This is a genomic window from Verrucomicrobiota bacterium, assembly GCA_019247695.1.
Classification (GTDB): domain Bacteria; phylum Verrucomicrobiota; class Verrucomicrobiia; order Chthoniobacterales; family JAFAMB01; genus JAFBAP01.
The window spans coordinates 57,672-111,215 of sequence record JAFBAP010000109.1 but is presented as its reverse complement, the minus strand read 5'-3'; the positions used below and the strand labels follow the sequence as shown (position 1 = coordinate 111,215).

Here is a 53,544-nt window from a genome sequence, read left to right as displayed (position 1 = left end):
CGACCACGGCGGGAAGAGGGGGGAAGGAGTTCGGAGTTCGGAGTTCGGAGTTCGGAGTTCGGAGTTCGGAGTTCGGAGTTCGGAGTTCGGAGTTCGGAGTTCGGAGCGGCATCCTGGAGGGTGGGTGCGAGTGTCAACCTTAAAATTGCCGCCCGCTCCTCCCGCTCCTCTTAATCGGTGTCAATCTGTGTAATCTGTGGATGTTTCTCTTTTCTGCGTTCTCTGCGTGTTCTGCGGATGATTCGGTCTTCCTGCCGTGTGAGCCTGACCCTCAGGGGAAATCGGACCCGGTCCCACGACGGCTCCGAACCCCGAACCCCGAACTCCGAACTTTCTTTTCTTCGCCTCAAAACCTGCAACACTAAGATCGTGCAATCCGCTGGAGAGAAGGTAATTCCGGCTACCTTGATTCCTGGTGACGGCATTGGCCCGGAGATTGTTGATGCCGTTGTTATGGTGCTCGATTCCCTGGGCGCCCCGTTTGCATGGGAAGAGCACAAGGCTGGGATGGCAGGAGTTGAAGCCCACGGTGATCCGCTGCCCCAACCCACCCTCGACAGTATTCGCCGTACCCGGCTGGCGCTGAAGGGTCCGCTCACCACACCGGTTGGAGGTGGCTACCGGTCATCAAACGTCAGGTTGCGTGAAGAATTCCACCTTTACGCCAACGTTCGGCCTGCCCGTTCGTTGACGCCGGGCGGCCGCTATGAAAACATCGACTTGGTGCTGGTGCGAGAAAACACCGAAGGCCTTTACGTCGGCTTCGAGCACTACATCCCGATCGGCGACGATCCTCACGCCGTTGCGATCGGCTCCGGAGTCAACACCCGGGTAGGTTGCCGGCGTATCGTTGAATTCGCTTTCGAGTACGCGATCCGGAACCGCCGTAAAAAAGTGACCGTGGTGCATAAGGCTAACATCCTGAAAGCGCTGACCGGCCTTTTTCTGGAAACCGCCCGCGACGTGGGAAAAGTTTACGAAAGCAAGATGCCGATGGAGGAACGCATCGTCGATGCCTGCGCCATGCAGCTGGTGCTGAACCCATGGCAATTCGACGTCATCGTCACGACCAACCTGTTCGGCGATATCCTGTCGGACGAAATTGCCGGACTGGTCGGGGGACTCGGCATGGCACCCGCCGCCAACATTGGCATTGACGCGGCCATTTTCGAGGCGGTCCACGGCTCTGCTCCGGACATTGCAGGCAAGGGAATTGCCAACCCGCTGGCGGTCATGCTCGCGGCCGCAATGATGCTGGATCACGTCGCTCGAAATGACCTCGCGGATCGAATGCGCAAGGCAATCGACCTGACGCTGAACGAAGATAAGATACGCACCGGCGATCTGGGTGGCACGGCATCTACCAAGGAGTTTGCTCAGGCCGTCATCAATCGATTGAACCGGGCTGAATCATAGTTGCCCGGCCATCACCCGCCAGAACCGTCAGCCACGATCCCGGCCTCAATCTCACCAGCGAAGACAAGGCCGGCGTCGCCGCCGGCCTTGTCCCCACAACTCCGCTCGGAGTAAAATGTTAATCAGAGTTTGGATTCAACGATCTTCTCGAGTTTACGAATGTCGGCAGAAAACTTCCGGATGCCTTCCGCCGTCTTTTCCACCGCCATCGGGTCTTCGTTGAACTCGAAACGGAACGTTTTTTCGTCGAACGTGACCCGGTCAAGATTGGCCGTCTTGGCTTTTTCCGGGTCTAATTTTCGCTCGATCGGGTCGCTGCTGTTAGCCAGTTGTTCAAGAAGGTTGGGGCTGATGGTGAGCAGATCGCATCCCGCCAACTCCACGATCTCACCGGTATTACGGAAGCTGGCCCCCATGACTTCGGTCGAGTGGCCGAATTTTTTGTAGTAATGGTAGATCTTGCTGACCGACTGCACGCCCGGGTCTTCGGCGCCCCGGTATTCTTTGCCGGTGCTTTGCTTGTACCAGTCGTAAATCCGGCCCACGAATGGCGAGATCAGGCGGACACCGGCCTCGGCGCATGCCACGGCCTGGGGAAAGGAGAACAGCAAAGTCAGGTTGCAGTTGATTCCCTCTTTCTGCAGTTGCTCGGCAGCTTTAATGCCCTCCCAGGTCGAGGCGATCTTGATCAGCACTCGCTCGCGCGGAATGCCCTTCTTCTCATATAAACCGATGAGCTGCCGCGCTTTGTTGATAGAACCTTCACGATCGAACGAGAGGCGCGCGTCGGTCTCGGTCGATACGCGGCCAGGTACGATCTGAAGAATCTCCACCCCGAAATTGACCAGCAGGTTATCCATGGCGGCGTCAACCTTGGCATGGCCGTTCAGGGGCGAATTTTTCAAATCGGCGATGGCCCGTTCCAGGAGTTCTGCGTAGTCGGGTTTTTGTGCCGCAGCAAAAATGAGGCTCGGGTTGGTGGTGGCATCCTGCGGCTTGTAAGCCCGCATGGTCTCAAAGTCGCCGGTGTCGGCAACGACTTTGGTAAAATTTTTAAGTTGATCAAGCTGAGAGACTTTCTCTACAGTCGCGGTGCTCATACTTAAAAATCGTCCACACATTGCACCTGGACTGCAACCCGTTTTTTTGCACCGGAAAAATCCAGACGCGCGGGTAGGGTTAACCCGCCGGTTCCCGGTCCCGGCTCCCTTATCCTTCGAGCAAAGAAACCCGGACGGCCCCGCCGTCACCGGCCGCGCGCGTTTCCACCGGCAAGCCGATGCCTGACTTTACGCTGCGCAGTCCGGCGGGCAGTTCACCCCGGGGCAATACCGCTTGCACGGCAGTTATTACCGGATCGAGCGAAATGGTGGATTGGTGTGCGCCGGCGCTGCCGGACCCGCGACCGGCTTCGGCTGCCTGCGCAATTTCGATCCGGTCGATCCCGAGTTGGTCGACCCCCACCGCGATGAGAACCGTTTGCGCAAGCAACGAGAGCTCTGCCTCAGACAAGGCATGGCCCCGGCCCCCTCCGGCTGTCCCGGTGCCGGGTGCGGCCGGAGCAGACGTTGCCAATTGCGCCAGTAAGCCCAGGCTTATCTCCTTGCTGCGGCCGGAAAGATCGCTGTTCTGAACCAGCCTGCGCAAGGCATCGAGATCATAATCAGGGCTGTCCGCGGGACTGTTCCTCTCTGCCACTCCGGCGGAATGCCGGTGGCCATCACCATGGCCGTGGGCGTGCTCGTGGTCATGGGCGTGGGACCCGTGGCCGTTGCCCGGTTGTCCATGCGCAGGAGAAGCACCCGCAGGCTCGTGTTCATGTTCATGTTCATGCTCATGCTCATGCTCATGTTCGTGTGGGTCGTGGTGGGTTGCGCCCGAGTGAATCGAGAATGCTACGCCGGCACCCCCGTCCGGGCGTTCGAAATGCATGTGGAAATCCCCAACTTCAAGCTTGGAAAATTCCCATTCGAAACTGGATGGATTAACGCCCAGGTCGGCAAGTGCACCCACCAGCTGATTTCCGTCGATTTCGGCCTCACTTTCGACGCGTAGGATCCGCATGCTGGTTGATAGCGCTTGCGGGCTCGCAGCACAACCTGCGGCTGGCAGGATCGATCGTGCGGGCCGCCTCAGGAGTTCACGCCTGCGTGGATTGCCCTGTACAAGCGCTCGGTCCGGCCTTTACTTGTCGCAAGTTTATGATCGTCACCACTGCTGATCTCTATAAGCTTGCGTACAGTAAGTACGCAGTCGGGGCTTACAACGTCAACAACCTTGAACAGATCCTGGGGTTGTTTCGGGGGTGCATGGAGTCGCAGGCGCCCTTTATTATCCAGTTGTCGAAGGGCGCGCGCCAGTATGCCGACAAACGCATGTTGGAAGCCTTGATTCGCACGGCCGAGCAGATGTACCCCGAAGCTGTCTTTGCCGTACACCTTGATCATGGCGATGAATCCACTTGTTACGATTGCATCGACTCGGGCTTTTACAGCTCGGTGATGATCGACGCCAGCCATGAACCTTTTGAAGAAAACGTGGCCATCACCAAACGCGTCGTCGAACGCGCGCATGCCAAAGGCATAAGCGTCGAATCTGAGTTGGGCCGGTTGGGCGGCGTGGAAGAAGACGTGCAGGTCGAGGAGGGCAGTGCTTTTCTGACCGACCCCAAAGAGGCGGTGGAGTTCGTGAACGAGAGCGGCTGCGATGCCTTGGCGGCCGCCATTGGTACCAGCCACGGCGCGTACAAGTTCAAGGGCAAACAGAGCCTGCACTTTGAGGTGCTGCGCGAACTGCAGCGCTTGCTGCACGGTGTGCCGCTGGTCATGCACGGCAGCTCCAGCGTACCCACCGAGGAGGTGCAGCGCATCAATGCGGCCGGCGGGAAGCTGGACCCGGAGGCGCGCGGGGTCGATGAAAATGAATACCTGCCGGCGGCCCAATTGGGCGTCACCAAAATCAACATTGACACCGATGGGCGGCTGGTCTGGACGCGGGTGCACCGGGAATTTTTCCGTGACCACCCCGAGATGTTCGATTTCCGGCCGCCGGGCAAGACGTTTGTGGCCGAATACGCCAAGTTCATTGCCCGTAAGAACGAGAAACTAGGGTCGGCCGGGAAGTTGTCTGAAGTCCGGGAGACTCTGACCAAGAAGCCCGCCTGATCCCGAGTTGCAAGATGCAGGAGGGCGCCGGGCGCGAATGCATTTTGCAGCGTGTCGGGCACACGGCGGCCACGGCGGGAGAAAGCGGGCACAACGACTGAGTTCACACGGCGAACACGGCGGGCCACGGCGAACACGGCGGAAAGAGGGGGAAAGAGTTCGGAGTTCGGAGTTCGGAGTTCGGAGTTCGGAGTTCGGAGTTCGGAGTTCGGAGTTCGGAGTTCGGAGCGGCAGCATGGGGGATGGGTGCGAGTGTCAACCTTAGAATTGCCGCCCGCTCTTAATCTGTGTCAATCTGTGGATGTTTCCCCTTTTCTGCGTTCTTCTGCGTGTTCTGCGGATGATTTAATCTTCCCGCCGTGGCCCGCCGTGTTCGCTGTGTAAACTCTTATGTCGTGCCCGCCAAACCCGCTGTGCCCGCTGTGTGCCCGAAACCCGCTACGCGTTGCTTACCCGTGATGTGCGTGTAACGGTGGCCGGTCGGGCACGTCTAGTGCTTATCGTTGCGTCGCGGCACTCGTGGGCACGAAAACCCGGGGCACCTCATGAACGTCCTCATTATCGACGACGAAAAGTCGATTCGCACCTCAACGGCGGTGGCGATCAAGGCTGCCGGCCACCAGGCAGATACCGCTGATAACGGCACCGTAGCTCTCCTGAAACTGCAGGAAGAGGCTTACGATCTGGTGTTTCTCGATCTCCGGCTTGGCAATGAGGATGGCCTGGAAATCCTCGAACAGATCAAACGGCAGTCGCCGCAGGTCGCGGTCGTCGTTTTCACGGCTTACGCGACCGTTGCTTCCGCGGTTGCCGCCATCCAGCGCGGTGCCTTCGATTATCTCGAAAAACCGTTCACGCCGGAGCACCTCCGCCAGTTGCTTGTAAAGGTGGAGAAACAACGCCGGCTCGAGACCCGGCTTAACGAGCTCCAGGATGAGGTGCAACGCGCCACGCCTGACCTGGAGATCATCTCTGAGGACCCGCAGGTGCAGGCCGTCCATGACGTGCTGGTCCGGGCTGCTCCGACGCAGGCGCCGATCCTTTTGCTGGGTGAGAGCGGCACGGGTAAGAGCGCCCTGGCCAGGTTCGTCCACGCCCACAGTTCCACCACGGAGGGGCCCTTCGTGACGGTCAGTTGTCCCAGCCTGACGCGCGAATTGCTGGAGAGCGAGTTGTTCGGACACGTCAAAGGCGCCTTCACCGGCGCCATCCGCGACAGTTGGGGCAAGGTTGCCGCGGCCGAATCCGGCACGCTCTTTCTGGATGAAATCGGCGAGCTGCCCCTGGAAATCCAGCCCAAGCTGCTTCGCCTCCTGCATGAACATCAGTATGAGCGCCTGGGCGAACACAAGACCCGGGTTTCTAACGCACGGATCATTGCCGCAACCAACAAGGATTTGAAAGAGGCAGTCCGTAAAGGCGGCTTCCGGGAAGACTTATACTACCGCCTGGACGTGATCTCCGTCCAGCTCCCGCCGTTGCGCGAACGTAAGGCTGACCTGCTGGCTCTGGCCGATTCGTTCCTGGCATTCTACAGTGCCCAGCTTAAGCGCGAACCTGTTCGCTTCAGCGAAGAAGCAAGGAAGCGACTGGTTGCTTACACGTGGCCCGGGAACATTCGCGAACTCAGAAATACCGTGGAGCGGGCGGTCATCCTCTCGCATGACCAGGTCATCGATCAGCATTTTATTCCGGTGGCCGCATCATCCGACGCCGACGGCGAGGACCCGATCGTGGGAGCCAGTGTGACGCTGGAAACGCTGGAAGAAGCGCACATCCGGAAGATCTTGCGCAAAACCGCCAGCCTTGATGCCGCAGCCAAGACATTAGGAATTGATCCGGCAACGCTTTACCGCAAACGCAAACGGCTGAACCTTTAGAGATTGTGTGGGGGCTCGCAGTCCCACAATCGTCTGTATTTGCCGGCGTGAGCCCTCCACACGATTTCTTTGCAGACATGTTACGATGGCGACTTACCCTTGGCCTGCTGGCGACGCTCCTGATCCTCCTCCTGGTGGGGATCTATGGAGTTTACCTTTTCCATTCGCTCAGCACCGCCTTTGACAAGATTCTCAAGGACAATTACGACAGCATCAAAGTGTGTCATTTCCTCCGGGTGACCACCGCCAGGCTGAACATCTACTACTCCCGGGGTGACCGGCCTAACCCTCCCTACGATCAGACGGGACCGCTTGACCAGGCCCAAAAGGAGGTAAACGAGCGCATGCCGGTGCTTTGGCGGAACGCGCATGATTCCGAACAAACCGTGCTGGTCCGTGACCTGCAGGCGGTCATCAACCGTTACTTCGACAATTACCGGCGCGTCTTTGCCGAGTTCGCCGCCAATAACCCGCATTACCGCGAGACGCGCGGCGAGACCGGCCAGTTGACCCTCCAGATCACCAATCTTGCTGAAAACATCCTGCAGCGGAATGAACAGCAGATGCTGGCGGCCAACAACCAGGCTGACGCGCAGGCCAAGGATTCCATCCGCCTGCTGGTCCTTGCAATGAGCAGCGCCGTGGTCGTCTTCGTGTTCACCTACGCCCGCCTCGGCCAATCGCTGATCATGCCGATCCGAAACCTGACCCGTTCTATCCGTGAACTCCGCTCGCGGCACTTTGAACAGAATCTGCCGGTGGTGTTCTCGGACGAGTTGGGCGAGCTGACGAACGAATTCAACGGCATGGCCATGGAACTGCGGAACTTCTACCGCGAGACGGACCGCAAGTTCATCGAGCTGAACCAGGTCATTCGCGCGATGATGACCACCCTGCCTTACCCTCTCTTCATCCTGGACGGGCACGACGCCCTGCAACGGTTGAACCCGGCGGCAGAACGTTTTCTCAAGGGCCTGGATTCGCCGGGACGCCTCCCTGGAGTCCTCGAAAGGCACCTCGCTAAAACGCTGGTGACCGGCCGCGATTACACGCTGATCGATCTCAAGCAGGCGTTTCTGTTCCGTCTGAACGAACAGGAATACTATTTTTTGCCCCGCGTTTTTCCGATTGTGCTGGAGGACGGGAGCCTGTTTGGCCGGGCCCTGATGCTGTTGGACGTCACGAGGTTCAGGTGGCTCGACGACCTGAAGTCGGACATGCTGGCCACCCTCAGCCATGAAATCAAGACGCCATTGACGAATATCCGCCTGGTGCTGCACTTGCTCCTGGAAAAAAGCACCGGGCCCCTGGAGCAGACGCAGGAGGATCTGGTCAGTTCAGCCTGTGAGGATTGCGAGCGCCTGCTGCGCACCCTGACGAGCCTGCTTGATCTTGCCAGGATAGAGAGCGGAAAAGCGCAGCTCGACCTGAAGTCGATCGATCCGCGTATCCTGATCACCGACGCCGCAAAGGCATTTGAAGAACCGATCCGCGCGGCGGGACGCACCCTGGCAGTCGAGATCGACGGTGAGTGGCCGCCGGTGCAAGCCGATCGGGATCGGGTCGGCCTCGTACTGTCCAACCTGCTGTCGAACGCAATCAAGTACAGCACGCCCGGTTCGACGATTACGCTCCGAGCGCAAGGGGCGGAGCCGAACGCGGTCCGGTTTATCGTCACGAACTTCGGCGCCGGCCTGCCTGAGTCCGAGCAGAGCCGCATCTTTGACAAGTTTTACCGGGTCGCCAACACCAACGGCGAAGGCGCGGGCCTGGGGCTGTCAATCGCGCGGGAAATCATTCATGCCCACGAGGGCAGAATCGGCGTCCATAGCCAACCGGGCAAGGTAACCGAGTTTTACTTCGACCTTCCCAAGGCGGGCGCCGTCGAGGTGTAAGCGCTGGGTGTCGGGTGTCGGGTGTCGGGTCACACGGCGGGCACGGCGATTTGGCGGGCACAACGTAAGAGTTCACACGGCGAACACGGCGGAAGGAAGAATGCCACCAATGAGGGCTGCGGGTTGGGCCCGCCGGGAATCTACGCCGTCTTTGCCCCGGAGCGGCGGTTGGCGGTAGCCGGGAACTTTAGTGCCAAGTACTCTCGCCGCCGCTCCGGGGCAAAGACGGCGCAATCCTTGCTAGGGCCCGAATTCGGGGACCGGATGATTCTGTCTTCCCGCCGTGTTCGCCGTGGCCCGCCGTGTGAACTCTTACGTTGTGCCCGCCGTGTGCCCTTGTGAACTCTGTCGTTGCGCCCGCCAAACCCGCTGTGCCCGCCGTGTGCCCTTAATCCGTGTCAATCTGTGTAATCTGTGGATGTATCGTCTTTTGCGTGCTCTGCGGACGATTGGCCGTCGTAAGGGAGCTGACCCGAAGTCTCAATTTGCGCGCGGTGCGGAGGAATCTTTCGGCAAAACGCCCTTGGATATGCGCGAAGGCCGCCGGTAATCCCTGTTCGAGGTAAATACGGCCGATTTCAGCCTCAACCGCCGTCGGCTCACCAAAACCGGAGAGAAATTGGTTGGAAGTGAAAAGTTCATGGAGCGCATTCCGGTCTGGCACCGTTTGACCGATGCACGGCGAGAGCCATTCGCGCACGTACAAAGACAACACCGCGTCACCTATCCAGGCCTGGTTACGAACCGTCTCATTCATGACCCTAATGGAAACTCCTGCACACTTTCGTATTCTGAACCTTTTGCACCAAGAACCGAACGCATCAAAGACAACCGTTGCGCTTCCCAGATCGGATAAAAACCTTCCGGCGACCCGAGGCCCCGGAGAAAATCCTGCAGATGCGGGAGCGAACGTTCGGTTCTGGAGCGGGCGAGCGTGACGTGCGGGTAGGCAAAGTCGCGGGCATCCAGGCCAAACTTCGGAGCAAGCCCGGCGGCGAGCCGGTGCTGGAGTTCACTCAGGGGGGAGGATGGTTGGATGCCAAGCCAAAAAACGCGTGGACGGCTCACCGCCGGAAAACAGCCGTAGCGATCCAGGCGCAACGAAAACGGGGCTTGCACCGGGGTGGTCGCTTCCTGGACGGCTCGGATGAGCACCGGGAGTTGGTCGTCGAGAACGTTGCCGAGGAACAGGAGGGTGAGATGAAACTGGGCGGGCCGCGTCCACCGGAATGCGACTTGCAGATCGAGCGCTTCCCCCAAGGCCATTCGCAGGTGAGTTTGCGCCAGGGTCAGTTGTTCGCGCACCTCCGGCGACGGGTTAAGGGCAAGGAAAAGGCGAAGCAGCATTGTCGGTGGCGGCAGACGGCGTCCCGGCCACAGGGGTCGGGCGCGTGTCGGTCCAAACTACGCCGCCATTTCGCAACTGCCAGTGCTCTCGCCGTTGCCGGGGAGCGCGTCCCACGAATAAACCAACCGCCCCATCGATCTTTTCACGCTTGATTCTATGCGGCGTGTCCGGCAGAACTTCAGTGCTAAACGCCCCTCCCTCCGGGTTGTAGCCACATACTGACGTACTCTCCGGCATGCAAAAGACCTTAGCGATCGTTCTCGTCACCCTCTGCTCTCTAAGCGGTGCGCCTTTGGCCCGCGCACTGGAACTTGACCCTGCGGCCGTCCGCGCGGCCGACGCCTACGCCGCATCGCGGAACGGCTTGTCCCTGCTGGTCGTTAAAGATGACCGTATCGTCTACGAGGCGTACCATAACGGCTTCAGCCCTGGTTACATCACCTCCATTTTCAGCGGCACGAAAGGGTTTTGGTGCGTCGCGGCGGCCATTGCCGAACAGGAGGGTATCCTGGACCTGGATGAGCCGGCAGCCCGGACCCTGCCCGAGTGGGAGGGCAGCCCGGTCAAATCGCAGATCCGCATCCGCGACCTGCTCTCTTTCACGGCCGGTCTGGAACCCGTGTTCGCTCTTCACGGCCGGTCGATTCCGGATCGGGACGCTTACAGCGTCCGGCTTCCGCCCGTCTGCCGTCCGGGAGAGGCCTTCATGTACGGGCCCAGCCAGTTGCAGGTCTTTTTGGAGGTGTTCAAACGCAAGCTGGCTCTGCGCCACACCACACCGGAAGAATACCTGACCCGTCACTTGTTGTGGCCGCTTGGGATCCGCTCAGTCGACTTTCGAAAGGACGCTGCCGGCAACCCGCTCCTGGCAAGCGGCTTCAAGTTGACGGCCCGGCAATGGGCCCAGTTCGGCCGTTTGATCCTTGCCGGGGGGCGGTACCACGGCCGCCAGCTCGTCCACTTGCAAGACCTCGAGGAATGTTTTCATGGCACCAAGGCGAATCCGATATTCGGCATGGGCTTCTGGTTGAACCGCTATGCGGATGATCCGGATGCGCGCGAGGTGGACGTCGAGAAGGTGCTGGAGCAACCCTGGCAGCGACAAGCCTGGCAGCACGCTTGCCTGAGCCACGTCGCACCGAGCGATATGGTCGCGGCGATCGGATCCGGTTACCAGCGCATGTTCCTGATTCCTTCAGAAAACCTTATCGTGATTCGCCAGGGCCGGAACGCCGACTTTTCCGATGCGCATTTCCTGCGGCTGCTCTTTGCCGGATCCACGCCTTCGCCGTCATTGGCGGCAAAAGCGATTCGAACCAGGGCAGAGTAGCTGCGGGCGCGGAAACCGGGGCAGGTTAACGGTAACGGCTCACTTTCTGACCGCCAGGATTAAGGTCGAGTTGTGGCGGCTCCAGCGGTAGCCAAAACCGAAGGTGAGTGGTTTGGGCGAACTTACCTGGTAGTACTGGTGCAGTTCGGGCTGGTAGAACTTGGCAAATAGGCTGATCGGGCCCGGGTACGTGCCGAAAAAGCGCAGGGTCCACTGGTCCGGCGTGAAGTCGCGGACCGGTATTCCGGAGTCGTCCTGAAGGATCGTGGCGCTCGCCGACAACAGGTAATTGCGTACCACGTTGAAACCGGGCTCGTGCATCAGGTAAGAGGCCGCTTTCACAAACGCGTTTGCGTGCCCGAATGACTCGTAAAAGCGCAGGAGACCGGAATTCCGTTTCAGGGCGTCGTCGGAAAGGTCCGCGGTGAAATAGTAAATTACCTTTTGCGCACCGGACTTAGTGTTGACAGCCGAGATTTTCACGCCGCGGGTCGCGCCCCCGCGTCCGTCCAGGAGGTGGCCATCACGGTCAACGCTTACGTAATCAAGCCCGGCAACGTCATTGCCTGAACGCGCCAGAAAAAGAAAGAGCAGCGGAATGACGCCCTTGAGCTGTCCACGCTGGAGGTCTACCCGCATGTCCTTGGTCTTGAAAAAACTGAAATTCAGGACGGTGTTCAGCGCGGTCTCCGCATCCTGTACCGCACCGAGCAAAGCCGCCGGAAGGATGGCCGAGAGGTCGGGCAACGGATCGGCCGGTTCGAGCCCCTGCAGCAGGTAAGTGCGGCAATCGGGATAAAATACGCTCGGGTAGAGAAAGTCCGGCCCGCTGAACAGGTACAGGCACGCCTGGCTCGCCTGGGTGACGGGAGAAAGGACCTCAGTACGCCACTGACGGATATTGGCGAACTGGCGTTGCTCAAGGGTTGCAAAGGCCGAGTTCATGGCGTTCGCGTGCGCGATCCATTGCGGATCACGCGTCAGTGGTGCGAGCGGCGAGGTTTCCGGGACGGGCAGACCGGCGAGGTATCTGGCCACATCGGCAAAACTCGTCTTCGACTGGGGTGCGACCGGTGCGACCACACCGGCTGGGGGGACTGGCCGGTCAGGCTCCGGGATGACCTGGGAGGGCGCCGGGCTCGGTTGGGTGACGATAAAGGGGGCGACGGTTGTGGAAGGCACAGCCGTAGCGGCAGGGGCGGCGGTCACGGGAGGCGCAGCCGGGGTGCCAGGTGCGGCGGTCACGAGAGGTGTGGCCGTAGCGGCAGGTGCGGCGGCCGGGTGAGGCGTGGCCGTCAGGAAAGGATGCGGCGTTGGCGCCACGGTCGGGAACTCCTCTTGTGCCCGCAACCCGGAAGCCACAAGCAGCAACGCTGATAAAATAGCGGTCAATCTCATAATGATGGGTGCTGAGGTTTAAAACGTCTCGGCGCCTGGGCGGGGCCCTGACGCCGGTCAGGTGCGATGGGCATCAGTGCCCCGCCGGTTCCGGGTGCCGGCGAGGAGGACTGGGTCGGGGGCGCCGGGCGTGCGGCACAAAAAGTACACGACAACGCCGAAGCACGACGTCAGCGCCCCGCAGAGCGATTCCACCGGCCTCTCACGGATGGTGTATACGAGCATGTGGAGGGTGACCGCGAGGAAAACCAGCGGCGTGATCGGAAAAGCCCAAACGCGATACGGACGAGGAAGCTCGGGCCGGCGAATCCGCAGGACGATAAGGCCCAGCACGGCCAGAAATGACGAGAGCAGCAGGCTGAACTGGATGTAGACCAGCACCTTCTCAAACGTCGCGCTGAGAATCAGTGCGGTCACAATCGCCAGTTGAAGTAGCGTCGTTAAAACGGGGGTCCCATTCCGGCTCGACCATCGCAACCAATGCAGCCGGGGGAAATCGTCCGCGATTGCCTTCGTTACCCGGGGACCGATCCAGCCCATGGCTCCCACGGTCGCAACCAGGCCGAACCCGATCAGGATACTGACGATCCTGGCGCCCCAGGTGCCGAAGATCGCCTGGCCGGCCAGCATGCCGACCTGGAGTTGGCCCGACAGCGCCGCCTTAGGGGTGGTATGCAGGAAGATGTAGTTGAGCACCAGGTAAATGACCGTGACGACCACGGTCCCGACCGCCAGGGCCCGTGGAACATTCTTTTCCGGCTCGACAACTTCTTCGGTAATGTAAGCCGCTGCATTCCATCCGGAGTAGGCGTACATCACGTAAATCAGGCTCACCGCAAATGGCCCGGACAGCAATTCTCTGAGATCTTCCTGAGCGGCGCCGAAATGCAGCGGCTGCCCCGGCCGGATGAGAAGGCCGGCGATAATCAGGACCAGAATCAGGGCCATCTTGATGAGCGTGGACAGGTTCTGGAATCTTGTCCCCGTGTGGATCCCGGCCAGGTGTACGGCCGTGATGACCCATACCAGCAGCAATGACAAAACCGTCGGGGGAACGGCCGGCAACACGGCCTGAAAGTAACTCCCAAAGGCCATTGCCGCCAAAGCGATCGGGGCGGCAAAGCCGACCGTAGCCGATATCCACCCGGCGATGAAGCCGATCGACGGATGGTAGATCAAACTCAGGAAACGGTATTCGCCTCCGGATCGCCGCAACGCCGTCGCCAGTTCGGCGTAGCACAACGCGCCGCAAAACGATACGATGCCGCCAATCGCCCAGAGGACCAGCAGCGCCGTATCGGACCGGATCGCTGCCACCTGGAAACCCAGGCTGGTGAACACGCCCGTGCCGATCATGTTGGCCACGACCAGGTTGGTGGCGGTTAGACAGGAAACTTTCTTGTTCGGCATGCGTTCGGTCCGGGCCCCTGTGTTAATCGAGAATCAGCCAGGTACAAAGAATTTTTTCGGCGCTCGATCGGGGATAGGTGAGAGCCGGGGCCGGTAAACCTGACCAGCCGGACGGGGCAGCCCGATCTTCCCGGTTGACTCAGGTGCCGATAATCATTAGGCGGTTGTGTCCTTTATCGATTTTTGTTTGGCATGAAGATTTTCCTATTTGTGGCGGCCTGCTGCGCCTTTGCCTTTGCCGGCTGCGAACGACACCCCGTACGCCAGATTCAGCAACTCAACGAGGAGTCGGAAGCTAATCCTGAAAAGAAAAAGGATGAGGCAAGCCGGGAACAAGCCCGCCCGGAAGCGTCGGCCAGCCCTTCGGCTCGCAGCTATTTCCCGGCCGGTTCCAAGTAGCCGTTCCCGGCACGGTCCGGTGGGCGGAAGACGGGTTCGGAGCCGCCTGCCCCCTGTAGGGGTAAGTCGCGCCAAACATTGAGCACCGGGTGAAATCCTCGTTCTGGCCCTGGTTCAGGCTGCGGGTGCGATCGTTCGGACACGCGTTCACCGGCATCGGGCATCTGGTCGCGACGGAGTGGAATTTTCGCATTCACCTTGCCGGGACCGCTTCAGCGTTCATTGCCGGCTTGATCCTTCGATTCGGGTACGCCGAATGGCTGGTCGTCGGAACGCTGACCGGCCTGGTCCTGACGGCGGAAGCGCTGAACACCGCCATCGAGCGTCTCGTGAGCCTTTTGCACCCGGAAATTCACCCGCTGGCGCGCGCGGCCAAGGATACGGCGGCCGCAGGCGTTCTGCTGGCGTCGTTGACCGCCCTTATCGTTGGCACCGCGATTGTGATCCATCATCTTGGCGGCGGGTAACGAGTAATGCGTGCCACCGGTTCCGCGGTACGCGCTATTACGTTACGCGCCAGGCGTCCGCCCACGGTCGGGCGCGCGAATCATCAGGTCGGGGTGGCGATTTATCGCGCGGCAGCGCCGTGGCGACGAGTTCGGCCTGCACCTGTGCGGTGCAGCGCGGAAGAGGACCCGGTCAAAGGCCAGAGCGGGAAATCTTATTGCGATTTAGAATCATTCTTGATCTCACCCGGTTTGGTGCGACCGTGACTCGTGGAGGACGATGCCGGGATTTCTAAGCTTCTTGCCGCCCGTGGGATCCGGTTGACCCGCCAGCGAGAGAAGATTTTGGCGATCCTCTTGCAACAAAGGGATCATCCAACTGCCTCGGACGTGTACGAACGCGCAAGACAAAAAATGCCTTCGATATCCCTGGCGACCGTCTATAACAGCCTGGAAGCCCTGGCCCGCAGCGGCCTGCTGAAACAGGTCAACGTTGACCGGGCGCCAACCCGGTTCTGCGCGAACCTGCAGGATCACAGCCACTTTTTTTGCGAACGTTGCGGCGCCATCTACGATGTCGAGGCTGTACCGGCCCGGCCGGAGAATTTGCCGCCCGGTTTCATCGTCTTTCATGCGGATGTCGCCCTGAAAGGCCTCTGCTCGAACTGTTCTGACCTTAACGTATGAGTTCAATTGTCATCCAAGATCTTTCCGCTTCAATCCAGAACCAGGAAATCATTCGCGGTCTTAGCCTGGAATTCAGCCAGGGCGAGGTCCACGCGATCATGGGTCCGAACGGTTCCGGTAAGAGCACGCTGGCCAAAGTCATCGCCGGGCATCCCGATTACGAGGTGACGGGCGGGGACATCTTGCTGGATGGAGAAAGCATCTTGGGCCTGGAACCGGACGACCGGGCGCGCCGCGGCCTTTTTCTTGCCTTTCAATACCCGATGGAAATCCCCGGCGTGAGCAACGCCAATTTTCTGCGTGCCGCCCTGCAGGCGCGTTTGCCCGAAGGTGAGGAGCTGGAGGCCACGGAGTTCTACCAGCGTTTGTACGACAAGATGGACCTGCTCGAAATTCCCCGGCAATTCACGGCCCGCGCGGTCAATGAAGGGTTCTCGGGAGGGGAAAAGAAGCGCAACGAGATTCTGCAACTGGCCATGCTGGAACCGGCTTTTGCCATCCTGGACGAGACCGACAGCGGCCTTGACATCGACGCTTTGAAAATCGTCGCCAAAGGCGTCAACACCCTTCGCGGACCCGGGCTGGGCATCCTGCTGATCACGCACTACCAGCGCCTGCTGAACTACATTGTCCCTGATTTCGTGCACGTTATGTTCGAGGGGAAAATCGTCCGCAGCGGCGGAAAGGAACTTGCCCTGGAGCTCGAGGCCAAAGGTTACGACTGGCTTAAGACGGGCGAGCCGGTCCAGGCCAAGGCTTAACTTATTTTTGAATTGGAGCGCAATATGAGTACCGAAACGCCATCACTCGACCTCGATCGTGAGATCGGCAATTTTTACTTTGACGTCAAACCCACCCGCGACGCGGGAGTTGGGCTGACGGAAAAAACCATCGACTACATCGTCGATGCCAAAGGTGAACCTGATTGGATCCGTGAGTTCCGTAAAAACGCTTACCGGGTCTTCATGGAAAAACCCCTGCCGACGCACTGGGCGGGTGATGAGCTGAACGAGATCGATTTCGGCATTATCCGCTACTACCTGGCGTCCGGCGAAGCGCCGAAACGGACCTGGGAAGAGGTTCCCGACAAAATCAAACAAACCTTTGAACGCCTTGGGATCCCGGAAAGCGAACGCAAGTTTCTGGCCGGGGTTGAAGCCCAATTCGACAGTGAAGCGGTTTACTCGAACATCAAAAAGGCGGTGGCGGACCAGGGCGTCATCTTTGTCGGGAGCACCGAGGGGCTGAAGCACCACCCGGAGATCTTCCGCAAATGGTTCGGCAAAGTCATTCCGACGGGCGATAACAAGTTCAGCGCGCTCAACAGCGCCGTCTTCAGTGGAGGCAGCTTCATCTATGTACCGCCCGGGGTGAAGGTGAGGCATCCCCTGCAGGCCTACTTCCGCATCAATGCGGAAAACTTCGGGCAATTTGAGCGGACCCTGATCATCGCCGACGAAGGTGCGGAGGTGATGTACATGGAGGGTTGTACCGCTCCGAAGTTCACTACGGCGACTTTGCACTCGGCCGTGGTGGAACTCGTCGCCCTTAAGGGAGCCAAGATCCAGTACGTGACCGTACAGAACTGGGCTCCGAACGTCTTCAACCTGGTGACCAAGCGCGGGCTGGCCATGGAAGGAGCGGAGATCAAATGGATCGACTGCAACATCGGGTCGCGTCTGACGATGAAGTACCCGGGGGTGATCCTGAAAGGCCGCAAAGCGCGTGGCGAGGTGATCAGCATCGCCCTTGCGAGCGATGGCCAGCATCAGGACACGGGGGCTAAGATGGTCCACGCGGCCGATGAGACCACCAGCAACATCGTTTCCAAGAGCATCAGCGTCGGCCAGGGACGGGCGACTTACCGGGGATTAGTCCACGTGCCGAAACACCTGAAAGGCTGCAAGAATAACACCGAGTGCGACGCGCTTTTGATCAACCCCAACAGCCGCACCGATACCTACCCGGCAATCACCGTGCGCGGCACCGGCAACGCCACTCAGCACGAAGCGTCCGTGAGTCAGATCAGCGCTGAGCAGATCTTTTACATGCAGCAGCGTGGCCTGACCGAGGGCCAGGCGATGAGCCTTGCCGTCAACGGGTTTGTGAATGATCTCGTGCGCCAGTTCCCCATGGAATACAGCGTCGAACTCAAACGGCTGATCGACCTGGAAATGGAGGGATCAGTCGGTTAAGGAACCTGGCCGATCCGGCCCAGGGCTGAAGGGCACGGCGGCCCCTTGCCGTGCCGGCCGGTAAACCGCAGCCGGGACCGGCGCTTCGCCAGTCTGAAGCTTTTATTATGTCGACAACCACCATCGAACCATTGCTTCTTTCGACGGGACCCGGGCCGGCTGCGCCCGGGTCGCCTTCATGGTTTCAGGAGCTTCAAATTTCTGCATGGGCCGAATTTGAAGCGCTTCCTTTTCCGGCGCGCAAAGATGAAACCTGGCGATTTTCAAACGTTAAGGGGCTTGCCCTTGATCAGTATGCGCTGGCGCCGGAATCGACGGCTGAAGTAAGCGCGGAGGTTCAAAGCCGCGCCCTGGAGGGAGCGGCCGGCCAGTTGATCTTCCTGAACGATCGCTTGGTGGCGATCGACTTTTTTGATAACGCGTTGCGTGAACAGGGCGTCGTTTTCACGACGCTGGAGGAAGCGCTGGTGACCCAGGGGGACCTCCTGCAGGCCCATTTCATGTCGCAACCGGCCCGGTTAGGGTCACAGAAATTTGCCGCCCTCCACAAGGCGATGGTGAAGGCGGGAACGTTCCTTCACGTCCCGAAAGGCGTCGAAATTCGCCGGCCATTTCAGGTGTTCCACTTTATCCAGGGACGCAACGCCGCCGTTTTTCCGCACACGCTGGTCATCGCCGACCCGGCCAGCCGGGTGACTGTCGTCGATCACTTTATTTCCCTGGATCCTTTCACGCCCGGGTTTGCGTGCGGCGTCAATGACCTGATCGTCAAAGATCAGGCCCAGCTCACTTACATCAGCGTCCAGGAATGGAGCCGGGAATTCACCTCGGTCCAGATCAACTCGACCATGGCCGGCCGTGACGCGGCTGCCACCAACCTTTCTCTGAACCTTGGCGGGAAATATTCGCGGCTGGAAAGCGTGAGCCGGCTTCAAGGGGCGGGGGGACGCAGCGACATGCTGGCCGTCAGCGTGGCTCGCAACGCGCAGGAGTTTGACCAGCGGACTTACCAGGATCACCTCCGGCCGAATACGACCAGCGATCTGCTCTACAAAAACGCGCTGTTCGACGAGGCACGAACGATCTTCTCCGGCCTGATCAAGGTCGAGCCGGGCGCGCACCGCACCGACGCGTATCAGAAAGTGCGCAACCTTCTGCTCAGCGATGAAGCGGAAGCGAATTCACTCCCGGGGCTCGAGATCCTGGCAGACGACGTGCGTTGTACCCATGGGGCCACCTCCGGCCAGGTTGAAGAGGAGGAACTGTTTTACTTGAAAAGCCGCGGTATTCCGGAGCGCGCGGCCAAAGCGCTGATCGTTCGCGGCTTTCTCAACGAAGTGACCGACCGGTTGCCGGATGAAGCACTCCGCACGTACCTGCACCGCCAGATCGACCGGTATCTCGGGTAAGCGCTTATCCGCCGGCACCTTGCAATCTGCCGCTGCCGGCCTGACCTCCTCGGCCGGTGAGAAGAGAAGGACTCGTTGCCGGGTACCGCCGCCCCGGGGCGGCGATGCGATGCGGGCCGGTTTAAGGCGTCTGCATCGTCTGCTTGAGAAAATTCAGACAAGGGCGATTTAAACTGTCGACCGGACATCCGATCTGTAGGACAGCAGGAGGATATTTTTTTTATGGAGATTTATCTGCCGGGACTCGTTCCCATGTTGGCTGCCGGAACGGACGCCGTCACCCACAACGTACCTGCCTGGGCCCGCGGCAATTACTTTCTGGAGAAGTTTTTCGAGGGTGGGGCAGTCATGTATCCCATCGCGGTGGTCTTCCTGGTCGCCGTGGCGGTGATCCTTGAGCGGAGCGTCTGGTGGGCCATCGAACGGGGCCGGCGTGATGCGGATCGCCTGGACAAGGTTTATGCCGCCCTTGAACAAGGGAATGTGCAGGTCGCCTCCAGCCTGGCGCGCGGCTCCAAAGACCCGTTGATCCGAACCGTTTGGCATGGCCTTAACCACGCGCACGCCTCTCTCGAAGGCGCCCTGCAAATCGCCTCCGGGACGGAACTCCAGCGCGCGGGCCGTTTCATGTCCGTGCTGGACACCATCATCACCTTGGCGCCGTTGCTCGGTTTGCTTGGCACGGTGACCGGCATCATGGCGGCGTTCAATGCCGTGAACGAGGGCGGCTTAAGCCCGGCGGCGGTTTCCGGAGGCATCGGCGAGGCACTTATCGCCACCGCCTGCGGTCTCGGTATCGCCATCCTGACCCTCGTATTTTTCAATTTCTTCAACGCCAAACTGGCCAGGCTGCAGTTCGAGCTGGAGTCGACCTCGCACAACGTCGTCCTGATGTTTCACAGCCTGCACCTGAAGGCCAACCCGGAGGCAGAAAATGCACGGCCGCAGCCCGAGCAATACGCCGGTTCCAATTAAGAAGGCGCGGCTCGAGATCATTCCGTTGATCGATATCATGTTTTTCCTGCTCGCCTCGTTTATGCTGGTGAGCCTGACAATGATCAACATGAAGGGGATCGAGGTGAACCTGCCGACGGCGACCAACGCTCAGCAGAACAACAAACCAGACTTCACCCTGGTCAGCATCGACGTCCTTCAGGACATTTACTTTGATAAGGTGCATGTCCCGGACAGCGACGTCCTGGCTCGCTTTCGGGACCTTTACAACCAGGATCACGGCGCCCGCGTCTATATCCGGTGCGATAAGGATGTTCCCTACGAAAAGGTCGTGTTTGTGCTGGATAAGGCCCGGACGGCCGGCATTCAGAAGGTTGGCCTGGAGATCAAACCGGCCGCGGGAGCAGGGGCGAATGCACCAACCGTTGCGCCGGCCGGACCCGCTGCTTCCGATCATCATTGATTGATTGAGCAGGCGTAAGGATCATCAGTAGTATGCCGGACAGCCCGCGACCGCAGCGCGACCGGAATTCCATCGTCTGGTTTTTCCTCCTTTCCGCCGCCCTCAATGGGGCTGCGGTCGTGAGCGGCTATTGGATAAAATTTCCCGAGCGCTCCGCGAAGCCGGAGACGGTGATTGAACTGACCGACCTTGACGTTAATGACGTCGAGAAACTGGGTAACCCGGATGCTTCCGCAGAGGCAGCCCCACCGGAGCCGGAGCCGACGCCGCCTCCGCCCCCGCCGGAGGAGCAACCGACCCCACCGCCCGTGGACAAGCCTGAATTCGAGCTGCCGGAGCCAACGCCACCCCCTCTGCCGTTGCCTTCACCCACGCCGGCCCCCACGGTTGTCCCCACCGCAACGCCCCTTCCCCGGCCTTTGGCGACGCCGAAACCTCATCAGCCTCAACCGCCGCTTCCACCCCCGCCTGCGCCTAAACCGCCCCGGCCGCCAGTCGCTGCAGAGAAGCCGAGGCAAACGCATAACCCGAACGCGGCTGCCACCCCAGGCGTAGGCGCTGAGCCCGGTCCTCGGGGGAATCCCGCCGGTGCGCCCAACGGCACGGGCCATGCCGGCCATCCCGGCACCGGTGCCGTCCTGCTGCGCAGCCCCAAACCGCCTTACCCGCCCCAGGCTCTGCAGATGGGAATCCGCGGTGACGTCCGCGTGCAATTCACCGTTTCCAACGGCAACATCTTGGACGTCAAGGCCATCTCCGGACCCCCGATGCTGAGCAGCACGGTGGTCCGGTGGACGAGGGCAAACTGGAAGTTTGCCCCCAACGTCAACGGTACCTTCACCCTGCCGGTCACGTTCCAGATGCAGTAACGGAGTTCGGTCACACGGCGGGCAGAGGAACGAGTTCGGAGTTCGGAGTTCGGAGTTCGGAGTTCGGTCACACGGCGGGCACAGCGGGTTTGGCGGGCACCACGTAAGAGTTCACACGGCGATCACGGCGGGCCACGGCGACCACGGTGGAAAGAAGGGGAAAGCGTTCGGAGTTCGGAGTTCGGAGTTCGGAGTTCGGAGTTCGGAGTTCGGAGTTCGGAGTTCGGAGTTCGGAGCGGCATCCTGGGCGCCGCCTGTCGGTGTCAAGTCCAGCAGCTGGGATTCTTTTTCTGCGTGTTCTGCGGATGATTCTGCCTTCCCGCCGGGTGAACGTGCACCTCGGGGGAGATCGGACCCGGTGATACGACGCCTCCGAACTCCGAACCCCAAACTCCGAGCGCCGAACTAAAACAGGTCCACGCTGAGGTCGAGTTTGAAGTACGGAGCCCCGGCGCGGGTCTTGAAATCAGGGCCCGAATGGAAGAAGTCAATTTCCCGCTGGAAGACCCAGCCGGCGGACGCTTCAAAGTCGATGCCTTTGTGCGGCGTGTAGATGATGCCGCCGCCGCCGCGCAGTTCGGTGTACTGGAAGGCGGCATTATTCGTGCGCCGGTCGTTCGTAGGCCCATTCCGGAAACCGCCTCCGGCCAGTTCGCCGCCGGCAAACGCCTGGAACCCGCGGAAAAACTGGTAGCTGACCCGCGGTTCAGGAAGAACCGCATTGATTTTCAGTTGATCATTGACGTCCCAGACGAAGCCGCCTACGGGCAACACCGGCCAGGCCCTGAGCAGGCCCGTCGTCACACCGATTGCGAGCGAGAAAGTCCTGGTGATTTTAATCCCGGTACCGGCTTCGATCGGAAAATCGAACGAATTTTCGGTGATGTGATCGCGCGCAAAATAAACGCCGGGGGACACCTTCAGCAAAGCGCCGATGTCGTCGCCGTGCCAATATTCGAGGGCCAGTTCGCCGGCCAGGGCATTAAGCGAGTAGGGGAAAACGGCATTGGACCGGGAAAAATCGAATCGGGATACGTCAACGCCGACCCGGAAATACACGTTGTCAACGATGTGAAATCTGCGGAGTGCTTCGACCTCGTAGAAACTGTCCGCCTGTGCTCCGAGCCCTTCCAGGTGCCGGAAATGGCTGCCGAGCACGTAGTCTGTATCGACGTCAAAAGACCAGGCCGGCACCGAAGAGGTAGCAGCAGGCCCAGTTTCCGGGGGCGGCGAATTCAGCACGGTTTTGTCGCCCGCATGGGCCGCGATTATGGTGCAAAGGGCCAGTGCGCCGATTGCTGCAAAATGCGCGTCGCGCGTGCCATGCCGTCTCCGTCCTGGTATGATCATGGTTTTAATTCTTGGTTAGTGAGACCATCAAAAATCAAGAACTTCTCGTGATGGTAGGTCGGATCGGTTCGGAAGGTGAGACGGCCCGCGTAGCGCCGTTCGATTTCGACCAGTAAATCTTCGTCCTCGGTTTTCAGGCGGTTCAGCACTTCGGGATTCACGATTACTTTGAGGTCGTGAGTTTCCGGGTTGCGCCGCATCACGGTGTGCAGCGCGCGCTGGATCTCCACGCTCATGGTCATCGGACTCTTCACCACCGCCCGCCCGTGACAATACGGGCAGGGGATAAACATCGAACCCGTCAGGCTTTCCTGCGCCCGTTGCCGCGTCATCTCCATCAGCCCCAGCGCTGAGATCGGAAGCACGTGCGTCTTGGCCTTATCTCGTTTGAGACGTTCCTTCATCCGGTTATAGACCATTTGCTGGTCCTTCCGGTTTTTCATGTCGATGAAGTCGCCGATGATCAATCCGCCGATATTGCGCAGGCGCAGCTGGCGCGCGATTTCGTCTGCGGCCTCCAGGTTGGTCTGCAGAATGGTTTTGTCGACGTCTTTCGCTCCTTTGTTGCGACCCGTGTTGACGTCGATCGCGATCAACGCCTCGGTTTCATCGATCACGATATAACCGCCGCAACGCAGCCATACCTGACGATGGAAGGCGTCGTCGATCTGCTTTTGAACCCCGAATTTATCAAAGATCGACACCGGTTCGTTGTACAGCAGGATGCGCTTCTTCGAACGCTTTGAGACCTGGCCGACGAGCGATTGCATCCGGTCGACGGCGACCTGGTCGTCGCAGAAGACCGCGTCGATTTCCTCCGTCAGAAAGTCACGAACGGTACGATCAATGAGGTCAGGCTCCTGGAACAAAACCGCAGCTGCAGGCTTCGTTTTGAACGCCTCTTCAATCTGGCGCCATTGTTCGAGCAGAAGACCCAGGTCGCGAACAAAATAGCGTGCCCTTTGACCTTCACCGATCGTCCGGATAATCACCCCCATGCCGTCCGGGATATCGAGCCTCTGCAAAATGGTGCGAAGCCGTTCGCGCTCTTTCGGGTCTTCGATTTTGCGCGAAATACCGCTTTGATCGTTATGCGGCATCAACACGAGGTAGCGGCCCGCCAGGCTGATGTTGGTCGTGATGCGCGGACCTTTGTTGCTGATCGGCCCCTTGGTTACCTGCACCATCACCTCAGAACCGACCGGGTAAATTTCCGGTACCTCCTTGGCCGTGATCTTCTTCTTGGACCGGCGCTCGTGGCTGGCCCGATCCACTTCCTCCACCCCGCTGTCCAGGCCGGGCAGCGCATCCCAGAAGTGCAAAAAGGCGTTTTTCTCAAAACCGATGTCGACGAACATCGCTTTGAGACCTTGCTCGATGTTCTTGACCTTTCCTTTGAAAATGCTGCCGACAATGTTGCGGTCGGTATCGCGTTCGATGTTGTACTCCTCGAGGATTCCGTTTTCGAGCAGAGCCACCCGCCGTTCAAGCTTTTCGCAACTGATGATGAGCTGGTTGCCGACCTTCTTCTGGGTTAGTCCAAGGAACTGCTTAACTTTTTCCAACATGTTTGGGAGTGCAAAAGAGTTGCGCGCGCTTCTCTGTCAGAAGAGGAAAAAACGCTTTTTCTTCTTTTCCTCGGGCGGCGGTTGCTGACTTGGCGATTCCTCTTTTGGTTTCCGCTTGAAGAAATCAAAAAAGCTATGCCGTTTTGCCGGCTCGACTGCCGGTCTGGCCGGCTGAGCTGCCGGTGGCCGCTGAGGATTACTGTTACTGCTACTGGTGTGCGAATCGGCTTCGGGACGGATGTCGGGTTCGGCCGCAACCGCCGCGCGCCGTTTGGTGGCCCGGTGGTACGTCTCGCCCCCTGAGTGATCCGACTGATCCTGTTGATCGGGCTCCGGATCCGGCATCTCATCCGCCGTCTCGTCATCTTCATCGTTGCCGGGGGTAAACTGGGCCGGCAGGTTGCTGTCTTTGAAGCTGATCGTTTCCACAAATTTAAAGTTGCCCACCGCAGGCTCGAGTGGCCCGACCCCGGGATTGTAACCTTTATCAAGCGCGAGGATCTCCTCGATCATCTTCGCTGCGATCGGGGCCGGCACCTGGCCCCCGGCTTTCGCCCCTTGCACGAGAACGGCAAGGGCAATCTTCGGCTTTTCGTACGGCGCAAACGCAATGAACCAGGTATGGTTGTCCTTCTCGCCGTCACGCCAGAACTGGGCCGTGCCGGTCTTTCCAGCCACCATGACGCCGGGTACCCGGGCCTTTGCGCCGGTGCCGCCCTGGTCATTGACCACGCGCCACATGCCCTTGCGCACCATCTCGATCTGGTCGTTGGTCAGGCCGTTATCGTGCATCAGTTCACCCCGGATCTTGGCCGGCCGCCGGAGCATGCTTCCGTCCGCTTCCTGCACCTGATAAATCAAACTTGGCCGGTACACCGTGCCTCCGTTTGCCACGGTTGCGGCCACCATCGCCATCTGCAGGGGGCTGGCGAGGACGTAACCCTGGCCGATCGAGGTGTTCGCCGTCTGGCCCTGCGACCATTTCTCGTTTTTGTTGACCTTGAGCCATTCGGGTGAGGGCAAAATGCCCGGGTCTTCGCCGCTCAGCTCGATGCCGGACGACTGGCCCAGACCAAGGGTGTGACCCACTTTGTCGATCGCATCAATGCCGGCCGCGTTGCCGTACTGGTAAAAATAAGCGTTACACGAGTTCTTGATTGCCTCGGTTAAAGTCTGGGTGCCATGCGAGCCGCCTTTCTCGGCGATCCAGCATTTCATGTAGGTGTTACCGTAGGTAACGCCCCCCGTGCAGGTGAATTGCGCCTTCGCCAGTCCCCTGGTCAGGCCTGCAAGCGCCGTGGCGATTTTGTAGGTCGACCCGGGAGCAAATGCGCTGATCGCCCGGTTGGTCAACGGGTCGGCGTCCGCGTCTTTGATGGCCGCCCAGTCCCGGGCTGAGATCGATGGAATGAACTTATTCGGATTGTACGAAGGAACCGACGCCATGGCCAGAATCTGCCCGTTGTTGGGGTCAACCACGACGCAGGCGGCCCGGCCCACCACCCGCAGCGCGCGCTCGACGATGTACTGAATCCGGGTGTCAATCGTGAGGTACACGTTGGCCCCCGGCGTCGGCTGAATGACCTCCTTTTCGCCTTCGAGTTGGTTTTTCGCGTTCTTCTTGAGGATGCGTTTCCCGGGTTTGCCCCGCAACTCATCATCCATGAAGTACTCGATGTTCGTTCGGCCCTGAACGTCCGGGTCGTAAAAGTTGAATTCCCGGATGTCGGGCAGTTTGTTGATGTCCCGCGGCGCTCCGACGTATCCGAGCAGTTGGCCGGCCAGAGCGTTGAACACGTATTTGCGCACCGGGCGCACGTTCACCTGAACGCCGGGCAACCCGAGGTCCTTTTCAGCAAATTTGGAGAAGGTCGCGAAATCGAGGTCCTCGCGGTACGTAAACGGGACCAGCGTATTATTCCGGTAATGGGTGCGCAGCCGTTGCGAGTTGTATGGCTCGGCCACTTTCAATTCTTCGAGGCGAGGGATGATCGTGCGGTCGACGATTTGCACGATGTCGGGCTCTTTCCGGTCATGGAGCATGCCGCTCGCGTCTTTGGCCCGGAAATCGATCATCGGCGGCTGGCCGTACTGCCTTTTATACCCGCTGACGAGGTCCGGCAGGTAAAAGTCGACTTCATAGCTGGGCCGGTTCGTAACCATGGGCACCCCGTTGCGATCCCGGATTTCACCCCGGATCGATGGGATCCGAACCGTGACCTCCGAGTTGCCCTGGATGCGGCTTTGATAAAATTTCTGCAGCGGCACCTGCAGGAACCAGAGCCGGATGGTCAGGCCCGTGATCGCGACCAGGACCAGGCCCGCCAGAAGCAAAAGTCGCAGATCCAGTGTCGTCGTCTTCTTCGATCGAGCCATAAAAATTTAGCTCACACTTCTAAGACCCGGGCGGAAGTGAAGAAGCTGCGCGAGCGGAGTAAGGATGAAAAATAAACACGGAGCGATTACCAAAGACATAATGCCAGGGCCCAGAATCCGCCATATTATTGCATCACTGTAGAAAAATTCACCACGCGCAAAACTTAAAATGATGTAATGGGCTGCCGGCAGGATCGGCGTGAGGGCTGCACTGAGTTCGGCCAGGAAGAGATGCCAGGTCCACCGGTACCGCAGGAACAGCGGGCGCACCCCGTGCATCACCAGTCCGGGCAGGAGGTACACGACGGCCGAGAGGCCGGCCGGAAACTCGATATGCGGCCCCGCCTGCGGCACGATCAGAAGATCGTGCATCAGGCCGGTGTAGAGCGTCAGCGCCAGCATGAGCGGAAACGGCAGGGCGACCGCCCCGTAAAGGTAAAGCGACGGCACGATCAAAATCGATGCCCCGTGCAACAGCAACACCGGCGGCAGATAAAACTGGAACAGAAACGCCCCTAGGATCAGCAGAAGCAGAACACAAAAGAAGCGGATCATTTCACGCCGCTCACGACGAAGACGTCGTGCATGTTGGCCAGATCGACCGACGGCCGGACGGTCGCGACCCCTTCCAACTCGCGCGACGTGAAGTCCTTGACGCTTCCGACCAGCACCCCGGACGGAAACACGCCCCCTGTTCCGGTCGTGAATACCTTCATCCCGGGTTTGATGCCGGCCGTCTTGTTCAGGAAACGGATAAGCAATTGAGGCAGGTAATTGGACGAGGCGCGCGTGCCGGACACGATCCCCTGTTCCTGCGTGCCTTCAATGCTGACCGATACCCGCAGGCTCTCGTCCGACACCAGGAGCACCACGGCGGTGTTCCGGCTGACGGTGGTGACTTTGCCCGCCAGACCACTCTCCGTCAGGACTGCCATGTCGGTCGCAATGCCGTTCGCACGGCCACGGTCAATCACGCAACTGTTCCACCAACTCACGTTGTCCCGGGAGATGATGTGCGCCGGGATCAGGCGAAACTGCGATTGTTCACGAAAATCAAGGGCTTTGGCCAGCCGGTTGACCCGGTCCTCCAAACCGCGCAGCATCGAATTCGCGGTGCGGAGTTGCTCGTTCTCAAGGCGCAGCCGCTGATTCTCGCGTTCGAGCTCATCCAGGCGCTTGAGCCCGCCCTGCACGTCGCCGATCTTTGCCTGCATCGACGCGCCGGTCTGGAGGACCGGCAGCACCATCTGCAGCAGGGATCCTTGCATCTGCTGTTTAACGCCGGCCGGCAAAACCACCAGCAATCCCACGAGCACCGCAAACGATACCAGGGCCAGAATGGACGAGCTCTTCATGAGAGCTGCTTGCATCAGCGTAGCGGCCGGTCAGAAGAAGCAACCTGACGTAAAAACTTGATTTCGCTCAACGCGCGGCCTGTGCCTTCAGCGACGGCGCTTAACGGATCTTCCGCCACATGGACCGGCAACCCCGTTTCTTCCTGAAGCAAACGGTCCAGCCCGCGCAGCAATGCGCCGCCCCCGGCCAGCACCAGGCCGCGGTCGACCAGGTCAGCCGAGAGTTCCGGGGGACACCGCTCCAGGGTGACGCGCACCGATTCAACGATCGTTGAGATCGGCTCAAGCAGCGCCTCGCGAACCTCCTGGGAAGTGATCGTCAGCGTTTTAGGCAAACCCGCGACCAGGTCTCGCCCTTTCACCTCCAGGCCGGTTTCCTTTTCCAGCGGGTACGCACTGCCGATCTTGATCTTGATTTCCTCCGCGGTGCGTTCGCCGATCATGAGGTTATAGGCCCGCTTCATGTAGCTCGCGATCGCTTCGTCGAGTTCATCCCCCGCCACGCGCACGCTGCGGCTGAACACGATGCCGGACAGCGAGATCAGGGCGACTTCCGTCGTGCCGCCGCCGATGTCGATAATCATGTTGCCGGCCGCGTCCTGTACCGGCAGGCCAACCCCGATGGCCGCCGCCATCGGTTCCTCAATGAGGTAAACCTCGCGCGCCCCGGCATGGGCGGCCGATTCCTTGACCGCGCGTTTCTCCACTTCGGTGATGCCCGAAGGGACCGCGATGACCACCCGGGGCCGAACCCACTTTCGGTTATGAACCTTGGCGATGAAATGGCGAAGCATCGATTCGGTCATCTCAAAGTCGGCAATGACGCCGTCCTTGAGGGGACGCACCGCCACGATGTTGCCGGGGGTTCGTCCCAACATGCGCTTTGCCTCGTCCCCCACCGCCAGCACCTGGCTGGTTCCGGCCCGAACCGCCACCACCGACGGTTCCCGCAGAACAATACCCTGGTCCTTGACATAAACCAGGGTGTTGGCGGTCCCTAGATCAATTCCGATGTCGTTTGAAAGTAAGCCGAGGACGCCGTTAAACATTCAAAATCCGCTTTCCTTACTTAAAACTCCGATCAACAAACCAAGCGGTCGACGCTTTACCCGCGTCGAGTTCATCTGCCCCCTTGCCTGTGCCCGCTCTTCGAAAGCCAGCCTGTATCTAGGTACAGGGTCACGTATCGTCAAGGAAACAATCTGACTTTAAGATTAAGGTTCTGATCACCGATGAACGTGGCGGTTAAGTCCGGGGTACCCCGTATCTCCCATAGTTTCCTCCTAGCGTTGTACCTTCTCGAATTTCTAGGCGCAAGCGCCGTCGCCGGTCTCGGCTGGATCACCTGCCGGGCTCTCGGCGTGCCGTGGCGCACCTCGTTGCCGCTCTGGTGGGCGGCTTACCTGTTCGTCTACAACAGCGACCGTTTGTACCGTGACCCTGCCGACGAGACCAATACGCCGGTCCGCAGCGCCTGGGCCGAACGTTTGCGCCCCTGGCGGTTGGCCGTAAGCGCCGGTGCGGCGATCGTCTTGCTCTTCTGGCCCCTTTTTACCCGGCAGGCCGAACTCCTGCCCGTGATCGGCGTCGCGGCGGGAGCTTTGCAATTTTACTCCCGGCCTTTTCCCTTCTTCTGGCGGCGTCGCCTCAAGGATTTGCCGGGAATCAAGTCGTCGCTGGCGGCGCTGGCCATTTCCGTCATGCTGATTGCCTGGCCGTGTTGGGAGGCCGGCCGGAGTTTTGGTCTCAGAGAGTGCCTTGTATTTACCTGGGGTTTCCTCGCCTTGCAGATCAACGCCCTGGTCTTTGACGTCCGGGACCTGCCCGGTGACCGGCGGTGCGGCACGCGCACCGTGGCCGTCTGGCTCGGCGGCGAACGTACCTGCCTTTTGATCTGCGCGCTGCTCTGCCTCTACGCGGGCCTCGGACTCGTCCTGCAGCGCCAGCAAGTGCTGACGAGCGGGACCGCCGCCGCCGCCGGGTGCGGAGCGGGCGCCCTCGGTTGGCTGGTCGCGTCTTCGTTTCCCTCCAGATTTTGGATGGGCGTGGCTGCCGACCTGTTCCTGGTGGTGCCCTGCCTCGGAGCTTGGACGTGACGGGTGACGGGTAACGAGTAACGGGTAGCGGGTAGCGGGTAACGGGTAGCGGGTGACGGGTAACGGGTAGCGGGTAGCGGGTAACGGGTGACGGGTGACGGGTGACGGGTGACGGGTGACGGGTGACGGGTAGCGGGTGCTCAAGGGAACCTTGCAGGCCAGGGGTGTTTACGGCCGAAAACCGCCCAGGGAGGCGCAACCCGTTATACCAATTCCAGATCAAAGAGATAGTTTACGGGCTGTGGGCGTGTTTTGTGCTTAAGAGAATAGATTCGGGCACGGATCACGTCGAACCATCTGCGGCCCAGGAACTTGATGGGTTTTTGTCACCCAGCACCTCCCGAGCCAAGTCCGGGTAAACTATCTCTTTGATCTGGAATTGGTCTTACCCGTTACGCGTTACCCGTTACCCGTCACTAGCAACTGTCCGGTATGTTGGCCGCAATTTTAACCGCGTGGGGAATCGCTCCGGCCACGAACCCCAGGCAATCCACCGCTCCTTGCGGTTTGCCGGGCAGCGCGATCACCACCGCGCTGCCCACGATGGCGGCCAGGCTCCGGGAAAGGATCGCGTTCGGGGTCAGCTTCATCGATTCGGCCCGCATCACCTCGCCGAATCCGGGGAGTTCCACGCGGGCAATGGCGCGGACGGCCTCCGGAGTAACATCCCGGAGCGCGATCCCTGTGCCGCCGGTCGTCAGGATAAGACCGCACCCCTGCCGAACGAACGACCGTATACAGGTCTGAATGCGGTCCTCTTCGTCGGGCACCACCGCCTCGGCAACGACTTCCCACCCTCGGGCGTGAACGGCGGCAGCCAGCGCCGGTCCTCCCAGGTCCTCGTAGATGCCCTGCGCCGCACGATCGGAGACGGTGATAATCCCCACTCGCAAAATGTTCATGCCGGAGACTTCGTTTTTGAAACCAGCCGTACCCCGTCGATGGTCATCGCTTGATCCACGGCTTTACACATATCGTAAATGGTGAGCGCCGCCACGCTGACGCCGGTCAAAGCCTCCATCTCAACCCCGGTTTGCGCCGTGGTGGTGACCTCGCATTCGATCCGCAGCCCGTCCGGCTTCTCTTCGAAATCGACCCGGACGTGTTGCACCGGCAACGAATGGCAGAGCGGGATCAGTTCGTCCGTCCGTTTAACCGCGGCAATCGCCGCCACCCTGGCTACGACCAGCACGTTGCCTTTGGCGATCGTGCTCCGGTTGATCTTCTCGAGCGTGGCAGGTTGGAGCCGGATCAGCCCCTCCGCGACCGCCACCCGCTTCTGAATCGGTTTATGCGAAACGTCCACCATCGCGGCCGTGCCGTCCGCCTGCAGGTGGGTCAGCGAGGGATTGTTCATCCGCCGATGGCCACCATTTTTCGGCCCGGTTGATAGTTAAGGCGGAATGCGTGCTGCTCCGGCTTGCGCGCGACCACGTCCAGGATGAACCGGCGCAACTCCGCATCCGAGGCGCCGGCACGGAGCGGCTGCTTGATATCGAATTCCAGGTGGCTTCCCAGGCAAGGGCGGATTTTGCCGTCGCAGGTCAGGCGCATCTTGTTGCACGTCTCGCAGAAGTGCAGATCCGTCATCGCGCCGATAAAACCGATGCGTTGTCCCGTGCCGGAAATTTTCCAGTAAACGGCCGGCCCGTTCGTCCGAAATGCCGGGTCGGGAATCAGTGGGCCGAACCGGCTTTCGATCCGGCGGCGCGCTTCGGCGATCGGCAAAAAGTTATCGTCCCCGAGGACGTCGGCGTCGCTCACCGGCATCAATTCGATAAACCGGATCAGCAGGTCTTCCTGGCGCGCGAATTCTATCAGGTCTCCGAGCTGATCGCCGTTTCGCCCGCGCAGCAGCACGGCGTTCAGCTTGATTTTCTCGATCCCGGCCCGCTTCGCCGCCGCGATGCCGGCGAGCGTAGTGGCCAGGTAATCGCGCCCGGTGATCTGGCGGAACGTAACGGGATTGAGCGAATCGAGCGAAATATTGGCCGAATTCACCCGCAACCCCTTCAGCTCCTGCGCGACCGTAACGGCTCCGGATCCAACCTCCCGCGCCAGCAGCGAACCATTGGTTGAGACACCGATGTCGCGGATCACCTCAATCCTGCTCAACAACCGGAACAACTCCAGGACGTTGCGCCGGGTAAGCGGTTCGCCGCCCGTGACCCGGATCTTGGTTACGCCCAGGCCCGCAAAGACCTGCGTGAGACGAAAAATTTCTTCGAAAGTCAGGATCTCCGCGTGGGGCAGCCATTCCTGGTGATCCTGCGGCATGCAATAAAGACAACGCTCGTTACAACGATCCGTAACCGAAATGCGCAGGTAAGTGATGTGATGGCCAAACGGGTCATGCATGCGGAGATGATCAACTTTACGCCCTTCGGCAGGCACTGCAATACCGCCTGGACGGCCAGTCCTGCCTGGACGGCTAAATACACCGCCGCGGGGGACGATTAAGGGGTGATGAAGTCATTCCTCTGGCCATAACCCTATAGATTTCTGTTTCGCCCGAAATCATCGCATCATGTCACTAACGAAGAAAATGGTGCTGGCCTTCTTGCTGGTGACGGGGGTTCCGCTCGGAGTGACGTTCTGGACGGCAGACCGGACGATCAAGGAAGCACAGCAGCAAGCGGGCGCACGGCTCGAAGAAAGCGTCGCTCAGGCCGGCCGGCGCATGGACGAGTTTGTGTTCGACTTTATCCGAGTGATGCGAGTGCTGGCCGCAGACCCTGATTTGAGGTCGGCAGGGTTGTCCGGCCGAAGGGAGCATTTAACGCGTTTTGCCGAGTCGTTCCACTATTTTGCCGAGCTGATGTTAGTCGACCCTCAGGGCGGCGTTGTAGCTTCGTCCTACCCCCCCGCAGAAGGCGGATCGCTGTTTTCCCGTTACAACATCTCAAAGGACGAGTTTGAGCAGGCGCTTCACGGTCCCCCGGGCGCGATCCGCATTTCAGACTGCTTGAATGCTTCGGAATCGCCGGGCCAAGCTGCCGCCGGAGCGGGGGACACCGGCGCTGCCGATTCGCTTTTGGTATTGACGCCCGTCCCGGATCCCGATGGCTGCTGCGTGGGTGTGCTCGCCGCTGAGGTCACGACCCGGCACCTGGCAGATCTGCTCCGGGACCTGGCGCAGACGGCGGGCAACGGTGCGTCTGCCTATTTACTGGACAAGGAGGGGCGCGTGCTGATGGGCACCGATTCCCAGACCAGACGTTTCGCCGTGCACCCCGACGTGGCGGCCGGGATGCTGAGGCAGCTGCTCAGCGGTCGCGACAACCCTTACCTCGTGTACACGGACCGGCTGGGATGCAGGCGGATCGCCGGGTACGCAGCCCTCGGAAACGACCGCGCCGCCCGAGCGGGCGACTGGCGGCTGATCACCCTTGCGCCTTACGACACGGTCATCGCGGCGGCGACGAAATCTGTGGACCGCGTGCTGGCCAGCCTGGTGGTGACTCTCTTGTGCGCAGTGGGCCTCGGCCTCGGGCTGGCGCGCCGCCTCGCGCAGCCGATCTTGGAACTGACCGAGGGCGCCAGAATCATCGCCGCCGGCCGGTTTGGCGCCCGCGTCGGCGTTTCCTCGCACGACGAGATCAGCGTCCTGGCGGCGGCGTTCAACCAGATGGCCGAAACGCTCGAGAGCAATCTCCGCGCGCTGCGAAGCGAGGTCGCCGTACGCACCGAGGCTCAGGATGCCCTGCGCCATGCCAATGACGACCTCGAGCAGCGGGTGCAGGAACGCACGGCCCAACTGACGGCCGAAGTTGCGGAACGCAAACGGGCGGAAGAGGCAATGCGGGAACGGGAAGCCCAATTGGATGCTTTCTTCGACGGCTCGCCGGTCGCCCTCGCGCTGGTGGACCCCGGGTTGCGGTACTTAAGAGTCAACCGCCACTTGGCCGAAATGAACGGGCTAGCGATGCACGAATGCGCAGGTAAACGCATCCGGGATATCGTGCCTGCAGACGTGGCCACCGCCGTTGAGGCCACCTTTGAACAAGTGTTTGCCACCGATAAACCCATCCTCGACCTGGAGCTTACCGTCCAGGATCACCGCTACCCCGGGGAACGCCGCTGGATGCGATGCTCCTACTTCCCCGTCAAAGGCGCCGACGGCAAGGTCAAAGCGGCGGGCGTCAGGCTGGTTGACACCACCGAGCGCAAACGTGCCGAGCAGGCCTTACGCGACGCCAAGACGGCCGCCGAAGCGGCAAACCGTGCCAAGAGCGAGTTCCTGGCCAACATGAGCCACGAGATTCGCACGCCCATGAACGGCGTGATCGGCATGGCGGGGCTCCTGCTCGACACGGCCCTCACGCCGGAGCAGCGCGAGTTGACCGAGACCATCCGCACCAGCGCCGAAGCCCTCTTAACTGTGATCAACGACATCCTGGACTTCTCAAAGATCGAGGCAGGCAAGCTGCGGTTTGAAGCGCTTGATTTCGATCTGTGCCGCATGGTGGAGGACACCCTGGAGACGCTGGCGATCCACGCGCAAGGCCAAGGTCTCGAGCTTATCGGCGGGATCGCGCCGGAAGTGCCCACCTGTTTGCGGGGCGACCCGGGCCGGCTGCGCCAGGTTTTGACCAACCTCGTGGGCAACGCTATAAAATTCACGGCCGCCGGCGAGGTGGCCGTACGGGTGACCTGCGAGCAGGAAGCGGCCGCGGACGCGCTGGTGCGCTTCGAGGTCCAGGATACCGGCATCGGCATTTCGCAAGACACTCAGGCGCGGTTGTTCCAGGCGTTTGTGCAGGCCGACGGTTCCATGACGCGCAAGTTCGGCGGAACGGGTTTGGGTCTGGCCATCTGCCGCCAACTCGTGGAACACATGGGTGGGCACATCGGTGTGAAGAGCACGCCGGGACAAGGATCGCTGTTTTGGTTCACCGCACGCCTGGTCAAACAGCGCGTCCCAGCAAAGTACGGAGATCTCAGGCATGGTTTGATCGCGACCCGCGCACTCGTCGTTTTCGATAACGCAACCGGGCGCGAGCTGCTCTGCCGTCAGTTGGCGGCCTGGCACCTGCGCGCCGACGCGTGCCGGACTGCTGAAGAAGCCCTGGGTCGCCTGCGTCGAGCCGTGACCGGGGCGGACCCTTACCGGTTGATGCTCCTCGATCTGGAGATTTCGGAGACGGACGGCCTGTCCCTGGCGCGGGCCGTCAAAGCCGAACCGGAACTGGCCGCGACCCGTTTGGTGCTTTTGACGCCATTTGGCAAGCCGCCGGCTGCGGACGCGCTCCGGAAAGCCGGCATCGCGGCCTGGCGTTCCAAACCTGTGCGCCAGTCCACCCTCCTGGATTGCCTGACCGAGGTTCTCGATCCGCACCCTGCCCCGCATTCCGCGGCTGCCGCGCCGTCCGGAACACCAGGTGAGGGCGGGCCTGCAGGCCGGATCCTGGTGGTAGAAGACAATTTGGTCAATCAACGCGTGGCGCTGGCACAGTTGCGCAAACTGGGCTGGTCGGCCAATGCGGTGGGCAACGGATACGAAGCGCTCGCGGCGTTGGAGCGCGTCCCTTACGAAGTGGTGCTCCTGGATTGCCAGATGCCGGAGATGGACGGTTACCAGACCGCAGCCGAAATCCGGCGCCGGGAAGGCCTCGGCCTGCTCGAACGGACCTGGATTGTTGCGCTCACGGCTCATGCCATGGTCGGAGATCGCGAGAGGTGCCTGGTGGCGGGCATGGATGATTACTTGAGCAAGCCCTTGCAGATCGAGAAATTGCGTTCTGCGCTTCTCCGCCGGAATCGGCCGCAGCCGGTTGCAGCCGATAACGGCCGGTAGCCGGAAGGCCGCCGCGTTCGCCCCGAGGCTAGTTCCGATCGACGATACCATTGATCAATGGGCGACGCTCGTGGATGGTTGGCCAAGCGACTCAGGCAATAATGGCTTATACTTCTTTCGCGCAATTTGTTTCGACCCTTGAGAAACGCGGTGAGCTGATTCGGGTTTCCGAACCGGTAGCGACCGAACTTGAGATCACCGAACTGGCCGATCGCCAGATGAAAGCGCCCGGCGGCGGCAAGGCCCTCTTTTTCGAAAAACCCACGATCGACGGGCGGGTGTCGGCTTTTCCGCTCGCCATCAACACCATGGGGTCGGAACGGCGCATGGCCTGTGCGCTCGGCCTTGAGTCGGTTAACGACCTGGCCCACCAGATGCAGTTGATCCTGAAAGCCAAACCCCCAACGTCGTTTCGGGAAGGTTGGGGATTGCTGCGCCAGGGGGTGGACCTGCTCCATGCCAAGCCGAAAAAAGTCGCGGGCGGCCCGTGCAAAGACGTCATCCACCGCTTCGAACCCGGTGATTCGTTTGACCTTTCGCAGTTGCCCATCCTGCGCTGCTGGCCGCATGACGGCGGCCGGTTCATCACTTTCCCCAACGTTTACACCGTCGATCCCGACACGGGCGCCCGGAACGTCGGCATGTACCGGATGCAGGTTTACGATGGCCGGACCACCGGAATGCATTGGCAGATCCATAAAGTCGCGGCCCGCCACGGCAAACGGTATTATGAGCAAAACAAACCGATGCCGGTTGCGGTTTGTCTGGGCGGCGACCCGGCTTACATCTTTGCCGCAACCGCACCGTTGCCCGATGGGCTCGACGAAGTCCTCTTCGCAGGTTTCGTCCGTAAGCGGTCGGTGGAGCTCGTCAAATGCGAGACGATCGACCTGGAGGTGCCGGCCGACGTCGATTTCGTTCTGGAAGGCTACGTGCAGCCGGGAGAAGTGCGGCCGGAAGGGCCGTTCGGTGACCACACCGGCTTCTACACCCCGGTGGACGATTACCCGGTTTTTCATCTCACCGCCATCACCCATCGCCGGGACCCGGTGTACCCTGCCACGATCGTCGGCATCCCGCCGATGGAAGACTTCTACCTCGGAGACGCGAGCGTCCGGGTTTTTCTGCCGGTCTTTAAAATGAATTTCCCGGAGATCGTCGGCATGGCGCTGCCGGCCGAAGGGGTCTTTCACAATCTCGTGTTTGTCAGCATCCGCAAACAGTACCCGTATCAGGCCTACAAGGTGATGCACGGCCTCTGGGGCATGGGTCAGATGATGTTCTCAAAGTACATCGTGGTCGTGGACGAGGATTGTGACGTTCACAATACCAGCGAGGTGCTGTTCCGGCTCTGCGCCAACACCGATCCCCAGCGCGATACCACGTTCATCAAAAATCCGGCCGACAGCCTGGACCACGCGCCTTCGGTCGCCAACCTCGGTTCCCACATGGGGTTTGACGCCACCCGGAAACTGCCGGCGGAAGGCTATCACCGGGAGTGGCCGCAACTGGTTCGAATGGATGAGGCGGTGAAAGCCCGCGTCGATGCGCTGTTGACATCCTCCCCGGCCTAAAGGCCGAGGATTCCTAAAACCGTGTTAGCTTCCGCTAAAGATATGAAGGGAGACCTCGAGCGCCTGATTTCTCCTCGCGCGGATTTTGTGCCGTTCGTGATCGCCCTGCGCAGCGGGGAATCCTTTCCGGTCAACACCGTCGAGCGGCTCATGCTCGGTACCGACTCGTTCTGCTACCGCGACCACGAAGGCTATTTTCGGGTCGTGCCTTACCGGGCGATTGACCAGCTCATTACCCAGGCGACACCGGAGGTTCATTGATTCGAACGGCGTCTACGAGCCAGTCACCGGTTCGTTCCCATTTCGCTACCTGTTACCGCGTTTCCAGCACGGCGACGGCTTCGATTTCGGCGGTTTGCGGAAACATGTCGAACGGCTGTACCTCGCTAATTCGGTAAGCTGAAGCCAGGCGCCTGAGGTCGCGCGCGAAGGTCGCCGGGTTACACGAGACGTACAAGACCCGGGCTGGTGGTTGAGTTAACGCCTGCTCGATTACCGCGGGGGTCAGTCCCTCCGACGGCGGATCCAGCACCAGGGTGTCCGGATGGGTTGCGCGCAGGACATCACCCAGAAGGGCGGCCACATCGCCCAGGTGGTAAGTCTCGTTGGGGTGGGCATTTCGGCGGGCGCTCGCAATCGCCGGTTCACTCCATTCGATGCCCGCCACTACGCGCAATCGAGGCGCAAACGCGTGCGCGAAAAAGCCGGAACCGCAGTACGCATCGACCAGGCTGTCTCCGGAGAGGTGCCGGCCCACGTATTCGAGCAGCAACCGGGCGACCCCCTCGTTAACCTGCTCGAAGGTGGTGCCCGTGCCTTTGCGCAGGGTCCGGTGCGTGCCGGGCGGCAGCCCCCGGCGCCGTAGCTCCGCCAGCTTGGCATTCACGGCGTCGCCGGCGAGGGGACAGCTCGCAATGTCGAGCAACGCATGGCTGCGAAGTTCATAGAAACCCAGCATGCCCTCCTCCGCATGAACCGTGATTCGATTCCGGTAACCGAAAGTCTGCGGGCTCGGTACGACCGGCGCCACCTCAACATCACGGAACTGACCGATCCGGCGAAGCGCCTGCGCAACCTGCCCCCGCTTCACCTCGAGTTGGTGCCCGTAACTCATGTGCTGGTACGCGCACCCGCCGCAACGGCCAAAATACGGGCACGGCGGATCGATTCGGTGCGACGACGGCTTCAACGGGCGCACCAGGGCAGCCCGTTGGAACCGGCGCCTGCGTTCGACCACCGCAGCCTCCACCGTTTCGCCGTCAATCGTAAACGGCACAAAGGTTACCTCGTTCCGCCAACGGCCCACGCCATCGCCGCCGAAAGCGATGTCTTCAATGGTCAAAGTGATCACCGGGTCCACGGCGGAAAAATGCCACAAAATCGGTAACGAGTAACGGGTAACGGGTAACGGGTAACGAGCGCGGCTCAGCGTGTGACGCTGAGGGCCGGGTAGCGGTCGTCAAATTCCACGTCCGAACGTGCCGTGGGGCTGCAATCCGTGGATGATTTCTCTTTTCTGCGTTCTTTGCATATTCTGCGGATGTTTTTGCCGAGTTTTCTGAATCCGCCGTGTGACGAACCCGTTACCCGTTACCCGTTACCGATTTTTCGCTTGTGGCATTCGTGGCATTCTTCGATGTGTGGCAGTCATGACCGATACTACCCTCCTATTGTTGAAGCCCGACTGTATCGCCGAGCGCCACGTCGGTGACGTCATCCGGCGCTTTGAAGAGGCCGGCTTCGAAATCGTAGGCTGCAAAATGATTTCCCTGTCTGAGGAGGTGCTGGCGGAGCATTACGCTCATGTCGCCAACCGGCCTTTCTACCCGGAACTGCGCTCGTTTATGCAGAGTAAACCGGTGATTGCTCTCGCGATCCGAGGCGAGGACGCCGTCGCCAGATCCCGGGACCTGATCGGACCGACGGACTCGAGAAAAGCGAGCAAGGGCACCATTCGCGGCGATTACGGAAAGGACGCAATGGAAAATATCGTGCACGGTTCGGACAGCGTCGAGAATGCGGCGGCCGAGTTGAAGCGCTTTTTCGCTCCTCACGAACTCTTTAGCGCGGAGGTCCGCAGCTGACGGGTCCGGCATGCGCTCGGAGGGGTTCCCCGTGCGAACTCCTTCCTGCTCGGTGACTCGTTCCGGTTGCCGTTTGCAAAACAATGATGAATTTACAGGCCCTGGTTTTTGATTTTGACGGCCTCGTCGTTAATACCGAGGAGCCCGGTTTCGTCAGCTGGCGCGAGCTCTACGAGGAGTTTGGGCAGACGCTGACGCTCCAGGATTGGACGGCGGCCACGGGGTACGTTGGAGGATTCGACCCGCACCGGCACCTTGAAGGGTTGCTGGGCCGCTCGTTGGATTGGTCGGTCCTCGCACCCCGGCGCGAGGCGCGGAATTGGGAATTGACGTTGCGGGAGCCGGTTCTGCCCGGAATCGAGCCGTTGATGTCGGCCGCCAGGACCGCGGGACTGCGGCTCGGGGTCGCGAGCAATTCGGGTTCAGGCTGGGTCGAGGATGGTTTGCACCGCCTCGGTCTGCGCCGTTTCATTGATGCGGTCGTTACCCGGGACATGGTGCTCAACCCGAAGCCTGCCCCGGACATGTATCTGAAATGCGTGCAGACCCTGGGGGTCGCCCCGGCCGCTGCCGTCGCGCTGGAGGACTCGGAACCCGGAGCTCGGGCCGCGAAAAATGCCGGCCTCACGGTGATTGCGATCCCGAACCAGTTCAGCGCGCTGCAAGACCTGTCCTTCGTCGATCTCAAGGTCGCCAGCGCTGCCGAACTCGATCTGGACCGGCTCCGGGCCCTGGTGCGCGCCGGAGCCGGAGACGCGTCTTCGTCCGGTGAGCGCTCGATGGCTGCCGCCGTTTCCCCGCCATGAAATTTCCGGAACTCCGCGGCATCCTGCAGTACGTCACGCATTTTCGCGACAAGCTTTTCGTACTCGCGATCGACGGCGACGTCCTGGCGTCGGAAAATTTTTCCAACATCCTGCTCGATATCGCGGTCTTGCGCTCGCTGAACGTACGGGTCGTGATAGTGCATGGCGCCGGCCGGCAAATCCAGGAGGCGGCCGCCGCCCAGGGCGTCAAGATCACCAGCGCGGACGGTCTGGGCGTCGTCGATGAGCCGACCCTGCAACTTTCGATCAGCGTGGCGATGCGCCTTGCCAACGACGTGATGGAAGGCCTGACGCAGGTGGATCTCCAGGCCGCCTACGCCAATTGCATCATTGCTCACTCGGCCGGGATTATTCATGGGGTTGACTACCAATGCGCCGGCAAGGTGGACAAGGTCGACGTCAAATTGCTCGATTTTCTGCTCCGGGAAGGGGTGGTCCCGGTGATTCCGCCCCTCGGCTTCGACGGCCAGGGGCGAACCTTTCGCGTCAATTCCGACCTGATTGCCCTCGAGGTGGCCGAAATCCTGAAGGCGGCCAAACTCATTTTTCTTTCCAACTTTGATGGCTTGGTCCTGGACGGTCAACGCATTGGCCACCTGGTCGTGGGCGAGCTCGAGGAACTCTTGCGCAAGCACCGGGATAAACTGCCGCGCAACCTGGCATCAAAACTGGACCACGCCGCGCGCGCCTGCCATTTCGGCGTGCCGCGCGTTCACCTGCTGAACGGCAACATCAACGAAGCGCTGTTGACCGAAGTGTTCAGCAACGGCGGCGTCGGCACCATGGTTTACTTAAACGAGTACGAGCAAATCCGGCGGCTGTACAAGAAGGACGTCCGCGCCGTCATGTCGCTGATCCAGCAATCGGTGCGCAGCGAGGAACTTGTCCGCCGGACCCGGGCCGAAATCCTGGCCGACATCGACGATTACTGGGTATTGGAAATCGACGGGCACATCGCCGGCTGCGTCGCCCTTTACCCGTGCCCGGAAGACGAGATCGGCGAATTGGCCTGCCTTTACGTCAGCCGATCGAACGAAAATCAGGGACTCGGCCGCAAATTGATGTCCTTCGTCGAGAACCTGGCGCGCCAGCGCGGGTTCACGCGGCTGTTTGCGTTGTCGACCCAGGCGTACGCCTACCTCGAGCAAAAGGGTGGCTTCGTCGAGGCCGGGCCGGAGATCCTGCCGCCCAAACGCCGCGAAAAGTATGAGGCCAGCGGCCGCAACTCACGGGTCCTGGTCAAGAATCTGCAGTCCAACCCTGAGGTTCCGCCTCCCGTGGTCGCGCCCGAACTCGGGATCGGCAGCCAGTGGCTGGTCACCCGTAACGGGTAACGGAGCGCGTAACGGGTAACGGGTAGCGGGTAGCGAGTAACGGGTTGAGGGACAAGGCGTTGATCGGTGGCCATTGGTCAACCGGGGACCGCCACCCGGCCACAGCGGGCGCAACGTAACGCTCGCCGCGCTGCGGTCACGCTTTACCCGTTACCCGTTACGCGCTCCGTTACCCGTTATGTCCTCGCTGGCTTACGTCCCACCATCCTGTTGGATCGACCTTTTTGTCCTCCTTGCCTATTTCACCCTGATCGCCGGCATCGGCCTCTGGGCGGGACGGTCCAATCGCAACCTGACCGAATTCGCCCTGGGGGGGCGCTCCATCCCGTGGTGGGCGGTGCTCGCCTCCATCATCGCCGCTGAGACCAGCGCCGCCACCTTTCTGGGTACCCCGACCGAAGGATTCAAGACCAGGAGCTTTGTTTACGGGCAACTCGCGATCGGCACCGTGCTCGCGCGCATCATCATCGCTTTCACGTTCATCAAGCCGTATTACCGGTATGGGGTCCAGAGCATTTACGAGTTCCTGGAACTGCGGTTCGGTCCCTGCACGAAAAATCTCGCGAGCGCAATCTTTCTGTTTACCCGGGTGCTGGGCATAGGCGTGCGCCTCTACCTCGGGGGCGCGATCATCAAGGTCATCTGGCACTACCTTTTTCCGGGTTCGGAAGTTAACCTGACCGTTTACTTCACGGGGATTCTGTTCATCACCCTGCTTACTACCATTTACACCGCCGCCGGCGGGATCCGGGCGGTCGTGTGGACCGACTTCATCCAGGCGTCGCTCATGCTCGGTTCCGTCGCGCTGGCGATCGGGCTTTTGTTAGTTTCCATTCCCGGCGGCTGGCATGAAGTGATAAGCCGGTTAGGAGGGTTCCCGCCCGTCCTGCAGTTAGGATTCAATCCCGCCGCCGGCTTCGGTTCCGCGCTCAAGGAAATGCTGGAGGAGCCGTACACGCTGGCTGCCGCCCTGGTGGCTTCTACCTTCCTGACCATGTCAACCCACGGCACCGATCAGGACATGGTCCAGCGCATGCTCACCGCGCCTGACTTCCGCAAATCGCAGATCTCACTGATGCTGAGCGGTCTCGCCGACCTGCCGATTGCCGCGGGTTTTCTGTCGGTGGGCATCCTTCTCTGGGTCTACTACCAACGCTTTCCTGACCCGCAGTTGCCGGCCGCGGATAACGAGATCTTTGCCTACTACATCGTCTCCCGGATGCCGGTGGGCGTCCGCGGCCTGATCATCGCAGGGGTCTTCGCAACCATGATGGGCTCGACTTCGGCCGCCCTGAATGCGCTCGCCACGAGTTTCACCAAGGATTTTTACCTGCCGTACCTGCAGCGGCGGCGCGGCCCGGCATCGGCCGTCAGAGCGGCTCGGGTGGCCACCGTGGTTTTCGGCGCCCTGATGATCGGCGTGGCCACGCTCGCCGCCAACGCCGTCCTGCAGAATTCCAAGCTGACGATCCTGCCGATCGCGCTGGGCTGCCTCGGCTACACCTACGGTGCCTTGCTCGGGGTTTTCCTCGTCGGGTTGCTCACGCGCACGCGCGGACGGGACGAAACTAACATTATTGCGATGTTAGCCAGTATGGCTGCCGTCCTGGTGCTGGGACGTGTGAAGCTTCCGGCTGTCGATCCGGTCGCCCTGGTGCTCCACGGGCGATGGCAGGAGAAGCTGTACGATTTCGGTGCGCCGCTGCCGGCCTGGTGGCCGACCGTCGCCTTCCCGTGGTACGTCTTCATCGGCTGCGTGACCTGTATCGCCGTGGGCATTCTCTTTCGTACCCCCGGTGAACGCCTCAGGAGGATGGCCAGGATCGCAGGGGCGCCCCGCGAGGTACGCCCCCGGGATGAAGCCGCCGAACCGTTGAGCGGCGAAGTAGGGTAGGCTGACGCCCTGCCCATGGACGCGGAAACCGGGATCAGAAATTTCACGACTACAAGGCGCTTTTTCCTTGCTGAGGGTGGCGCGTCAGCCCTATCCTCGCCATCGCTCGACGTGAAAACCCGGGTCCGCGTGAATAACTTGTTAACAAGTCGACTGCGCACACCTTGGTCATGGAGCGTTTACGAGGGAATGCAGGTGGGCGTGCGCACCGCGCGCGCATGGGGTGGCATGAGGACCCTCTGAAGCTCCTGACCCAGGCGGCCGTTCGGCTCCTATGCTCACTACACAAGTGTTCTCCCCGGTCTATCAACTTGGTTCGTGTCACGCGTCCGGGGCCGGCCCGTCCCGGGCTGGGCTGACGGGGTGCCAAGCCGTCGCAAACAATTGTGGATAGTGTCCCCATGGAAAACACCTTGCGCCGTATCTGGGAGGAAATTGCCAACGGCATACGTCCCCACGTGAGTCCGGACGCGTTCCAGCGCTGGTTCGCAGCCTTGGAACTGGTGCAAACGGATGAGGCGGCGCTCGTGCTCCAGGTTCCGAACACGATCTATCAGCTTTGGATTGAGAGCAATTACCTGAGCCTGGTGCATGGCGCCGTGGCGTCGGTGCTCGGCAGCCCGCGCGAGATCCGTTTCGTGGTGGCCGAAACGGAACGCGCGCCTGCGCCCGCGGCCGAACCCACGGAGCCGGAACCGGCGGCGGCGGCAGCAGCAGCAGGCGCAGGAGGAGGGGGGGGGACGGTGACCGCGTCCCCGGACGGGGTGTCGCCCGACGGGATCACGCCGGACGGAGCGTCGGCGCGCCTCGCCGACAAGGATGCCGAGGTGGCGTCGACCCACGGCATGAACCCCCGGAACACGTTCGACACGTTCGTGGTGGGTTCAAACAACCAGTTTGCGCACGCGGCCGCCCTCGCCGTGGCCCAGTCACCCGCCAAGACCTACAACCCGCTTTTCATGTTCGGCGACGTCGGCCTGGGCAAAACCCACTTGATGCACGCCATCGGCCAGCAAGTGCTGGAACGCAAAAAGGGCGTCAAAGTGATGTACCTTTCCAGCGAGAAGTTCACCAACGAATTCATCGACGCCATTCAGCACAACACGCTGGTCAAGTTTCGCAAACGCTACCGTCAGGCCGACATCCTTCTGATCGACGATATTCATTTCCTGGCCGGCAAAGAGCGGTCCCAGGAGGAATTCTTTCACACGTTCAATACCCTGTTCGACGGCCGTAAACAAATCGTGCTCTCGAGCGACCGGCCCCCCACGGAGATCACCAACCTCGAGCAACGGCTCGTCTCGCGGTTCGAATGGGGCCTGACGGCTGAGCTCCAACCGCCGGACATCGAGACGCGCCTGGCGATTCTGCGCAAGAAAGCGCAAGCCCTGCACGTCCAGCTCGCCCCTGAGGTGCTGGATTTCCTGGCCCAACGCGTGCGCACCAACGTCCGGCGGCTGGAGGGGGCCTTGATGCGGGTGGCGTCGTACGCATCACTAAGCGGACGCGAGGTTTCGCAGGATGCGGTCGAACAGTTGCTGCGCGACATCCTGCAGGAAGAGGCCAGAAAAACGATCACGATCGATCAGATCCAACGGAAGGTGGCAGAACATTTCGACGTGCGCCTGGCTGATATGACCAGTAAACGCCGGCCGGCCAATATCGCCTTTCCGCGCCAGGTGGCCATGTACCTGGCAAGGCGCCACACCAAAGCCTCCCTTAACGAAATCGGCGATGCGTTTGGAGGCCGTGACCACGGGACCGTGCTGCACGCCTGCAAAACCGTTCAGAACCGGATGACCCGCGAGGATCAAACGCGCCAATTGATCCTCTTGCTCGACAACCTGCTGGACCGGTGAGGCTTGCGGCTCCGCGTTCGCCCGGTGCCTTGCGCGCGTGTTTGGCGGCGAGGATCGGCTCGATGCCGCTTGCGTGTCAACGCTGAACGCGCTAAGACCGTGGACGCGCCTTGCGCTCCCAGGGCGCAAATGTTTTGATTACGTTTCAGCCATGAAATTCAGCGTCAGTAAGGACAAGCTCCTTGAAGGCCTTTCCATCGTTCAAAACATTGTGAGCACACGAACGACGCTGCCGATCTTATCGAACGTGTTGCTTCAGGCCGGCGAGGGCGAGATTCGACTGACGACGACCGACCTCGACGTGGGGGTGCGCGGCACCATTGATGCCCAGGTCGAAAAGCCCGGGGCGACCACGCTCCCGGCACGGCGGCTTTTCTCGATCGTTCGCGAGCTGCCTGCGTCGGAAATTTATGTCGATGTCGACGCCAAAAACCTGGCCTCCATCCGCAGCGGCTCCAGCTTCTTCAAAATCCTCGGGCTGCCCGAAGAGGAATTTCCGCCCCTGGCCCGGTTTGAAAACCCGAAAACCTTTACCGTCGCGCAAAAAGACCTGAAGGATGGCCTGAAGAAGACCTCGTACGCCATCTCCACGGACGAGACCCGCTACGTGCTCAATGGCATTTTGTTCTCGTTCCGCGACAACAAGCTCACCCTGGTCGCAACCGATGGCCGGCGCCTGGCGCTGGTTGACGTGGAGTTCGAATTTCCGGAGGGTCAGGACATCGATATCATCGTACCGACCAAGGCGGTGGCGGAACTCCAGCGGTTGGTGCATGACGAAGGTGAGGTTAAAGTCAGCGTGGGCGAAAACCAGATCGCGTTCGAGCTTAACCGGACGTTGCTGGTATCAAAGCTCATCGAGGGTAACTACCCGAACTACCGTCAGGTCATCCCGGCCGAGGCGAAAGAGCGGGTCACACTCGAAAGGGAGACGTTCCTGAACGCCGTGCGCCGCGTCTCGCTGCTGGCCAGCGAGAAATCCAATTCGGTGAAGCTGATCTTCAGCAAAGGCAACATCGACATCGTGGCGACCACGCCGGATGTCGGTGAGGCGAAAGAATCGCTGGCGGTGATGTACAAAGGACGCGACTTCTCCATCGCGTTCAATCCTGAGTTCCTCATGGCGCCGTTGCGTAACCTTAGTAACGACGAAGTTTATCTGGACCTCATCGACGAGATGAGCCCGGGCGTCATCAAGGTTCAGAGCCCATTCCTGTACGTGCTCATGCCGATGAGGCTGAGTTAGTCAAGTTGACTTCAATTGATGATCAGTTGACTTCCTCGAACGTCGCCTATATATACCCGTCCACCTCGCTCACGTGGCGGAATTGGCAGACGCGTACGGCTCAGGACCGTATGGGGCAACCCGTGGAGGTTCGAGTCCTCTCGTGAGCAGTTTTACCTCATGAAGGGCGCGTACACGGCCCAGGATGCACGGTCCATCCAGCTCATGTTTGCCCGGATCGCGTCGCGGTACGACCTGGCTAATACCCTGCTGAGCGCCGGCATGGATCATTTCTGGCGGCGATACGTCGCCCGGCAGGTGGCCGCCTGGCGTCCCCGCCGCGTGCTGGATCTCGCCTCAGGAAGCGGCGCCCTGGCGTCAGCCATTCAGCGCGCGATTCCGGGCGCGGAGGTGGTCGGAGCCGATTTTTGTGCGCCGCTGTTGCTCCGTTCGCGCCGCCGCCGCTTGTCGCGCCTCGTCGTCGCCGATGCGCTGGCTTTACCTTTTGCCGATACCGCGTTCGACGTCGTTACCGTCGCGTTCGGCTTGCGCAACATGGCCTCGTACCACCGGGCGTTGTCCGAAATGCGTCGCGTGCTGGCCCCCGGCGGCCACCTGGTCATTCTGGATTTCTCGCTTCCAACCGGGCCCTGGCTCCCGTTGTACCGCCTGTACCTCCACCACGTGCTGCCGCGTTTCGCCGGCTGGCTGACCGGCGTTGCCGACGCCTACGAATACCTGGGCCAAAGTATCGAAGCCTTTCCCCGCGGCCACCGTATGATGGCACTCCTGAACGAGGTCGGGTTCACGGCGGAAACGTGCCGGCCCCTCTCCACCGGCGTCGTGTCCGTCTACATCGCGAGGCGGGAGGGGTAGAGTTCGGAGTTCGGTCACACGGCGGGGTTGGCGGGCACAACGTAAGAGTTCACACGGCGACCACGGCAAACCACGGCGAACACGGCGGGAAGAGGAAGAAGGGGGTAGAGTTCGGGGTTCGGAGTTCGGGGTTCGGAGTTCGGAGTTCGGAGTTCGGAGTTCGGAGTTCGGAGTTCGGAGTTCGGAGTTCGGAGTTCGGAGTTCGGAGTGGCAGCATGGGGGCGAGCTGCCGGTGTCAAGCTCCGGTTTCGTGGATCTTTTTCTGCGTGCTCTGCGGATTATTCTGTCTTCCCACCGTGTGAACGTGACCTTCGAGGGAGATCGGACCTGGTTCTACGACGCCTCCGAACCCCGAACTCCGAGCTCCGAACTCTTTCCCCTTCTTCCCGCCGTGGTCGCCGTGGCTCGCCGTGGTCGCCGTGTGAACTCTTATACGTTGTGCCCGCCAAACCCGCTGTGCCCGCCGTGTGACTACTTTGTCCTGATCACGATCTCGACCCGGCGGTTAAGCTGTTGTTGTTCCACCGAACGATCTGCCGGAACCAAAAGGTGGGCGGTGCCGAAGCCCTGGGCCTGCACGCGACCGGCGTCGATGTTCATGTTCTGCACCAGCCAGGCCTTTACCGTTTCGGCCCGGCGACGGCTCAGGTCGAGATTGTATTGATCACTTCCGAAAGAGTCGGTGTGACCTTCAACGCGGAATACCGCTTGCGGGTTACGCTGGATCAGGTGCCCCAGTTTTTCAAGGCTGGCGGCCGCACCGGGACGCAGCGTCGCGGAATTGTAATCGAACAGCAGGTCGGTCGGCATCAAGATCGGGGCGGTGCCGCCGCCGACCTTGCCTGAACTGGTGAGTAAAGTATCCAGGTTGCTGAATCCGGCAGGGATACCGCCTGTTCCCGCAGCCATGCTGTCCGCCGCATCCGCATCAAGGGTACGGCCGGGGTTGTTTCCTTTCCCGGAGGAAATTTTGGGCCGCGTTGCCACGTCGGGCTTATCATCGAGCAATTGTTGCCTGACCTCGTTCAGTTCCTTGTCGATAGCCAGGGCGTTTTCCGCCTTTGCCTCGGCCGCGGCATTCAGCGCCGACTGGGCCTCCACGCTCGGTTTATCTTTAATGTCCGGCACGGCCGGCGAGTTGACTTCCGGCGTTGCCCGGACCTCCCTGATCTTGTCGATATCCTTTTCGAAGGACCCATCAAACTGCGCCAGCGTTTGCGCCGAGGCCGGTTGGCCACTGCTCAGGCTGGCCGGTTTCTCCGGTTTTTTTGCTTCCGGCTGCAAGAGCTTCTGGTCGACCTGCAACCGGTTTACGCTGAACACGCGCGGCACCAGCCGCGGCTGATCCGGCGATTCGAAGCGGGCAAGCGTCTTCTGGCTGAAGGCATAGAACAGTGCTCCATGGAACGCAATTGACAGCGACAACGCAGGGATAATCCAGGGGCGCAACGAGACCGAAGTGTCCGCCATCAGGTCCTCAGAGAATGAAGCCATACGAAACCCCACTATAGCATAGGTCGGGCGCAACTGCGCCGCCCGGTTGACGACGCGGGCGGCCATTGCCATTCTCCCTGTCACTATGGGCCAGCAGTTGAAACCGGAAATCGAACGAATGGAAAAGATCGTCAGCCTTTGCAAGCGGCGTGGGTTCGTCTTCCAAACCAGTGAAATTTATGGCGGTCTGAACGGTTGCTGGGATTATGGCCCGCTTGGGGTGGAACTCAAACGCAACCTCAAAGACTTTTGGTGGCGGCGGATGGTCCGGGAACGGGACGACGTGGTCGGGCTCGACGGGTCCATTCTGATGAACCGCCAAGTCTGGCAGGCCAGCGGGCACGAAGCAACTTTCAGCGACCCGATGGTGGATTGCAGAAATTGCAAGTCGCGCCTGCGCGCCGACCAGCTGCCGCTTAAGAATGACAAGCCGCAATGCCCGGTCTGCGGAAGCCAGGACCTTACCGAACCGCGGGCCTTTAACCTGATGTTCAAAACGTACGTCGGCGCCACCGAGGACGACTCGTCGCTGACCTACCTGCGCCCCGAGACCGCCCAGTCGATTTTCGTCCAGTTCAGGAACGTCCTGGAAGTTTCCCGGAAAAAGCTCCCGTTCGGCATTGCTCAGATCGGGAAGGCGTTCCGCAACGAGATCAACCCGCGCAACTTCACATTCCGGTCCCGGGAATTCGAGCAGATGGAACTCGAATATTTCTGTCGTCCGGAGCAAGGACCAGAATTACTCGAATATTGGTTAGGAGAGCGTTTGGCGTTTTACCGTAATATTGGGCTTTCCGACGACCTGCTGCACGTGCACAAAATCCCGCCAGAAGAATGCGCCCATTACTCGAAAGGAACTTATGATATTGAGTTCCGGTTTCCGTTCGGGGTTCAGGAACTCGAAGGGGTGGCTTACCGCACCGATTACGACCTCAAGCAGCATCAGGAGTTCAGCGGCAAACCGCTGACCTATTTCGATGAGGAAACCAAGCAGCATTTCATTCCGCACGTGGTGGAGCCGAGCGCAGGAGTCGACCGGACGGCGCTCGCGTTAATCTGCGCCGCCTACGATGAGGAGACGGTGACCGACGAGAAAGGGAAGGCTGAGACCCGAACCGTGCTCCGGTTCCATCCGAGGATGGCACCGGTCAAATGCGGCGTGTTCCCTCTGGTCAAAAACAACGAGCGTCTGGTCGCCCGGGCGCGCGAGGTGTTCGGGCTGATCCGCTCGCGCATGCAGGTTTTCTATGACGAATCAGGCGCGATCGGACGCCGGTACCGGCGGCAGGATGAGATTGGAACGCCATTTTGCGTAACGGTGGATTTCGATACGATTGGCGAGAATGGGCCGGCCAACCAGGACACCGTGACCATCCGGTACCGTGACTCCATGAAGCAGGATCGTCTCGCGATCAAGGACATCCCGGCTTTTCTGGCGCAACAACTGGAGTGATGGGTGAAGTAAATGTGAAGGAGAAAAAGGCAAACCCGCGCCGTGCGAAAACGCCGGCAGGCGTTTGGCTGATCGTCGCGCTGACGTTGCTTTTCGGGTTAGGCGGCTTCGGCATCGCCGCTTTTATCGCGATCAGGGCGCTGCGGGCCGGCAAAGGCGCCGGCATTACCGAGGTTCAACCGGCGCGCTCTCCGGCCGTTACCACCCCGGTGCCGAATGTGACGATGGTTCCTTCCTCGCCGGCATCGGCCACGCCACCGCTGCAGCCGCGCTTCACGGAGTTTGCAAGCCCGAGCCCGGCCGCTCAAGAGCAGCGGATTCTCGCTCCTGGCGCGCCCTCACCCGCCGGCCCGGTGAATACGAGCCGGGCGGCTCAAGCATCCCCTGATTCGAAAGCGCCCGGAACGACGCCGGATTCAAGCCCGGCTGACTCAACCTCCCCTGAGCCAATGCCGGCCATGGCCGTGGCCGCTGAGCTCGGGATCACGACCGCTCCCGATCCGAGTGCCAGCCCGGCTCCGGGCGGCAGCAACCGCACCGATCCTGCCGGCAATTCGAGTCCGCCGGACCAGGCAGCAGCTGCCCCGACCGGACCGGATGCGCATGATAATGCTCCGATTCTGCTAAAAAAGGATCCTGAGGAGGAGCAACGCGTGCGCCAGGAGGTGCTGGTGCGCATCGATCTCCTTAAAGAACTTACCAAAGCCGAAAAAGATCACCTTTATGCCCAGGTCGAACGTGCACGCGGATTCACCAAGCTCGCCATCGTGCCTTTTTCGAGCGGCCGGATCTGGCCCGAAAACAACCAGGTCGAGCATCTCCTGTCGTACCTGCGCCGCCCGAATTTTCAGACGCTTTTTGAAGATCCAACGATTGTGCTGGTCTGTGCCGGTTACGCCGATCGTACAGGTTCAGAGGCGCAGAACCTGGAAATATCGCACCGCCGGGCCGCAAACATGGTCCACATCCTGCAAAGCCAGACCAAAATCAGGAACCTGATGCGGGCGGTCGGCATGGGCGGCTCGGACATGTTCGATAAGAGTGACGCGGCCAAAAATCGAGTCGTGGAAATCTGGCTCGTGCAACCCTGACACACGGCGGGCACAGCGGGTTTGGCGGGCACAACGTAAGAGTTCACACGGCGAACACGGCGAACCACGGCGAACACGGCGGGGAGAAAAGTTACATACTTGACATGGGCGGCTCGCCCCCGACACCCGACACCCGACACTCGTTACCCGTTACCCGTTACCCGCCACTCTTCACTTGTGGCATTTTCCACCAGCGCGGCGAAAAGATCCAGGCGCAGGCATAAACCAGAAACAAGAGCGCCCCGAACGGTTGGACCGATTTGAGGTAAACATTCTTTTTCAGATGCAGGAAGCTGTTGAGAGCCAGTCCCAACAACAGGATCCCGTAACTTGCCGAAAGCAGGATGCGCGTTCCGATCGGGTGCCGGACGGCGGTGAAGAGGGCGTAAACGAGGAGCGGCGCCAGTAAAACGTAGGTAGCCGATTCGGTGGAGGGCCCCAGCAGCAGCATCCAACAGCAGCCGAGCAGCAGCGCCGCGTGCTGCAGACGCTCTTCCGGCCAGTGGTGAAGGCGTCCCCATCCGCACACCAGGGCCAGAGCGGCGGCGGTCGAGGCCTGCGTCAAAGCGTACAGGGTCTCCGTCAAGGACACGTGCAACGCGCGCGCCAGCATCCAAAGGTCGCGTGGCGCCATGTCGATGTTGTAGCGGCGGGGGTCCGTCCGTCGCGACTCAAACCAGCGCTGGTACTGATCGATCACATAATTCGGGTGTTGCAGAGCGAGCGACAGCAGTCCCGCTCCGGCGAGAGCCAACAGCAATCGCCAGGAGAATTCTTTGGGATAAATCACGGCCAGCAGCAACCCGATGGCCAGCGGGTAGATTTTGAAATAGGTCGCGACGGTAACGCAGAGCGCCGAGAGGGTCCAACGCCTTGCCTCTGCCAGCAGCACGGCACTGATCAACAGGGCGATCATCAGCGGGTTAACCTGGCCGTTATTCAGGTTGCCGAGTGAGACCGGAAAAAGGAGCAGAAGGAAGAGGCCCTGCCGGTCGGCATTGGCGTTCGGTGTATTCCGGCGAAACCACCAAAGGGCGGCGGCGAGGAATGCGATGAGGTTAAGAAAACGCCAGAGGGCCGCGCCTAGATTTGGCGGAACCCACGCCAGGAGCGCGAAAAGGGCAGCGACGGGCGGTGTGTAAATGAACCCTTGATGGGTTTGATACAAGGGCTGGCCGTGCAGCCAGGCCAGTCCGGCCTGTTGATAGGTTGGAAACAGGTCATTCCGGCTGCCTACGATTGCGACGCGCATCACCACGGCGGCAAAGGCCACCACCCAAACGATGATCCCGGCCCAAAGCCAGCGAGAACGAAAAGGACGTTTTAACGCAACGGCGCCGGCGGAAGTCTCCCAGGTCATTTCGGGGTACCATTGCACAAAGCCAGCCGGTCGCGACGGTGGCGGCTAGCCGCCATACGAGGGATCAGGTCCGGTGCGGCAGGACGGTGCCGGCATTTGCATCCGCGAGTAGTTTGGCCATCCCGCTCACCCGGGCGACGTTAATCCGCATTTGGTCCAGATAGGCGTTGTACCCCGACCCGTCCGTCAGCAGCCGGTAAACGCCGCGCAGTTCCGTGTCGAGGGTCGGCAAAACGTGGCGGTAGAAAAACTTTTCCGTTCCCGCCAGCAAGTCCTGGAGGCTCTGATAAGCGCCGAAACTTGAATTTCGAAAACGCGAGAAGGCGCCGGCCTCACGAAATTCCAGGTAAAGGCTGGGCAACCGTTCCGGGTAATCGGGGGCCGCCATCTGGCCGAGCATGTCGCCGGTAACAATGATCGCGGCGATCAACCATTCGCGAACGTTGCGAAAAGGCAATTGATCCAGGCGGGCCGTCACGGCCGTTGCGCAGATCGCGTTCTGGACCTGGCGTATTTCGTCGGGCGTGAAACCGAAACCGGGCAAAAAATCCCAGGCCAGGAAGCAGCTTCTCCCGACGTGAATCGCAGAATATTTTGCCCCGGAACCTTCGCGATCGCCGGTCCGCTTCAAATAACCGGTGTCGTGGAAAAGGACAGCCGCGAAGACG

46 protein-coding genes and 1 tRNA gene (1 of these 47 cut by a window edge) are annotated in these 53,544 nt (G+C 60.7%); 28 read left to right on the top strand and 19 right to left on the bottom strand.

Features of this window, described 5'->3' with window-relative positions:
- The first annotated feature begins 237 nt into the window (after positions 1-237).
- Positions 238-1,416 carry an NAD-dependent isocitrate dehydrogenase gene (locus tag JO015_12595; protein ID MBV9999936.1) on the top strand — a complete coding sequence of 393 codons (1,179 nt, stop codon included), beginning with the start codon at positions 238-240 and terminating at the stop codon, positions 1,414-1,416.
- A gap of 122 nt (positions 1,417-1,538) precedes the next feature.
- On the opposite strand, the gene tal is transcribed toward JO015_12595, so the two are convergent.
- On the bottom strand, positions 1,539-2,516 hold the full coding sequence (gene tal / locus JO015_12590; GenBank protein ID MBV9999935.1) for a transaldolase: 978 nt from the start codon (positions 2,514-2,516) through the stop codon (positions 1,539-1,541).
- 109 nt (positions 2,517-2,625) lie between these two features.
- The gene (locus JO015_12585) at positions 2,626-3,480 is read right to left on the bottom strand and encodes a DUF111 family protein (protein MBV9999934.1); all 855 of its coding nucleotides are present in this window, start codon (positions 3,478-3,480) and stop codon (positions 2,626-2,628) included.
- Positions 3,481-3,617: 137 nt separating this feature from the next.
- Here JO015_12585 and JO015_12580 point away from each other — a divergent pair, with 137 nt between their 5' ends.
- The 3 genes from JO015_12580 to JO015_12570 all read left to right on the top strand — a co-directional run bounded on the left by JO015_12580 (position 3,618) and on the right by JO015_12570 (position 8,355).
- A complete protein-coding gene (locus JO015_12580) occupies positions 3,618-4,580 on the top strand; it encodes a class II fructose-bisphosphate aldolase (GenBank protein MBV9999933.1) in 963 nt (320 codons plus the stop codon).
- A 545-nt stretch (positions 4,581-5,125) separates the two neighbouring features.
- A complete protein-coding gene (locus JO015_12575; GenBank protein ID MBV9999932.1) occupies positions 5,126-6,460 on the top strand; it encodes a sigma-54-dependent Fis family transcriptional regulator in 1,335 nt (444 codons plus the stop codon).
- Between the two features lie 77 nt (positions 6,461-6,537).
- Complete coding sequence (locus JO015_12570; GenBank protein MBV9999931.1) at positions 6,538-8,355, top strand: HAMP domain-containing protein; 1,818 nt, start codon at positions 6,538-6,540, stop codon at positions 8,353-8,355.
- Between the two features lie 388 nt (positions 8,356-8,743).
- Here JO015_12570 and JO015_12565 read toward each other — a convergent pair whose 3' ends face one another.
- Positions 8,744-9,112 carry a hypothetical protein gene (locus tag JO015_12565; protein ID MBV9999930.1) on the bottom strand — a complete coding sequence of 123 codons (369 nt, stop codon included), beginning with the start codon at positions 9,110-9,112 and terminating at the stop codon, positions 8,744-8,746.
- Positions 9,109-9,702 carry an RNA 2',3'-cyclic phosphodiesterase gene (thpR, locus tag JO015_12560; GenBank protein ID MBV9999929.1) on the bottom strand — a complete coding sequence of 198 codons (594 nt, stop codon included), beginning with the start codon at positions 9,700-9,702 and terminating at the stop codon, positions 9,109-9,111. Before thpR ends, JO015_12565 begins: the two co-directional genes overlap by 4 nt.
- A 236-nt stretch (positions 9,703-9,938) precedes the next feature.
- Here thpR and JO015_12555 point away from each other — a divergent pair, with 236 nt between their 5' ends.
- Complete coding sequence (locus JO015_12555; protein ID MBV9999928.1) at positions 9,939-11,033, top strand: beta-lactamase family protein; 1,095 nt, start codon at positions 9,939-9,941, stop codon at positions 11,031-11,033.
- A gap of 39 nt (positions 11,034-11,072) precedes the next feature.
- On the opposite strand, the gene JO015_12550 is transcribed toward JO015_12555, so the two are convergent.
- Positions 11,073-12,431 carry a hypothetical protein gene (locus JO015_12550; protein MBV9999927.1) on the bottom strand — a complete coding sequence of 453 codons (1,359 nt, stop codon included), beginning with the start codon at positions 12,429-12,431 and terminating at the stop codon, positions 11,073-11,075.
- A gap of 57 nt (positions 12,432-12,488) precedes the next feature.
- Positions 12,489-13,841: an amino acid permease gene (locus JO015_12545; protein MBV9999926.1), complete on the bottom strand. Its 1,353-nt coding sequence runs from the start codon at positions 13,839-13,841 to the stop codon at positions 12,489-12,491.
- Positions 13,842-14,033: 192 nt separating this feature from the next.
- Here JO015_12545 and JO015_12540 point away from each other — a divergent pair, with 192 nt between their 5' ends.
- The 9 genes from JO015_12540 (at position 14,034) to JO015_12500 (ending at position 21,263) form a co-directional block, all read left to right on the top strand.
- Complete coding sequence (locus tag JO015_12540) at positions 14,034-14,240, top strand: hypothetical protein (GenBank protein MBV9999925.1); 207 nt, start codon at positions 14,034-14,036, stop codon at positions 14,238-14,240.
- 89 nt (positions 14,241-14,329) lie between these two features.
- Positions 14,330-14,707 carry a diacylglycerol kinase family protein gene (locus JO015_12535; protein MBV9999924.1) on the top strand — a complete coding sequence of 126 codons (378 nt, stop codon included), beginning with the start codon at positions 14,330-14,332 and terminating at the stop codon, positions 14,705-14,707.
- Between the two features lie 249 nt (positions 14,708-14,956).
- On the top strand, positions 14,957-15,373 hold the full coding sequence (locus JO015_12530) for a transcriptional repressor (protein ID MBV9999923.1): 417 nt from the start codon (positions 14,957-14,959) through the stop codon (positions 15,371-15,373).
- Positions 15,370-16,134: a Fe-S cluster assembly ATPase SufC gene (gene sufC, locus JO015_12525; GenBank protein MBV9999922.1), complete on the top strand. Its 765-nt coding sequence runs from the start codon at positions 15,370-15,372 to the stop codon at positions 16,132-16,134. Before JO015_12530 ends, sufC begins: the two co-directional genes overlap by 4 nt.
- A gap of 24 nt (positions 16,135-16,158) precedes the next feature.
- Positions 16,159-17,568, top strand: a complete 1,410-nt coding sequence (gene sufB, locus JO015_12520) for a Fe-S cluster assembly protein SufB (GenBank protein ID MBV9999921.1) — start codon at positions 16,159-16,161, stop codon at positions 17,566-17,568.
- A gap of 107 nt (positions 17,569-17,675) precedes the next feature.
- Entirely contained in the window at positions 17,676-18,977 is a 1,302-nt protein-coding gene (gene sufD, locus JO015_12515; protein ID MBV9999920.1) for a Fe-S cluster assembly protein SufD, read from the top strand.
- A gap of 252 nt (positions 18,978-19,229) precedes the next feature.
- On the top strand, positions 19,230-19,952 hold the full coding sequence (locus JO015_12510; GenBank protein ID MBV9999919.1) for a MotA/TolQ/ExbB proton channel family protein: 723 nt from the start codon (positions 19,230-19,232) through the stop codon (positions 19,950-19,952).
- Positions 19,953-19,989: 37 nt separating this feature from the next.
- The gene (locus tag JO015_12505) at positions 19,990-20,394 is read left to right on the top strand and encodes a biopolymer transporter ExbD (protein ID MBV9999918.1); all 405 of its coding nucleotides are present in this window, start codon (positions 19,990-19,992) and stop codon (positions 20,392-20,394) included.
- 32 nt (positions 20,395-20,426) lie between these two features.
- The gene (locus JO015_12500) at positions 20,427-21,263 is read left to right on the top strand and encodes a TonB family protein (protein ID MBV9999917.1); all 837 of its coding nucleotides are present in this window, start codon (positions 20,427-20,429) and stop codon (positions 21,261-21,263) included.
- Between the two features lie 405 nt (positions 21,264-21,668).
- Here JO015_12500 and JO015_12495 read toward each other — a convergent pair whose 3' ends face one another.
- The 6 genes from JO015_12495 to JO015_12470 are packed head-to-tail and all read right to left on the bottom strand — an operon-like array spanning position 21,669 to position 28,961.
- Positions 21,669-22,613 carry a hypothetical protein gene (locus tag JO015_12495; GenBank protein MBV9999916.1) on the bottom strand — a complete coding sequence of 315 codons (945 nt, stop codon included), beginning with the start codon at positions 22,611-22,613 and terminating at the stop codon, positions 21,669-21,671.
- Positions 22,610-24,181 carry an Rne/Rng family ribonuclease gene (locus JO015_12490; GenBank protein MBV9999915.1) on the bottom strand — a complete coding sequence of 524 codons (1,572 nt, stop codon included), beginning with the start codon at positions 24,179-24,181 and terminating at the stop codon, positions 22,610-22,612. Before JO015_12490 ends, JO015_12495 begins: the two co-directional genes overlap by 4 nt.
- Positions 24,182-24,217: 36 nt before the next feature.
- Positions 24,218-26,557 carry a penicillin-binding protein 2 gene (gene mrdA / locus JO015_12485; protein ID MBV9999914.1) on the bottom strand — a complete coding sequence of 780 codons (2,340 nt, stop codon included), beginning with the start codon at positions 26,555-26,557 and terminating at the stop codon, positions 24,218-24,220.
- Positions 26,558-26,563: 6 nt separating this feature from the next.
- Positions 26,564-27,112 carry a hypothetical protein gene (locus JO015_12480; protein MBV9999913.1) on the bottom strand — a complete coding sequence of 183 codons (549 nt, stop codon included), beginning with the start codon at positions 27,110-27,112 and terminating at the stop codon, positions 26,564-26,566.
- Complete coding sequence (gene mreC / locus JO015_12475) at positions 27,109-27,912, bottom strand: rod shape-determining protein MreC (GenBank protein MBV9999912.1); 804 nt, start codon at positions 27,910-27,912, stop codon at positions 27,109-27,111. Before mreC ends, JO015_12480 begins: the two co-directional genes overlap by 4 nt.
- Positions 27,913-27,926: 14 nt before the next feature.
- A complete protein-coding gene (locus JO015_12470) occupies positions 27,927-28,961 on the bottom strand; it encodes a rod shape-determining protein (GenBank protein ID MBV9999911.1) in 1,035 nt (344 codons plus the stop codon).
- Positions 28,962-29,144: 183 nt separating this feature from the next.
- Here JO015_12470 and JO015_12465 point away from each other — a divergent pair, with 183 nt between their 5' ends.
- A complete protein-coding gene (locus JO015_12465; GenBank protein ID MBV9999910.1) occupies positions 29,145-30,008 on the top strand; it encodes a hypothetical protein in 864 nt (287 codons plus the stop codon).
- A gap of 416 nt (positions 30,009-30,424) precedes the next feature.
- On the opposite strand, the gene JO015_12460 is transcribed toward JO015_12465, so the two are convergent.
- Genes JO015_12460 through moaA form a run of 3 tightly spaced genes read right to left on the bottom strand, consistent with a single transcriptional unit; the run spans position 30,425 to position 32,366 of the window.
- A complete protein-coding gene (locus JO015_12460) occupies positions 30,425-30,910 on the bottom strand; it encodes a MogA/MoaB family molybdenum cofactor biosynthesis protein (protein MBV9999909.1) in 486 nt (161 codons plus the stop codon).
- Positions 30,907-31,365, bottom strand: coding sequence for a cyclic pyranopterin monophosphate synthase MoaC (moaC, locus tag JO015_12455; protein ID MBV9999908.1), 459 nt, complete (start codon positions 31,363-31,365; stop codon positions 30,907-30,909). The genes JO015_12460 and moaC overlap by 4 nt, the downstream gene beginning before the upstream one ends.
- Positions 31,362-32,366 (bottom strand): GTP 3',8-cyclase MoaA, encoded by a 1,005-nt coding sequence (gene moaA, locus JO015_12450; GenBank protein MBV9999907.1) that lies wholly within the window; start codon positions 32,364-32,366, stop codon positions 31,362-31,364. The genes moaC and moaA overlap by 4 nt, the downstream gene beginning before the upstream one ends.
- Positions 32,367-32,535: 169 nt before the next feature.
- On the opposite strand from moaA, the gene JO015_12445 reads away from it, so the two are divergent.
- The 3 genes from JO015_12445 to JO015_12435 all read left to right on the top strand — a co-directional run bounded on the left by JO015_12445 (position 32,536) and on the right by JO015_12435 (position 37,640).
- Positions 32,536-35,805, top strand: coding sequence for a response regulator (locus tag JO015_12445; protein MBV9999906.1), 3,270 nt, complete (start codon positions 32,536-32,538; stop codon positions 35,803-35,805).
- Between the two features lie 101 nt (positions 35,806-35,906).
- The gene (locus JO015_12440) at positions 35,907-37,379 is read left to right on the top strand and encodes a menaquinone biosynthesis decarboxylase (protein ID MBV9999905.1); all 1,473 of its coding nucleotides are present in this window, start codon (positions 35,907-35,909) and stop codon (positions 37,377-37,379) included.
- A 42-nt stretch (positions 37,380-37,421) separates the two neighbouring features.
- On the top strand, positions 37,422-37,640 hold the full coding sequence (locus tag JO015_12435; GenBank protein MBV9999904.1) for a hypothetical protein: 219 nt from the start codon (positions 37,422-37,424) through the stop codon (positions 37,638-37,640).
- Positions 37,641-37,692: 52 nt separating this feature from the next.
- Here JO015_12435 and JO015_12430 read toward each other — a convergent pair whose 3' ends face one another.
- Complete coding sequence (locus tag JO015_12430) at positions 37,693-38,739, bottom strand: class I SAM-dependent RNA methyltransferase (GenBank protein ID MBV9999903.1); 1,047 nt, start codon at positions 38,737-38,739, stop codon at positions 37,693-37,695.
- 289 nt (positions 38,740-39,028) lie between these two features.
- On the opposite strand from JO015_12430, the gene ndk reads away from it, so the two are divergent.
- The 8 genes from ndk to JO015_12390 all read left to right on the top strand — a co-directional run bounded on the left by ndk (position 39,029) and on the right by JO015_12390 (position 47,478).
- Entirely contained in the window at positions 39,029-39,463 is a 435-nt protein-coding gene (gene ndk, locus JO015_12425) for a nucleoside-diphosphate kinase (GenBank protein MBV9999902.1), read from the top strand.
- 83 nt (positions 39,464-39,546) lie between these two features.
- A complete protein-coding gene (locus JO015_12420) occupies positions 39,547-40,269 on the top strand; it encodes an HAD family phosphatase (protein MBV9999901.1) in 723 nt (240 codons plus the stop codon).
- Positions 40,266-41,624, top strand: coding sequence for an amino-acid N-acetyltransferase (argA, locus tag JO015_12415; protein MBV9999900.1), 1,359 nt, complete (start codon positions 40,266-40,268; stop codon positions 41,622-41,624). Before JO015_12420 ends, argA begins: the two co-directional genes overlap by 4 nt.
- A 178-nt stretch (positions 41,625-41,802) precedes the next feature.
- Positions 41,803-43,518 (top strand): sodium:solute symporter, encoded by a 1,716-nt coding sequence (locus tag JO015_12410; protein ID MBV9999899.1) that lies wholly within the window; start codon positions 41,803-41,805, stop codon positions 43,516-43,518.
- A gap of 401 nt (positions 43,519-43,919) precedes the next feature.
- Positions 43,920-45,377, top strand: coding sequence for a chromosomal replication initiator protein DnaA (dnaA, locus tag JO015_12405; GenBank protein MBV9999898.1), 1,458 nt, complete (start codon positions 43,920-43,922; stop codon positions 45,375-45,377).
- 151 nt (positions 45,378-45,528) lie between these two features.
- Positions 45,529-46,623 (top strand): DNA polymerase III subunit beta, encoded by a 1,095-nt coding sequence (dnaN, locus tag JO015_12400; GenBank protein ID MBV9999897.1) that lies wholly within the window; start codon positions 45,529-45,531, stop codon positions 46,621-46,623.
- Between the two features lie 67 nt (positions 46,624-46,690).
- A tRNA-Leu gene (locus JO015_12395) sits at positions 46,691-46,772 on the top strand.
- Positions 46,773-46,782: 10 nt separating this feature from the next.
- A complete protein-coding gene (locus JO015_12390) occupies positions 46,783-47,478 on the top strand; it encodes a ubiquinone/menaquinone biosynthesis methyltransferase (protein MBV9999896.1) in 696 nt (231 codons plus the stop codon).
- Between the two features lie 471 nt (positions 47,479-47,949).
- Here JO015_12390 and JO015_12385 read toward each other — a convergent pair whose 3' ends face one another.
- Entirely contained in the window at positions 47,950-48,972 is a 1,023-nt protein-coding gene (locus JO015_12385) for an OmpA family protein (GenBank protein MBV9999895.1), read from the bottom strand.
- A gap of 109 nt (positions 48,973-49,081) precedes the next feature.
- On the opposite strand from JO015_12385, the gene JO015_12380 reads away from it, so the two are divergent.
- A complete protein-coding gene (locus tag JO015_12380; protein ID MBV9999894.1) occupies positions 49,082-50,425 on the top strand; it encodes a glycine--tRNA ligase in 1,344 nt (447 codons plus the stop codon).
- A complete protein-coding gene (locus tag JO015_12375; GenBank protein MBV9999893.1) occupies positions 50,425-51,516 on the top strand; it encodes an OmpA family protein in 1,092 nt (363 codons plus the stop codon). Before JO015_12380 ends, JO015_12375 begins: the two co-directional genes overlap by 1 nt.
- Before the next feature lie 157 nt (positions 51,517-51,673).
- Here the strand turns inward: JO015_12375 and JO015_12370 are convergent, their stop codons facing one another.
- Both JO015_12370 and JO015_12365 read right to left on the bottom strand, forming a co-directional pair.
- Positions 51,674-52,876 (bottom strand): DUF2029 domain-containing protein, encoded by a 1,203-nt coding sequence (locus JO015_12370; protein MBV9999892.1) that lies wholly within the window; start codon positions 52,874-52,876, stop codon positions 51,674-51,676.
- 64 nt (positions 52,877-52,940) lie between these two features.
- On the bottom strand, positions 52,941-53,544 hold the 3' portion of the coding sequence (locus tag JO015_12365) for a hypothetical protein (protein ID MBV9999891.1). It continues 284 nt past the right edge of the window; only the last 604 of its 888 coding nucleotides appear in the window; the start codon falls outside the window, past its right edge; it ends in the stop codon at positions 52,941-52,943.

Bases quoted from the DNA above. Each gene is read 5' to 3' on its own strand.
- mreC (MBV9999912.1), bottom strand. From the start codon at position 27,912: ATGAAGAGCTCGTCCATTCTGGCCCTGGTATCGTTTGCGGTGCTCGTG.
- JO015_12580 (MBV9999933.1), top strand. From the start codon at position 3,618: ATGATCGTCACCACTGCTGATCTCTATAAGCTTGCGTACAGTAAGTAC.
- JO015_12575 (MBV9999932.1), top strand. From the start codon at position 5,126: ATGAACGTCCTCATTATCGACGACGAAAAGTCGATTCGCACCTCAACG.
- JO015_12375 (MBV9999893.1), top strand. From the start codon at position 50,425: ATGGGTGAAGTAAATGTGAAGGAGAAAAAGGCAAACCCGCGCCGTGCG.
- JO015_12460 (MBV9999909.1), bottom strand. From the start codon at position 30,910: ATGAACATTTTGCGAGTGGGGATTATCACCGTCTCCGATCGTGCGGCG.
- JO015_12480 (MBV9999913.1), bottom strand. From the start codon at position 27,112: ATGATCCGCTTCTTTTGTGTTCTGCTTCTGCTGATCCTAGGGGCGTTT.
- dnaN (MBV9999897.1), top strand. From the start codon at position 45,529: ATGAAATTCAGCGTCAGTAAGGACAAGCTCCTTGAAGGCCTTTCCATC.
- JO015_12550 (MBV9999927.1), bottom strand. From the start codon at position 12,431: ATGAGATTGACCGCTATTTTATCAGCGTTGCTGCTTGTGGCTTCCGGG.
- JO015_12545 (MBV9999926.1), bottom strand. From the start codon at position 13,841: ATGCCGAACAAGAAAGTTTCCTGTCTAACCGCCACCAACCTGGTCGTG.
- thpR (MBV9999929.1), bottom strand. From the start codon at position 9,702: ATGCTGCTTCGCCTTTTCCTTGCCCTTAACCCGTCGCCGGAGGTGCGC.
- JO015_12510 (MBV9999919.1), top strand. From the start codon at position 19,230: ATGTTGGCTGCCGGAACGGACGCCGTCACCCACAACGTACCTGCCTGG.
- ndk (MBV9999902.1), top strand. From the start codon at position 39,029: ATGACCGATACTACCCTCCTATTGTTGAAGCCCGACTGTATCGCCGAG.
- JO015_12465 (MBV9999910.1), top strand. From the start codon at position 29,145: ATGAACGTGGCGGTTAAGTCCGGGGTACCCCGTATCTCCCATAGTTTC.
- JO015_12570 (MBV9999931.1), top strand. From the start codon at position 6,538: ATGTTACGATGGCGACTTACCCTTGGCCTGCTGGCGACGCTCCTGATC.
- JO015_12435 (MBV9999904.1), top strand. From the start codon at position 37,422: ATGAAGGGAGACCTCGAGCGCCTGATTTCTCCTCGCGCGGATTTTGTG.
- JO015_12490 (MBV9999915.1), bottom strand. From the start codon at position 24,181: ATGTTGGAAAAAGTTAAGCAGTTCCTTGGACTAACCCAGAAGAAGGTC.
- moaC (MBV9999908.1), bottom strand. From the start codon at position 31,365: ATGAACAATCCCTCGCTGACCCACCTGCAGGCGGACGGCACGGCCGCG.
- JO015_12500 (MBV9999917.1), top strand. From the start codon at position 20,427: ATGCCGGACAGCCCGCGACCGCAGCGCGACCGGAATTCCATCGTCTGG.
- sufD (MBV9999920.1), top strand. From the start codon at position 17,676: ATGTCGACAACCACCATCGAACCATTGCTTCTTTCGACGGGACCCGGG.
- JO015_12385 (MBV9999895.1), bottom strand. From the start codon at position 48,972: ATGGCTTCATTCTCTGAGGACCTGATGGCGGACACTTCGGTCTCGTTG.
- JO015_12470 (MBV9999911.1), bottom strand. From the start codon at position 28,961: ATGTTTAACGGCGTCCTCGGCTTACTTTCAAACGACATCGGAATTGAT.
- JO015_12440 (MBV9999905.1), top strand. From the start codon at position 35,907: ATGGCTTATACTTCTTTCGCGCAATTTGTTTCGACCCTTGAGAAACGC.
- dnaA (MBV9999898.1), top strand. From the start codon at position 43,920: ATGGAAAACACCTTGCGCCGTATCTGGGAGGAAATTGCCAACGGCATA.
- mrdA (MBV9999914.1), bottom strand. From the start codon at position 26,557: ATGGCTCGATCGAAGAAGACGACGACACTGGATCTGCGACTTTTGCTT.
- JO015_12505 (MBV9999918.1), top strand. From the start codon at position 19,990: ATGTTTTTCCTGCTCGCCTCGTTTATGCTGGTGAGCCTGACAATGATC.
- moaA (MBV9999907.1), bottom strand. From the start codon at position 32,366: ATGCATGACCCGTTTGGCCATCACATCACTTACCTGCGCATTTCGGTT.
- JO015_12585 (MBV9999934.1), bottom strand. From the start codon at position 3,480: ATGCGGATCCTACGCGTCGAAAGTGAGGCCGAAATCGACGGAAATCAG.
- sufB (MBV9999921.1), top strand. From the start codon at position 16,159: ATGAGTACCGAAACGCCATCACTCGACCTCGATCGTGAGATCGGCAAT.
- JO015_12565 (MBV9999930.1), bottom strand. From the start codon at position 9,112: ATGAATGAGACGGTTCGTAACCAGGCCTGGATAGGTGACGCGGTGTTG.
- JO015_12445 (MBV9999906.1), top strand. From the start codon at position 32,536: ATGTCACTAACGAAGAAAATGGTGCTGGCCTTCTTGCTGGTGACGGGG.
- JO015_12540 (MBV9999925.1), top strand. From the start codon at position 14,034: ATGAAGATTTTCCTATTTGTGGCGGCCTGCTGCGCCTTTGCCTTTGCC.
- sufC (MBV9999922.1), top strand. From the start codon at position 15,370: ATGAGTTCAATTGTCATCCAAGATCTTTCCGCTTCAATCCAGAACCAG.
- argA (MBV9999900.1), top strand. From the start codon at position 40,266: ATGAAATTTCCGGAACTCCGCGGCATCCTGCAGTACGTCACGCATTTT.
- tal (MBV9999935.1), bottom strand. From the start codon at position 2,516: ATGAGCACCGCGACTGTAGAGAAAGTCTCTCAGCTTGATCAACTTAAA.
- JO015_12410 (MBV9999899.1), top strand. From the start codon at position 41,803: ATGTCCTCGCTGGCTTACGTCCCACCATCCTGTTGGATCGACCTTTTT.
- JO015_12595 (MBV9999936.1), top strand. From the start codon at position 238: ATGATTCGGTCTTCCTGCCGTGTGAGCCTGACCCTCAGGGGAAATCGG.
- JO015_12390 (MBV9999896.1), top strand. From the start codon at position 46,783: ATGAAGGGCGCGTACACGGCCCAGGATGCACGGTCCATCCAGCTCATG.
- JO015_12370 (MBV9999892.1), bottom strand. From the start codon at position 52,876: ATGACCTGGGAGACTTCCGCCGGCGCCGTTGCGTTAAAACGTCCTTTT.
- JO015_12420 (MBV9999901.1), top strand. From the start codon at position 39,547: ATGATGAATTTACAGGCCCTGGTTTTTGATTTTGACGGCCTCGTCGTT.
- JO015_12555 (MBV9999928.1), top strand. From the start codon at position 9,939: ATGCAAAAGACCTTAGCGATCGTTCTCGTCACCCTCTGCTCTCTAAGC.
- JO015_12495 (MBV9999916.1), bottom strand. From the start codon at position 22,613: ATGATCATACCAGGACGGAGACGGCATGGCACGCGCGACGCGCATTTT.